Annotated in this window: 36 protein-coding genes and 16 pseudogenes (2 of these 52 running past the window's edge); 28 read left to right on the forward strand and 24 right to left on the reverse strand. The window is 69.5% G+C overall.

Going from position 1 to position 57,671, the window contains the following annotated elements:
- Together BN1555_RS00715 and BN1555_RS00720 are read left to right on the forward strand one after the other, a co-directional pair.
- Positions 1–927 carry the 3' portion of a serine hydrolase gene (locus tag BN1555_RS00715; RefSeq protein ID WP_093796958.1) on the forward strand. 66 nt of this gene lie to the left of the window's left edge, so only the last 927 of its 993 coding nucleotides appear in the window; the start codon falls outside the window, past its left edge; its stop codon occupies positions 925–927.
- Positions 928–1,010: 83 nt separating this feature from the next.
- Positions 1,011–2,033, forward strand: a complete 1,023-nt coding sequence (locus tag BN1555_RS00720; protein WP_093796960.1) for an MBL fold metallo-hydrolase — start codon at positions 1,011–1,013, stop codon at positions 2,031–2,033.
- Positions 2,034–2,106: 73 nt separating this feature from the next.
- Here BN1555_RS00720 and BN1555_RS38745 read toward each other — a convergent pair whose 3' ends face one another.
- The 3 genes and pseudogenes from BN1555_RS38745 to BN1555_RS00735 form a co-directional block, all read right to left on the reverse strand.
- Positions 2,107–2,370 carry a hypothetical protein gene (locus tag BN1555_RS38745; protein WP_093796962.1) on the reverse strand — a complete coding sequence of 88 codons (264 nt, stop codon included), beginning with the start codon at positions 2,368–2,370 and terminating at the stop codon, positions 2,107–2,109.
- A pseudogene (locus tag BN1555_RS39865) lies at positions 2,367–2,601 on the reverse strand (MarR family transcriptional regulator); the annotation flags it as partial. The pseudogene BN1555_RS39865 and the gene BN1555_RS38745, both read right to left, overlap by 4 nt.
- 89 nt (positions 2,602–2,690) lie before the next feature.
- On the reverse strand, positions 2,691–3,296 hold the full coding sequence (locus tag BN1555_RS00735) for a TetR family transcriptional regulator (RefSeq protein WP_255305807.1): 606 nt from the start codon (positions 3,294–3,296) through the stop codon (positions 2,691–2,693).
- 79 nt (positions 3,297–3,375) lie between these two features.
- Here BN1555_RS00735 and BN1555_RS00740 point away from each other — a divergent pair.
- The 4 genes and pseudogenes from BN1555_RS00740 to BN1555_RS00760 all read left to right on the forward strand — a co-directional run bounded on the left by BN1555_RS00740 (position 3,376) and on the right by BN1555_RS00760 (position 7,126).
- Positions 3,376–4,350: pseudogene (locus tag BN1555_RS00740) on the forward strand (oxidoreductase).
- A 761-nt stretch (positions 4,351–5,111) separates the two neighbouring features.
- Positions 5,112–6,512, forward strand: coding sequence for a radical SAM protein (locus BN1555_RS00750; protein WP_176709907.1), 1,401 nt, complete (start codon positions 5,112–5,114; stop codon positions 6,510–6,512).
- Between the two features lie 72 nt (positions 6,513–6,584).
- Positions 6,585–6,748: pseudogene (locus BN1555_RS39870) on the forward strand (4-oxalocrotonate tautomerase); the annotation flags it as partial.
- Positions 6,741–7,126: pseudogene (locus BN1555_RS00760) on the forward strand (alcohol dehydrogenase catalytic domain-containing protein). The pseudogenes BN1555_RS39870 and BN1555_RS00760, both read left to right, overlap by 8 nt.
- A 604-nt stretch (positions 7,127–7,730) precedes the next feature.
- On the opposite strand, the pseudogene BN1555_RS00765 reads toward BN1555_RS00760, so the two are convergent.
- Together BN1555_RS00765 and BN1555_RS39875 are read right to left on the reverse strand one after the other, a co-directional pair.
- Positions 7,731–8,093: pseudogene (locus BN1555_RS00765) on the reverse strand (hypothetical protein); the annotation flags it as partial.
- 169 nt (positions 8,094–8,262) lie between these two features.
- Positions 8,263–8,339, reverse strand: a pseudogene (locus BN1555_RS39875) (GNAT family N-acetyltransferase); the annotation flags it as partial.
- A gap of 418 nt (positions 8,340–8,757) precedes the next feature.
- On the opposite strand from BN1555_RS39875, the gene BN1555_RS00770 reads away from it, so the two are divergent.
- Positions 8,758–9,696: an aldo/keto reductase gene (locus BN1555_RS00770; RefSeq protein WP_093796968.1), complete on the forward strand. Its 939-nt coding sequence runs from the start codon at positions 8,758–8,760 to the stop codon at positions 9,694–9,696.
- Between the two features lie 22 nt (positions 9,697–9,718).
- A complete protein-coding gene (locus BN1555_RS00775; protein WP_093796970.1) occupies positions 9,719–10,066 on the forward strand; it encodes a MerR family transcriptional regulator in 348 nt (115 codons plus the stop codon).
- Positions 10,067–10,540: 474 nt separating this feature from the next.
- Here the strand turns inward: BN1555_RS00775 and BN1555_RS00785 are convergent, their stop codons facing one another.
- The 3 genes and pseudogenes from BN1555_RS00785 to BN1555_RS00795 form a co-directional block, all read right to left on the reverse strand.
- Positions 10,541–11,173 (reverse strand): GNAT family N-acetyltransferase, encoded by a 633-nt coding sequence (locus BN1555_RS00785; protein ID WP_093803072.1) that lies wholly within the window; start codon positions 11,171–11,173, stop codon positions 10,541–10,543.
- A gap of 226 nt (positions 11,174–11,399) precedes the next feature.
- Positions 11,400–12,230, reverse strand: a pseudogene (locus tag BN1555_RS00790) (SAM-dependent methyltransferase); the annotation flags it as partial.
- A 144-nt stretch (positions 12,231–12,374) separates the two neighbouring features.
- Positions 12,375–13,244, reverse strand: a complete 870-nt coding sequence (locus tag BN1555_RS00795) for a helix-turn-helix transcriptional regulator (protein WP_093796974.1) — start codon at positions 13,242–13,244, stop codon at positions 12,375–12,377.
- A gap of 149 nt (positions 13,245–13,393) precedes the next feature.
- Here BN1555_RS00795 and BN1555_RS00800 point away from each other — a divergent pair, with 149 nt between their 5' ends.
- From BN1555_RS00800 to BN1555_RS00810, 3 genes are all read left to right on the forward strand, one after another.
- Positions 13,394–14,317: an SDR family NAD(P)-dependent oxidoreductase gene (locus BN1555_RS00800; protein ID WP_093796976.1), complete on the forward strand. Its 924-nt coding sequence runs from the start codon at positions 13,394–13,396 to the stop codon at positions 14,315–14,317.
- 622 nt (positions 14,318–14,939) lie between these two features.
- Positions 14,940–16,580, forward strand: a complete 1,641-nt coding sequence (locus tag BN1555_RS00805; protein ID WP_176709908.1) for a glycoside hydrolase family 43 protein — start codon at positions 14,940–14,942, stop codon at positions 16,578–16,580.
- Positions 16,581–16,678: 98 nt separating this feature from the next.
- The gene (locus BN1555_RS00810) at positions 16,679–16,927 is read left to right on the forward strand and encodes a hypothetical protein (protein WP_093796980.1); all 249 of its coding nucleotides are present in this window, start codon (positions 16,679–16,681) and stop codon (positions 16,925–16,927) included.
- Positions 16,928–17,935: 1,008 nt separating this feature from the next.
- Here BN1555_RS00810 and BN1555_RS00820 read toward each other — a convergent pair.
- Positions 17,936–19,954 (reverse strand): glycosyl hydrolase, encoded by a 2,019-nt coding sequence (locus BN1555_RS00820; RefSeq protein ID WP_093796982.1) that lies wholly within the window; start codon positions 19,952–19,954, stop codon positions 17,936–17,938.
- Positions 19,955–20,575: 621 nt separating this feature from the next.
- Between BN1555_RS00820 and BN1555_RS00825 the strand changes: the two are divergent.
- The 7 genes and pseudogenes from BN1555_RS00825 to BN1555_RS00855 all read left to right on the forward strand — a co-directional run.
- Positions 20,576–20,791: pseudogene (locus tag BN1555_RS00825) on the forward strand (NAD-dependent epimerase/dehydratase family protein); the annotation flags it as partial.
- A 1,127-nt stretch (positions 20,792–21,918) separates the two neighbouring features.
- Positions 21,919–22,686: a transposase gene (locus BN1555_RS00830; RefSeq protein ID WP_093796984.1), complete on the forward strand. Its 768-nt coding sequence runs from the start codon at positions 21,919–21,921 to the stop codon at positions 22,684–22,686.
- Between the two features lie 123 nt (positions 22,687–22,809).
- On the forward strand, positions 22,810–23,331 hold the full coding sequence (locus BN1555_RS00835) for a hypothetical protein (RefSeq protein WP_141662790.1): 522 nt from the start codon (positions 22,810–22,812) through the stop codon (positions 23,329–23,331).
- 910 nt (positions 23,332–24,241) lie between these two features.
- Complete coding sequence (locus tag BN1555_RS00840) at positions 24,242–26,245, forward strand: ABC transporter ATP-binding protein (RefSeq protein ID WP_093796988.1); 2,004 nt, start codon at positions 24,242–24,244, stop codon at positions 26,243–26,245.
- Positions 26,246–26,499: 254 nt separating this feature from the next.
- Positions 26,500–27,822, forward strand: a complete 1,323-nt coding sequence (locus tag BN1555_RS00845; protein WP_255305808.1) for an NUDIX domain-containing protein — start codon at positions 26,500–26,502, stop codon at positions 27,820–27,822.
- Between the two features lie 82 nt (positions 27,823–27,904).
- Entirely contained in the window at positions 27,905–28,939 is a 1,035-nt protein-coding gene (locus tag BN1555_RS00850; protein WP_093796990.1) for a phosphotransferase enzyme family protein, read from the forward strand.
- On the forward strand, positions 28,923–30,311 hold the full coding sequence (locus tag BN1555_RS00855; RefSeq protein ID WP_255305809.1) for an MFS transporter: 1,389 nt from the start codon (positions 28,923–28,925) through the stop codon (positions 30,309–30,311). Before BN1555_RS00850 ends, BN1555_RS00855 begins: the two co-directional genes overlap by 17 nt.
- Positions 30,312–31,251: 940 nt before the next feature.
- Here the strand turns inward: BN1555_RS00855 and BN1555_RS00865 are convergent.
- The 3 genes from BN1555_RS00865 to BN1555_RS00880 all read right to left on the reverse strand — a co-directional run bounded on the left by BN1555_RS00865 (position 31,252) and on the right by BN1555_RS00880 (position 36,216).
- Entirely contained in the window at positions 31,252–31,611 is a 360-nt protein-coding gene (locus BN1555_RS00865; RefSeq protein WP_255305810.1) for an STAS domain-containing protein, read from the reverse strand.
- A gap of 1,830 nt (positions 31,612–33,441) precedes the next feature.
- The gene (locus tag BN1555_RS00875) at positions 33,442–34,761 is read right to left on the reverse strand and encodes a pectate lyase family protein (protein WP_093796996.1); all 1,320 of its coding nucleotides are present in this window, start codon (positions 34,759–34,761) and stop codon (positions 33,442–33,444) included.
- A 426-nt stretch (positions 34,762–35,187) separates the two neighbouring features.
- On the reverse strand, positions 35,188–36,216 hold the full coding sequence (locus tag BN1555_RS00880; RefSeq protein ID WP_093796998.1) for a GlxA family transcriptional regulator: 1,029 nt from the start codon (positions 36,214–36,216) through the stop codon (positions 35,188–35,190).
- Positions 36,217–36,363: 147 nt separating this feature from the next.
- Here BN1555_RS00880 and BN1555_RS00885 point away from each other — a divergent pair, with 147 nt between their 5' ends.
- The 3 genes from BN1555_RS00885 (at position 36,364) to BN1555_RS00895 (ending at position 38,942) form a co-directional block, all read left to right on the forward strand.
- Positions 36,364–36,954, forward strand: coding sequence for a cysteine hydrolase family protein (locus BN1555_RS00885; protein WP_093803076.1), 591 nt, complete (start codon positions 36,364–36,366; stop codon positions 36,952–36,954).
- Positions 36,954–37,682 (forward strand): cysteine hydrolase family protein, encoded by a 729-nt coding sequence (locus tag BN1555_RS00890; protein WP_093797000.1) that lies wholly within the window; start codon positions 36,954–36,956, stop codon positions 37,680–37,682. The genes BN1555_RS00885 and BN1555_RS00890 overlap by 1 nt, the downstream gene beginning before the upstream one ends.
- A gap of 123 nt (positions 37,683–37,805) precedes the next feature.
- A complete protein-coding gene (locus tag BN1555_RS00895) occupies positions 37,806–38,942 on the forward strand; it encodes a hypothetical protein (protein ID WP_093797002.1) in 1,137 nt (378 codons plus the stop codon).
- A 408-nt stretch (positions 38,943–39,350) separates the two neighbouring features.
- On the opposite strand, the gene BN1555_RS00905 is transcribed toward BN1555_RS00895, so the two are convergent.
- Both BN1555_RS00905 and BN1555_RS00910 read right to left on the reverse strand, forming a co-directional pair.
- Entirely contained in the window at positions 39,351–40,829 is a 1,479-nt protein-coding gene (locus BN1555_RS00905) for a SulP family inorganic anion transporter (protein ID WP_093803077.1), read from the reverse strand.
- Between the two features lie 14 nt (positions 40,830–40,843).
- Complete coding sequence (locus tag BN1555_RS00910; RefSeq protein ID WP_093797004.1) at positions 40,844–41,425, reverse strand: carbonic anhydrase; 582 nt, start codon at positions 41,423–41,425, stop codon at positions 40,844–40,846.
- Positions 41,426–42,519: 1,094 nt separating this feature from the next.
- On the opposite strand from BN1555_RS00910, the gene BN1555_RS00915 reads away from it, so the two are divergent.
- Entirely contained in the window at positions 42,520–43,083 is a 564-nt protein-coding gene (locus BN1555_RS00915; protein WP_093797006.1) for a hypothetical protein, read from the forward strand.
- Here the strand turns inward: BN1555_RS00915 and BN1555_RS00920 are convergent.
- From BN1555_RS00920 to BN1555_RS00935, 4 genes are all read right to left on the reverse strand, one after another.
- On the reverse strand, positions 43,043–44,086 hold the full coding sequence (locus BN1555_RS00920) for a hemolysin family protein (RefSeq protein ID WP_093803078.1): 1,044 nt from the start codon (positions 44,084–44,086) through the stop codon (positions 43,043–43,045). The genes BN1555_RS00915 and BN1555_RS00920 overlap by 41 nt on opposite strands.
- The gene (locus BN1555_RS00925; RefSeq protein WP_093797008.1) at positions 44,064–45,416 is read right to left on the reverse strand and encodes a hemolysin family protein; all 1,353 of its coding nucleotides are present in this window, start codon (positions 45,414–45,416) and stop codon (positions 44,064–44,066) included. Before BN1555_RS00925 ends, BN1555_RS00920 begins: the two co-directional genes overlap by 23 nt.
- A gap of 157 nt (positions 45,417–45,573) precedes the next feature.
- Positions 45,574–46,587: a hemolysin family protein gene (locus BN1555_RS00930; protein ID WP_093797010.1), complete on the reverse strand. Its 1,014-nt coding sequence runs from the start codon at positions 46,585–46,587 to the stop codon at positions 45,574–45,576.
- A complete protein-coding gene (locus BN1555_RS00935) occupies positions 46,584–47,927 on the reverse strand; it encodes a hemolysin family protein (protein ID WP_093797012.1) in 1,344 nt (447 codons plus the stop codon). The genes BN1555_RS00930 and BN1555_RS00935 overlap by 4 nt, the downstream gene beginning before the upstream one ends.
- A gap of 631 nt (positions 47,928–48,558) precedes the next feature.
- On the opposite strand from BN1555_RS00935, the pseudogene BN1555_RS39885 reads away from it, so the two are divergent.
- Together BN1555_RS39885 and BN1555_RS39890 are read left to right on the forward strand one after the other, a co-directional pair.
- Positions 48,559–48,768, forward strand: a pseudogene (locus BN1555_RS39885) (GlsB/YeaQ/YmgE family stress response membrane protein); the annotation flags it as partial.
- 226 nt (positions 48,769–48,994) lie between these two features.
- Positions 48,995–49,210 (forward strand): annotated as a pseudogene (locus BN1555_RS39890) (TerD family protein); the annotation flags it as partial.
- On the opposite strand, the gene BN1555_RS39895 reads toward BN1555_RS39890, so the two are convergent.
- Entirely contained in the window at positions 49,203–49,625 is a 423-nt protein-coding gene (locus tag BN1555_RS39895) for a transposase (RefSeq protein ID WP_369689023.1), read from the reverse strand. The pseudogene BN1555_RS39890 and the gene BN1555_RS39895 overlap by 8 nt on opposite strands.
- Positions 49,626–50,186: 561 nt before the next feature.
- Here BN1555_RS39895 and BN1555_RS00955 point away from each other — a divergent pair.
- Both BN1555_RS00955 and BN1555_RS00960 read left to right on the forward strand, forming a co-directional pair.
- Positions 50,187–51,042 (forward strand): annotated as a pseudogene (locus BN1555_RS00955) (alpha/beta fold hydrolase).
- 332 nt (positions 51,043–51,374) lie between these two features.
- A pseudogene (locus BN1555_RS00960) lies at positions 51,375–51,995 on the forward strand (HEAT repeat domain-containing protein); the annotation flags it as partial.
- A 307-nt stretch (positions 51,996–52,302) separates the two neighbouring features.
- On the opposite strand, the pseudogene BN1555_RS39900 reads toward BN1555_RS00960, so the two are convergent.
- Positions 52,303–52,458 (reverse strand): annotated as a pseudogene (locus tag BN1555_RS39900) (IS5/IS1182 family transposase); the annotation flags it as partial.
- Positions 52,459–52,750: 292 nt separating this feature from the next.
- A complete protein-coding gene (locus BN1555_RS00970) occupies positions 52,751–53,902 on the reverse strand; it encodes a hypothetical protein (RefSeq protein ID WP_093797020.1) in 1,152 nt (383 codons plus the stop codon).
- A 118-nt stretch (positions 53,903–54,020) separates the two neighbouring features.
- Here BN1555_RS00970 and BN1555_RS00975 point away from each other — a divergent pair.
- Positions 54,021–54,838 (forward strand): annotated as a pseudogene (locus BN1555_RS00975) (hypothetical protein).
- 215 nt (positions 54,839–55,053) lie between these two features.
- Positions 55,054–55,572 carry an FG-GAP repeat protein gene (locus tag BN1555_RS00980; protein WP_093797022.1) on the forward strand — a complete coding sequence of 173 codons (519 nt, stop codon included), beginning with the start codon at positions 55,054–55,056 and terminating at the stop codon, positions 55,570–55,572.
- A 96-nt stretch (positions 55,573–55,668) separates the two neighbouring features.
- On the opposite strand, the pseudogene BN1555_RS39905 reads toward BN1555_RS00980, so the two are convergent.
- The 3 genes and pseudogenes from BN1555_RS39905 to BN1555_RS00990 all read right to left on the reverse strand — a co-directional run.
- Positions 55,669–55,854, reverse strand: a pseudogene (locus BN1555_RS39905) (hypothetical protein); the annotation flags it as partial.
- 729 nt (positions 55,855–56,583) lie between these two features.
- The gene (locus tag BN1555_RS00985; protein ID WP_093797024.1) at positions 56,584–57,279 is read right to left on the reverse strand and encodes a L,D-transpeptidase; all 696 of its coding nucleotides are present in this window, start codon (positions 57,277–57,279) and stop codon (positions 56,584–56,586) included.
- 329 nt (positions 57,280–57,608) lie between these two features.
- A pseudogene (locus BN1555_RS00990) lies at positions 57,609–57,671 on the reverse strand (inositol monophosphatase); it runs 757 nt beyond the window's last position.

Consider the following 57,671-nt stretch of genomic DNA (forward strand, 5'->3'; position numbering starts at 1 on the left):
CCCATCGGCGGGGAGTCGGGCCGTGAGGGGGTGACCGTCGGCATGCGTTCGGGAACCGACGAGGAGGCCGTCGGCATGCGTTCGGGAACCGACGAGGAGGCCGTCGGCACGCGTTCGGCAGCCGACGAGGTGGCCGTCGACGCTGATGAGCCCGTCGTGATCGCCTCGATCTTCAAGGTGCTGCTGGTCCTGGAGTTCGCGCGCCAGGTCGCCGCCGGCCAGCTCGACCCCCGTGAGCGGGTTCGGGTCACGGCGGCCGACCGGCTCGGGGGCTGGGGCACGGCCGGCTGTGCGGACGACGTCGAGCTGTCCCTGCGCGACCTGGCCTTCTTCGCGATCTCGGTGAGCGACAACTCGGCAGCGGACCTGCTGCTGGCACAGGTCGGCCTGGATACGGTGCGGCTCCTGGCCGAGGAACTCCGCCTCGACGGAACCAGGATCGTGGGCGGTCCTCGCGACGTACTGCAGTCGATGCTCACCGAGGTCGGCGCACGCGACGAAAGGGAGTTCGCCCTCCACTACCCGGCTCTCCCGGACGAGCGCAAGAGACGCATGAGCGTGCTGGACCCCTCGCGCACCAACGCCAGCACGCCCCGCGAGATCACCCGGCTGCTGCGCCTCGTCTGGCGTGACGAGGCGGGCCCACCGGACGCCTGCGCACAGGTGCGGGAACTGATGGCCCGCCAGGTGTTCCGGCACCGGCTGGTGTCGGGGTTCCCGGACGAGGTGACGATCGCGGCGAAGACCGGGACCCTGCCCGGCCTGCACATGGAGGCGGGGGTCGTCCGGTATCCCGACGGCAGCCGCTACGCGGTCTCCGTCTTCGCCCGCACGCGGGAGCTTGCCGCCTCGCGTCCGGCCGTGGACGCGGCGATCGGCGCAGCGGCTCGGATCGCCGTCGACTTTCTACGCCGCCACGGCACCTGACCTGGTCTCATATGCTTCTGCATATTGGACCGCAGAAATTTTGATCTTGGACGGCGGCGGGTACCTCCTGATCTCCTGACCTCATGAACGACGACACAGACGCACAGCGCCCCAAGCGGCGCATCCAGGGTTTCGGCCGACGTACGGTGCTGCGCGGCGCCGCGTTCGGCGCGGCCGCTCCGTTCCTCCCCTCCCCCGCCCCCGCCGCCGCGACGACGGCGACGACGACGCACAGGAGCTCGCCGGCCGGTTCTGCGTCCTTCCGCTGGCTGGGCACGTCCGGCTGGCGCATCGACGTCGAGGGGCGGACCGTACTCTTCGACCCGTACATCACCCGGTTCAAGACCGGCCTGTTCGACGGGAGTTTCAAGCCGGGTACGAAGCTGAGGTCCGATCCCGAACAGGTACGGAAGCACATCGGCCGCCCCGAGATCGTCCTGGTCAGTCACTCCCACTGGGACCACATCGCCGACGTACCCCACATCGCCATGACCACCGGCGCCCGGGTCGTCGGCACCGAGACCACGTTCCACCTGCTGGTCGCGTTCGGTGTCGACCCTGAGCAGATCTCGGTCGTGAAAGGCGGCGAGGTGTTGGATTTCGACGGACTCACGGTCGAGGTCGTGTCGAGCCTGCACAGCCGCAACAAGCGGCATACCTATTTCGCCCCGGGCACGCTCAACGCGCCACCGTCGGCAGCCCCCCGTACCATCTCCGACCTGCCGGAGGGCGACACGCTCGCTTTCCAGGTGACGGCCGGGAGCGGCGGACCCTCGGCCTTCCTGATGGGCGCCAGCGATTTCTCCGAGCGGGCGGTCCAAGGGCTGAGCCCCGATCTCGCGATGATCGCGGTGCCGTCCAGCGCCTCGACGTCCCGCTACGTGCCCCGGCTGCTACGAGCGCTCGGGCAGCCCGGCGTCGTCGTACCCGTCCACTGGGACAACTTCGAAGAGTCCTTGAGCGAACCACCGCGCCGCGACCCGGCGATGGACCTGGACGCGTTCGTCGCGCTGGTCCACCAGGAGTCCCCGGCGAGCCGGATCGTCGTCCCGGACTACCGCACCACCTACGGCGGAGACATGCGGCCGAAGAGCCCTGCCTTGTAGCGAAGAGCGGGGATCCTCCGCTGCCGTAGGGCGCCTTCCGGCCGGCTGTGCGGTCCGAGGCGGCCAGTCAGGGTCAGGGGTCCTCGTCGGGGAGCCGGTCCAGGCACAACCTGGATGAACATCGGCCGGCTCTCCAGCACGGCCGACACGTGGTCCGGACGCGTCCCCGGGAGACGGGCAGGGCGCCCAGCAGCCACTCCCGCAGCCCGCCCGGCCCATCACCGGTGATCGTCCGAATGACGCGGTCGCCCGCCTGCACCCGGTTCGCGGCCAGGACGGTGTTGCGGTTCTCCGTGAAGTACTCGATGGGTTCGGCGGTGGGCGCAGTGGTGGTCATGGTGTTGTCCCCCGAGTGCTCTCGCCGTTCGGTACGGATCGAGTGAGAGGTACGTCAAGCAGGGCCGTCAGCTCATCGGTGAACGCGCGTCCGCGGGGCGTCGAGGCCGCCGAGCGACTCCAGCAACTGCTGGAGCCGTTCCTGGACCACCGCGATGGCCTGCCGCGCGATGGCCTGGTCCTGCTCGGTGAGGGCGAGCTGTACGGCGCGCGGGTCGCGGGGATCGGCCGAGGGGTTCGCGGATTCCTTGAGGCGTCTGCGCGTGAACCCTGGAACAACACCTCCCCAGCAGGGGCGAAGCCCCTCAGGTTCGTGTGAGGTCAGCGGGCGTCCAAGGCCGGGGAGATCAGGGCGAAGGTCCGGTCGATCAGTCCGGTGGGGTCCTCGGCGCTGTCGCTGTCGCTCCACCGTTGCAGCACGGTGTTGAAGGCGGTCAGCGCCATCCCGGCGGCCATCTGCGGGTACAGATCGGTGTCGGGGGCGGATCCCGGGCGGCGTGCCAGCTCCGCCGTCAGGTCGTCGTGCCACTGCGCCTGGCGTTCAAGGAAACGCGCGTGCAGTGCGGGCGTACGCAGAATCAATTGAACAACGCGCAGCGCTCTGTCGGCGTGGTCGACGCAGGCGGCGATGGGGACAGACACGGCGGCCTTCAGCGCCACGGAGGGCCGTTCCTCGCCGGGGCGTGCCGCCAGCTCCGCGTGGATGCCGGTGCCCATCTCGGTCAGGAACTGGACGACCACGTCCTCCTTGGACGCGAAGTACCGGAAGAAGGTCCGCTTGGACACGCCCGCGGTGCTCACGATCTCGTCGACGGTCACCGCGTCGAACCCCTTCAGGGCCAGCAACCGCAGTGCCGCTTCGGTCAGTTCGTTCGAGACGAGCTGACGCTTGCGCTGGGCCAGGCTGCTTTCAGGGCGGCTGCTCACCGGCCATGGTAACTCCATGCCGACCATGGCACTAAGTAGCACTTCGACGCTTGATGCCATGAGAGGCAACGTGTGTCACATGGCGCAGCAGCAGCGCTGGACCGCCGCGCAGATTCCGGACCAGACCAAGCGGGTGTTCGTTGTCACCGGAGCCGACAGCGGTCTCGGTCCGGCGACCACCAGTGCGCTCGCCCGCCGGGGCGGGCACGTCATCCTCGTGGTACGCGACGAGGGCAAGGGTCACCGGGCGGTCGCCGAGATCACCGCCGGGCAGCCGGACGCCCGCCTTGAGGTGCGCCCTCTCGACCTGGCCGATCTCAACTCGGTCCGCGCCTTCGCCCACCGGCTGCACGCCGGCCGTCACGGCTGGACGTGCTCGTCAACAACGCCGGTGTGATGGCACCGCCTCGAACGCTGAGCGCGCAGGGTCACGAGTTGCGGTTCGCCTGCAACCACCTCGGCCATTTCGCGCTCACCGCATTGCTGCTCGGTCTGCTGGAGGACGGCAATGAACCCCATGTGGTAACGGTGAGTTCGCCCAACCACCGGCAGGGGCGCCTCTTCTTCGACGACCTCACCGGCGAGCGCACGTACTCCCCCATGGCCTTCTACAACCAGTCGAAGCTCGCCAACGCCGTCTTCGGACAGGAACTGCACCGGCGGCTGGCCCAAGCCGGCAGCCCGGTACGCAGCGTGCTCGCCCATCCCGGCTATACCGCCACCAACCTGCGGACCAGCGCGCCAGTCGGCATGGTCAAGCTGCTGTTCGGCCGCATTCTCACCCCGCTCGCCCAGTCCCCGGATCAAGGTGCGCTGTCACAGCTGTACGCCGCCACGGACCCGGGTGTGGAGGGCGGTCAGTTCATCGGCCAGACGGCCTGGCCGAACTGCGCGGCGGACCGACACGGGTACAGCTGCTCCCGCAGCGACCGACGCCGAGACCGGCCGCCGCCTGTGGGAGTTGTCGGAACGATTGACCGATGCGCGGTTCACGTTCCGATCCGGAACGCCTGGGCAGATCAGGCCGCCTTCAACGCCAGGCAGTACGGGCTGACGTCGCGCAGCGCGGCGGCACGGTCCCCGCAGCGCCGCGTCACCGGCCGAATTCGGGAAACCGTGGACTGTCGGACCTGGAGCGGGTCGGTCTTCTTGCCGGAGTGGGAGGCGGCGACGTATCTCGTCGCGGTCGCGCTCCAGACGCCGAAGGCACGCACGAGGCGGACGGGGTCAGCGGTTTCCCGGGCCTCGCCGAAGGGCCGGTCCTGCCGGAGCTCGTCCGACCTGGTGCCCGCCCGCTGGAACGGGATCCTGATGACGTCCCGGCCGACCTGCGAGTGCGGGTCCTCGACCGCGGTCTGTCTGCTGACGACCAGGTAGGGGTCGGTGCGGTCCGGCCAGCGCTCGACGCGCTCGACGATCCAGGCGGTTGTCAGGTCCGTGGTGAGTTCGTCGAGGCAGACGACGTGATCCAGGCAGCCGGGGCGCCGGCCGCCCCACCACGGCCGGAAAACACGCCCGGAACACGGGCCGGCCCACTACCCCCGACACACCAACAGACAATCACTCACCCCACAACACTCTCCTGGCCCCTGGCACCTCCCAGTGGTCCGCGCAAAGAAGCGCCAGGTGGACTGGTGACCCCGGCTCGACCTGCCTAGCGTCAGCCGTGGTCAACGCCCCGCCGTCCGTCGTACCGCGGGACGTCCGGCCTTCGCCACGTAACCGGGGGGGTACGTCAGGATGTCTGCCATCGGAAATTCCGGGCTCTTGGGGAGCCGGTTCGATGCACTTGCGAGCAACACGATCGATTACTGGATGCTGCCGGACGATCCGTCCCTGACCAACCACGGCGTCCTCGACGCCGTATCGGCGGCGCCCGTTCTGCCCGACGCTTCCCTGCAGCTCTACATCCATGTACCGATATGCGCGCAGAACTGCACCTTCTGTGCGTTCACCGGCGCGAACAGCATCAGCTACAAGATGGCGGAACGCTATTCGAAGCTGGTGATGTGGCAGCTGACGGACCTCATGGACCGCGTCCAGGTGAACGGCCACCCCATCGGCTCCGTGCACATCGGCGGAGGCAGTCCGGACCTCCTCGGGTCCCATGTCGGCAGAATCCTGGAAGGCGTCAGGGCACTGCCGGGCTGCACCGACACCACCGAGTTCTCCGTCGAGATGACGCTGAGCACCACCCAGCCCGACTTCATCGAGGAACTGGTCCTCCACGACGTGACGAAGGCGTCGTTCGGAATCCAGACGCTCGACCCGGACCTCCGTGCGCACATGCGCCAGCCGCGCTCGCTCACGCACCTGTCGAAGGTGCTCGACATGATCGACGGGCGCATTCCCGTCGTCAACGCCGACCTCATCACGTGCCTGCCGGGCCAGTCCCTCGCCATGGCCCTCGACGATCTGCAAGCCCTCATCGAGCACCCCTCGATCAACGCGATCAGTTCCTACCTGCTGACGTCCGGCGCCTCGCCGTCCCTGATCGGCGGGCTGCTCTCCGGCGCCCTGCCGCAGCAGGCGTCCCCGCACGACCGCGCGCTCATGCGCCTCAACACCTACGGCACCCTGCTGCGCCAGGGCTGGGTGCGTCGCGGCACCAACACGTACATCGACCCGTCCGCCGTGCCCGCGGCCACACTCGACAAGATCAGCGGCAACGAGTGCCTGGGACAGAGCCACCATGCAGCGTTCCTGCTGGGCGTCGGCGCCAGTGCGATCTCCAGCATGCCCGGCGTCCGACTGGAGCAGGTGAGCTCCCTGGGCCAGTGGATGGCCGCCGCGGAGCGGAAGGAGCACCCGCTGCACCTGCCCAAGTGCGCCACCGTCCCGCAGGCCGACACCGCCCTGTGGGTCTTCCCCCTCCGCCACGAGGGGCTGCCGCAGCACCGATACGACTGGATGCTCGCGAACGGCGCGCTCGACGACGAGCAGGTACGAACCCTCCGGGCCCTCTGCGACGAGGGTCTCGTACGGCACACGGCCGCGGGCTACGAACTCACCGTCCTCGGCGAGGTCTTCATGGGCCACCTGGTACGCCTGCTGAAGAAGGAGGCCAACCGCAAGGCCGTCGACGACTACATCAGCGAGGGCCTCGCCCTGGGCAACGCGATCGCCGCCGGCGAGCTCAAGGACCGCCGTAACGTGAACAACCGCCAGGTCGCCGACCTCCACCTGAGCGGGACCGGCGCCGCGTCGACGCCCTGACCTCAGCAGCACCGGGGTGAACCACCCTCACCGCCTCACGACGGCCCGCCGACTTCCCCGGCGGGCCGTCTCGGCCTGGTCGAGGACGCCACCACCACCGTGCTCGCGGCCGCCGGGCTGCCCCGGCCGAGGCACTGCGTGTAGGGGCCCTGGTGCACGAGCAGCCGGACGACACCCGGGGCGCGGGCGGCTCCGTCGTCCGGTACTCCGGCCTGGTGGCGCTGGCCGATGTGTGAGGTGGCCTACATCGCGCGGTGGACGGTCGGGGGGCGCAAGGTCTCCGACCCGAAGGTGCAGTCCGCCGGGGAAGTGATCTTCGCGCTGGTGGCCGCCACGGTCTGCGACGTGAACTCCTCCATCCTCGCCGGGCACGGCTTCATCGGTCCTCCGTTCGCCCTCGGCCACGAATGCGTGGCCCGGGTCACCGACGTCGGTGACCACGTGACCGGCATGCCCCTGGCGACCTGGTCATAGTGCCCTGGTCCATCAACTGCGGCACCTGCACGCACTGCCGGGCGGGCCTGACCGCCCATTGCGCCTCGGCCCCGGCCCGGCCCCAGCTGACCCACTCCACTTCGGCTGCGTATGCGGCCACCCGTCGAGAAGCCCGATGAACTCGCCTCTGCCAAACCGCTCCGCTCATAGAAGAGGCAGGACGATCCCCCGCATGCGCGGGGAGCAGGCTCGGCGGTTCGCTGACCGGTTGTGACTGAAGCTGCTCCCCGCGCGTGTAGGGGATGGCCGCCCGGCCGGGACCGTGTCGTCCACGTCCGCTCCATGGCACCGGGATGAGCACGGCTTGAGCCGTGCGAAATCGGCAGTGGGGGTATGCCTGAGTCCCCTGCGGGCAAACCTGGCGCCCTCATCGGGCAGGGGCGGCGCCTGCCGACAAGAGCCACCCCTACCGCGATCTACAGCTGCCTTTTGTCCTGGCTCGTGCGCTCACGACTGCCCCGCCCCAGAAGAGGGCGGTCATGGCGAGAACAGTCAGTCCACCAGCGATCATGCCCATGATCAGCAGCGCGGCTGAGAGTGTGACGGCGAGCACGCCAGAGACGTGAGTGGTGATCAACAATCGCTTGGCGAGCGCTTGACGCCGGAGTGATACTCCGACCTGACGCATCCTGTGTCTCCTCTCACCGCCATCGGTGCTGTGCCGATGGACAACTGGTCCAGTCAAGGGACATTTGCGCCTTCTGGCTGTCCGCCCAGCCAGAAGGCCCCGGCGGCGGCCGGGATCACCGCTGCCTTCGTAGGGACCCTGCGGCCGCGCAGGAACGGGACCCCGCCCGGGAACACCTCGCCCCAGCGGGCGATCAGGCCGATCGCGGCGAACGCTAAAATCTCTGACATTACCGACAGAAGGAGAATGTACGCCCGCTCGCCGACCCCGATCCCGCCGCCGAACGCGGCCGGAAGCCGCCAAATACTCGAGGGCAGGACGGCCAACGGCATGGCGTAGGCCACGAGTTGCAGCCGCCGAGACACTCCGGCAACGGGTTCGTGGGCCACCCGCCATACGGCGCGCAGTCGCCCGAAGCGGGCGGCAGTGAGTTCTTCGACGCGCAGAAGCGGCTGCATACGCGGTCCTCGACTTCGGTGGTCCGGCGGTCGGCCCGTTCACTCATGAAAATTCCAGCCATGAGTGCCACCGAGGATCGCTCTACGGGCTGAACTCGGCTCCGCCTGAAGGCCGGCACAGCCATACGACCGAAGAACGACGGCAGGTGGCGCCCGGCAACCGGAGGAATGACGGTGTGTTCCACGCGCGACGGTCGACCAGAGCCGTTTCCGCCCGGTCGCGGCAGCGGCATCGAGCACCGCGCCGAGGCCGATCACCAGATACCGGTTACCACCGGCCCGGCCGCCGGGGACCACGGGGAATCAGTCGTACTGTGCCAAAGCGGGAGGGCTGTCACCAATGGCCGTTGCTGACCTCCGCCTTCGGCGCGGCGAGGCACGGCAGTTGTCACCGGCTCGGCGTGCCGGTTGTCACCAGCAGCACGAGAAGCAGTGTTGTCGTCCCCGGCTCCGGCGCTCCATCGGCCACATGAGCTGTACGGCGTCCTTGTCCCGCGGCCCTGTGCGACCTGCTCCGCAGGCCGCTTACCAGGATCACCGCCGAGGGGGGCATCGTCACGCGCGTCCGTCGCGCTCGGCGCCGAGCCCCCGGAGACCGAGTCCCGGACCGTCCGCCACAGCGGCTCTTGACCTGGAGCGCGCTCCAGATCCGAGGATGGGCGGCATGAACACCACTGACCCCCAGGTCGTCCTCGGCACGATGGACTTCGGCACCCGCGTCGGCCCCGATCGGGCATTCGCGATCCTCGATTCCTTCGTCGCCGGCGGCGGTGTCTGGCTGGACACCGCGAACTGCTACTCCTTCTGGGCCGACCCCAGTGGCGTCGGCGGCGCCAGCGAGCGCCTCATCGGCGCGTGGCTCCGGGCCCGTCCGGGCGCGCGCGACGTGGTGCGGATCGCGACGAAGGTCCGGCAGAACCCGCTCGTTCCGCACTCCTGGCCGGAGAGCGCCGAAGGACTCTCCGCGCGTGCCGTCCACGCCGGTGTGGAGGAGAGTCTGGGACGTCTGGGAGTCGATCACGTCGATCTGCTCTGGGCCCACGCCGAGGACCGTGCCGTGCCACTGGAGGAGACGGTCGGCGCCTTCGGCGAGCTGGTCGCGAAGGGAGTGGCCCTGCGGGTCGGGGCTGCGAACCATGCCGCCTGGCGCGTAGAGCGTGCCCGGTCGCTCGCGCGGGAGCAGCGCGTGGAACCGTGGACGGCCCTGCAACTGCGCCACTCACTCGTCCAGCCGCGCCCGCTCACTCCCCTCGCGGAGGCCGGCCACCGCATGCTCAACGCCGAGGACCTGGACCTCGCACGGTCGGAAGGACTTGCCGTGTGGTCGTACAGCTCACTGATGTGGGGTTCCTACGAGCGCGCGGACAAGCCGCTTCCGCGAACCTATGATCACCCTGGAACGCCCCGGGTGCTCGCGGTCCTGGACGACGTCGCCGACGAACTCTCGGCCACGAGGAACCAGGTCGTTCTCGCATGGCTGATGCGGCAGGGGATCGATCCCATCGTCGGCGCGAGCCGGGTGGAGCAGATCGAGCAGGCACTCGCCGCACTCCGTGTGCGGCTCAGTGACGAGCACCTGGCGCGCTTCACCGAAGCACGATAGCGCGGTCGCACAAGGAGCCCCCATGACCACCCTCACCCCGGCCGCGGCCGCCGACCGCACCGGCGTCTCCATCGACACGCTGCGCTACTACGAGCGCGAAGGGCTCATCGGCCCGATCCAGCGTTCCACCGGCGGGCGCAGGGAGTACACCGAGGGCGATGTCTTCTGGATCGGCCTGGTCACGTGCTTCCGCGAGGCCGGTCTCGGCATCGCGGACCTGCGGGAGTTCGTCGCCCTCCTGCGCGCCGAGCGCCCTCCGCAGGACCGGGTCGCCTTCCTCCGCGAGCGTCGTGCCGCTCTGGAGCAGCGGGCGGCGGCACTGTGCCGGGCCATGGAGGTCCTGGACGAGAAGATCGCCCACTACAGCTGAGCGATCCGAGCCCGGACCCGCTCAGCTCGCGCCCGACCACCGCGCGTCGCACAGGATCCCGAACTCCTCGCCGTCCGGCTCCGGCACAGCGCAACGTCTGCCACCGGCTGATGAACCCGCTGGGCAACGCCCAGGAGCGGCGGGGCCGCAACCGCGGTCGCTGAGAACACCGCGCGGCGCCCTGCACCTCCTGGAGTGCCGCGACTGCCCCGATCAGCGGGCCCTGCCGCGCCGGTTCCGCCTGGACGTGGTCCGCGCACACCCGGAGCAGACCGAGCGGCACGGGTGATGCCGCAGGCAGCCGTACGCCCGCGAGCTGGAGCCCATGCCCGGTGTTCACCGGTTCGATCTGGAGTGCGGCGGTTCTCCGGACACTTGAAGTTGTCTCTCCCCGGGTGATACTTCGGCATCCCTCAGCACGCCTCCGGCTCACAGCGGAAGACTGGACCTTGCCGGATGAGTGACGCAGGCCCGTCACAGCCTGTCGAGCTCCCGCGTCGTGCGCCCGAGATAGGTGACGGGTCCCGCGTCCGGCACCTCGATCTCATGGAAACCCAGGCGGTCGTAGAAGGCCCTGGCCGGAGTGTTGGCCGTCACCATGGACAGATGGACAGCCGGCACACCGCGGTCCTGGAGAGCTTGCAACAACGCCCGCATCAGCTCACGGCCGTGGCCGCGTCCCTGCCACTCGGGAAGCAGATCGATGTGCAGGTGAGCCGGATACGCGGCGACCTCGCCGACTACCATCCGCTCGGGGTGATGCAGCAGTTGGACGATCGCCTCGTCCGGCGTGCTCGGCGCCCCGGGGGGCTCCGGACGGCGATCCGCGACCAGGGGCAGCCACTGCGTCCGGAAGTCCTCGGCGAAGCGGGGAGTGTCCGCGGTGCCGAGGACGTATCCGACCGCCTGCCCCCGCCCGTCATCCAGCACGAAGGCCAGCTCCGGCTCCAGATGGACGTACGGAGCCGCGAAGATCACCGGAAAGATTCCGGGGTCCGTGTAGACCGGTCGGCTGTCCTGCCCGTTGTGCGCAGTGCGGATGCAGATGTCATCGAGGGCTTCTCGGTCCTCGGAGCGGTACGGACGTATGGCGGGAGAGGAGGTCACCACAGCATCCTGCACCGTGGGGTCCTCCGCGTGCACCCGATATCAGGACTCGTCCCGCCCTCGCTCGACCGGTCCGGCCGAGGAACGTCACGGCATCCGGGTGGCCGCGCTCGTGCGGGCCTTCGTCGACGCGGCGCTCACCACGCATTCGGCCTCGCCGCAGCCATCCGCTGCTGCAAACCGCTCCTCGGACTCACCACATGGGACAGGGTCTTTGGCTGCAGCGTTACCGTCGGGGCTTGTCTGCGAAGACCCACCGGTTGCCCGCCAGAGCGTCGTTCTGCTCGGGCAGCGGGCCGCGTCCGTGATGGCGGGTGAAGTCGAAGGGGGTGCGGACCGATGTGGACCAGCCCAGGCTCGCGAGATCACCCGCGGAGTCGGGCCGCGGCTCCCTGTCGAACAGGTTGAGCAGGTCGATGCCGAGCTGGTGTTTCGTCGAGGTGTAGAGCGGGCTGTCGCGGTACTCCAGCAAGTCCTTTTCGAGCTTGACCTCGAAGGCCAGAGCGCTCCCTTCCGCGCTCAGCCGGTCCACCGTGTCGATGAGGTACGTCTCGACGGCAGGCGGCAGGTAGAACAGCAATCCCTCGGCCAGCCAGACGCTCGGTGCGGCCGTGTCGAAGCCGGCGTCGGCGAGCACTCCGGCCCAGTCGGCGCGCAGATCGACCGGAAGGGGTACGCGCGCTGCCTTGGGGGTCGCCGACAGCCTGTTGAGTACCGTGTGCTTGAACGCCAGCACTCCTTCCCTGTCGATCTCGAAGATCACGCAGCCGGGAGGCCAGTCGAGCCGGAACGCTCGCGAATCCAGCCCTGCCCCGAGCAGCACCACTTGGCGGGCGCTTCCCGTGTGCACCGACCGGAGGAGAAAGTCGTCGAGGACCCTCGTCCGCAGACCGAAGTAGCGCGCGAATCGTCCCCACAGCGGGTTCGCGTCCCCGTCCGGGACCTGTTGCATGCGGACCGGCCAGCCGGCGGACGCCGGTGCGGCGTGCACGAAGTGCTCCGCGTGGACGTCCCGTGCCAGGGCATCGTGGCGATGGGTCTCGATCGCCCGCGCCGCGGGTCCGGGTGGACGTCTGGGAAGCCGAGATCAAGAACTTCTACGCCCCCGACAAGGGCGGTATCCCTGCGGACCTGCTGGCGACTTCTCCGGCAGCCTGATCCAGCCCGGCCCGCTCCGGTGCGCATCTCGTGGCCGGCATCCTCAATACGCATCAGGGTGCGCTGAGCGGCCGCCTGTGACGCGCAGGAGGTCGAGCTTTCCCGCATCGCTGCTTCCGGCCGCTGCCGTGTAGGTGACCATGCGCAGGTCCGCGCCCGGAACGATCAGGACGTCGCAGTCGAGCAGTATGTCACCGATCTCGGGATGCCCAATCGTCTTGCGGTCGGTGGTGTGCTGGGCGGCGGCTGTCCGCGTGGCCCAGTGACGGGCGAAGGCATCGGATTGTTCCCGGAGACCGTGCACGAGACGACCGAGCTGGGCGTCGGCGGGGTAGCGGGAGGCGGCGTCCTTGAGGTCGGCGACGATTGACGCCTCGAAGGCGTCCTGTCCGCGCTCGGACCGAACGGGAAGCATTGAGACATGAGCGGGACCGTTGCCGAAAAGGGCGCGCGCGAGGTTCCGTTCGGCTTTCGCGAGGACGGCGGGGTCGCCGTGCAGGGCGCTCCACATGGTGTTCCACCACACCAGGGTCCAGTCGGCGGTGAACACCCCGATCGGGACGTCGCCCAGGCGCGCGGTGAGCCGCTGGATGCCCGGGGGCACATGGGTGCTGATTGTGCCGTCCTGCGGTGGAAGGAGCCCGGCGCTGCGGTACAGCTGGTCGCGCTCGGTCCGGGAGAGCTGAAGGGCCCGGGCAAGGGCGCCGACGACCTGGGCCGAGGGGTTCTTCGCGCGTGACTGCTCCAGGCGCAGGACGTAGTCGACCGAGAGCCCGGCCAGCTGCGCGAGCTCCTCGCGGCGCAGGCCCGGGGCGCGGCGGCCGGCCGTCGCGGTGAGGCCGGCGTCGGCCGGGGAGAGGCGGTCGCGCCAGGCGCGCAGGAGTGCACCGAAGGTGGAACGGGAGGCGGTCATGGCTCCATTCTCACCGCCCGGCGCCCGGCGAGCCTGGGTACTGCCGGTCCTGGTGACGGGGACGGCACTGGTTGACGGTGGCGCAAGCGGCGAACGTTGGTAATGCGTCCGATCGGGCGCACACCGGCTGACCAGTCAAGGAGCCCTCCATGCGGCACACCGTTGTGATGACCGGCGCGAGTCGCGGGATCGGCCGCGTCGCCGCGGAGCACATCCTGCGCCAGTCGCCCGACGTGCACCTCCTCGTCGTCGCCCGCGGATCCTCCGGGGCACGTCTGGCCGTGGACCTGAGTGCGGACGGGCACACGGTCTCGCACGTCTCGGCGGACCTCGGCTCGCTGGACAGCGTCCGCTCGGCCGCCGCCGAGATCCGCGACCGGCTGGAGTGCGGTGACCTGCCGACGCTGCGCGGCTTCGTGGGCAACGCGGGCATCCAGTACACGAACGCGCTGACCAAGGGGCCTGACGGGTTCGAGTCCACCTTCGCGATCAACGTGCTCGCCAACCACCTGTTCGTCCGCCTGCTCCAGGACCGATTCGCGGCTCCCGCCCGGATCGTGATCACCGCCAGCGACACCCATTTCGGCGACTTCAAGCACAACATGGGCATGGTGCCCGGTCCAGCATGGAAGTCCCCGGACGTCCTCGCCCGTCCGGGCGCCTTTGCCGAGCCGGACACTGCGGTCGGCGGGCGTACCGCGTACTCCACGAGCAAACTGGCCGCGATCTATCTGGTTCACGAGTACGCACGCCGGCTGCCGGCCGGGATCGACGCCGTCGCCTACAACCCGGGGTTCGTCCCCGGCACCGGCCTCGCCCGCAACGCAGGACCCCTCTCCCGGTTCATGATGCGCCGCATTCTGCCGGTCATGACCCTCACCCCGTTCGCGACCAGCCGCAATGCCGCCGGGCGCTACCTCGCCGATGTCGTCCTCGGTACGACCGAGGCGCCGACCGGGTCCTACGTGGACCGCGCCCGTGCGGCCCGGTCGTCCGAGGAGTCCTACGACCCTCGGCGCGAAGGCGAGCTCTGGGACACCGTCGAACGGTTCACCGCGGCGTACGCTGCCTGAACTGTGGAGCTCCGGGCCCGGCCCGGAGCAGGAAACCTGCGCCTGCCGTCGGCGTGAGCACCGCCATGACGACGGCCGTCACCACACCGAACGCGGCCAGTCAGAACAGTCTCATCGCGACTTCCCTGGAGCAATGCCCGGTAGTTTCACCAGGCGCTTCGGGCTGGTGTTTCGCATACGACTCCAGCAGCACCGCGGACATCGGACTTGTCGGATGCGCTTCACAGCAGGCTGAAATAATCGCCGGATTGATCGAATGTTTCGCTGTGATATCACAGCAGCCAGCTCCACCAGTAAAGGCCGAAGCGGAAATTCTGCGACAGGCTCAGTGCGCCACTCGCTACGGACTGAGGCTGTCGCGTACGGCCAGCATGCGCTTGACCTGCAAGGAAGATTCAATACCCGAGAGAGGGCGCGGCCGAGTGGGCGGCGTACCGGCATCCCCGACGGGCGAAACAATTTCGATATACCGACCGAATGACGCAAGGGGGTTGACGCACCCCAGGTGCTGCCCACGATCCTTAGTGGCCGAGCAACCGAAGCGTGTTCGAAATAACGAACACATGGGTCGTCAAGACTCATCCCTCCCCTCCGGCCCCCGACGCCACAAGGAGCACTGCATATGTCATGGACTCGTCATTCTGTGGATCGCCGTGCCGTCCTCGCGACGGGCACCGGCCTGCTGGCGGGAGGCGTGCTGCCCGCCGCGACGGCCGGGCAGGCGTCCGCCGCGCGGCTTGCGGCGCCTTCCTCGGCCCTGGTCGCCACCTACACCAACCCCGTCCTCTGGCAGGACTTCGCGGACCTTGACATCATCCGCGTGGGCGACACGTACTACTGCTCGGCCTCGAGCATGCACTACTCGCCCGGCGCGCCGATCCTGCGCTCGTACGACCTGGTGAACTGGGAGTTAGCCGGCCACTCGGTACCGGTGCTGGACTTCGGCTCCAAGTACGACCTCAACGGCGCCCGCGGATACGTCCGGGGCGTCTGGGCATCGTCACTGGCGTACCGCCCGTCCAACAGGACGTTCTACTGGGTAGGCCAGATCGATTTCGCCAAGACCTACCTGTACACGGCCCCGTCCGTCGAAGGGCCTTGGAGTCGGCTGACCACGATCGGCACCGCCTACTACGACGCGGGCATGCTCGTCGACACCGACGACACCCTGTACGTGGCGTACGGCAACACCACCATCCACGTGGCGCAGCTCTCCGCGGACGGCCGCACCCAGGTCCGTACCCAGCAGGTGTTCAGCACACCGTCCAGCATCGGGACCCTGGAGGGTTCCCGTTTCTACAAGATCAACGGCAGTTACTACATCTTCCTGACCCGCCCCGCCAACGGCCAGTACATCCTGAAGTCGACGAGCGGACCCTTCGGGCCCTACAAGCTCCGGCAGGTGCTGCTCGACCTGCCCGGCCCGGTCAGCGGCGGAGGGGTACCCCACCAGGGCGGAATCGTCCAGACCTCATACGGGGCGTGGTACTACATGGCGTTCGTCGACGCCTACCCCGGCGGCCGCATCCCCGTCCTGGCCCCGGTCACCTGGACCTCCGACGGCTGGCCCGTCGTCCAGCTCGTCAACAACGCGTGGGGCGGCTCGTATCCGGCCCCCGCCGTCCCCACTCCGCCCCGCGCGGTCGAGCCCATGACGGGGGTCGACTACTTCACCCGGCCGTCCCTGGCCCCGAAATGGGAGTGGAACCACAACCCTGACAACAGCAAGTGGTCGGTGGGCAACGGTCTTACGCTGAGCACCGCGACCGTCACCAATGACCTGTACTGGGCCCGCAACACCCTCACCCACCGCATTCCGGGGCCCACGTCCACTGCGACGGCACTGCTGGAGTGCGCGGGAATGCGGGACGGGGACCGGGCGGGCCTGGCCCTGCTGCGTGACTCCTCCGCCTGCATCGGTCTCATGCGCGACAGCAGCGGCACCCGCGTGGTCATGGTCGACGGTCTGACCATGGACACCCACTGGAAAACCACCGGCACCGGCACCGTGCGGGCGAGCGCCGGTGTCTCGGGCAGCCGGATCTGGCTTCGCGTGAACGCCGACATCACCCCCGGCGCCAACCGTACCGCCAGGTTCTCCTACAGCACCGACGGCACCAACTTCATCATGTTCGGGCCCGCGTTCACCCTGAACAACGCCTGGCAGTTCTTCATGGGCTACCGCTACGCCCTCTTCAACTTCACCACCGGGGCTCTCGGCGGCTCCATCCGGGTCACGCAGTTCAAGGTAACCGCTCCCTGACCACCTTCTCGTCCCCGCACCCGCCTCGTGCCGCGAGGCGGCAGAACCACTAATCCAGGAGAGGACACACGGCTACAGGCAGGAAGAAAAGCGAAGGCGTGCTGTGGCGCCGGCGACGAAGCACGGTCGGGATCACGGTGACGGCGCTGCTCGCCGACCTGCGCCTCGCCCTCACCACGACGTCGGCGTCGACGGCCTCGGCCGACACCAGCGCCTGGTACGTGCTGGTCAACCGCAACAGCGGCAAAGCACTGGACGTCACCAACCGGGACCCGCGCTCCGGCGGCGACTACTCGCGACTTTCCTGCCGCAGGGGACTGCTCACCCGGGCCAACTCCACCTGCTGACCCGAACGGACGGCAGGAACGGCTGCCGCACCGGCCAGGAGCACACCTCCGCCGGTGCGGCACCGGGCCGTCGCCATCCGGTCACCGGCCCTCTGCGACCGTCCCGGCCGCAGGTCACGTCACTCTCCTTGCCACCAGCCCAGAACATCCGGAAGAAGATGAGACCCGGACGCGAACACACACGCCCACCCCGGCGGAACACGTGCACGCCGCCGTTCCCACTTGTTCGCCGGAGCGGCTGCGCTGTTCCCCGGCGAGAACGAGAACCACCGGGGCCCAGAGAGCTTCGCCAACGGCATGCACTCCGCCATCGTCCGCCCCGTCATGCCCGCAACTGCCCTCAGCACTGCCCCCGCGTCATCCGCGGAAGCGACCTGCTGCCACGGTTGCCCCGGCAGCAGCCCCGGCGGTCCGGCTGCCGCCGGGGCTTCACCTGAACCGGCAGAACCACCACACCTGTCGCACCTGCCAGGACCCGTCTTCGAAGGCCATCGGGCGGTGGAACAGGGTGCTGGGACTCAGAACCCGAAAGGCGCGGCGTTCTGACCCGAATTGCTCACCGCGCCCAGCCCTCGTGCGAAATCCTGTCCGGCAGCGCCGCGCTCCACTGCCCCGCGCTCTCCCGTGCCGCCCCTGCGCCACAGTGCAACCCAGCACGCCCCGATCACAGCTGTGGACACAACCAGCACGGAAACAATGACGCTCATGCGCTCCCCGCTCATCTGACGGAACCGTCCTGTGGCCCCTTCTCGATCTGCACATTCTGCGGAACCGCCGGCGCAAGGACAACGGGCGTCCCCAGTGCCATGCTCGGCATCACCGCCCCACGACCTGGCACTCACGGGAGGAATCGCGCCCATACGGGACAGCCTCCGAACGTCGGGAGCACCCGGTTCAGTATCAGGACTGCGCCCTGTGCACGCCTCCGTCTGCTCGGCCGGCGCCCACCGTGCCGGGCACCTCGTCCGCGACGGCCCCCGACGGCGGAGCCGACGCGGACGGCGGCGGTCATTCGGCCCTGATGTTGTCCACGTACACGACACCCTTGGCCGGGGCGCCGCCGCCGTGGCCGAGGTACATGTTGAACGTCGTCACCCTGGCGAGGTGGGCCGCATCCAGCACCTCCCCGGCGTGCGCGGTGTCCCAGGGGGCGGGCCTGAACTCGCTGAACGGCGCCCGGATCTCGCGTCCGTCGGTGTCGGACAGCGGAATCCCGTACTCGAAGTAGGCGCCCCCGGACACGATCTGGAGCGTCGCGCCGTTCGCCGAACCGTCGCCCTGCAGCCACAGCACCAGCGACGAGAAAGCGGTCCAGTCCGCGTCGACCGACTTGCCGATGCCGGTGTACCCGGCGCTGCTGAAGTCGTACGAGTAGGCCAGGCCGTACGAGCCCGAGGCCTTGTGGCCGGCCGACAGGGTCGTGGTGTTGGTGTTGATGTGGCTGTAGGCCTCGCTGAGGGTGGCGTCGTCCCCGGCGTACCCCTCGAAGTCGTCGATCCATCCGGTGGGCAGGGGGGCGACCTCGCCGAGGAGGACCAGGGCCGAGTCGGTGAGGGTCCTGCCGTTCACCCGGGCGTCCACCGAGAGGGTCACCGACCGGTTGTCCAGCCAGGCCGGGTCGATCGACCAGTCAGCGGAGTAGAAGCCGTCGGCGTCGAGTCGGAGCCGTCGGGCGCGGCCGCCGTTCACCGAGTAGGTGACCCGGCTCGCCGTCGCGTGCGTGACCCGCACCCGGACGGTGCTCTCGGGGCTCGTCAGGCGCTTCCGGTCCGTGGGGGTCACGAGGTGCATGAAGGGGGCGTTCCGGATGGCGGTGGTGCGCGCGGCGTACACGCCTCGCAGGTCACCGGCGAACACGGTGTAGGGGTCCTGGGCGTACTGGACGAAGTCCGCGTGCAAGGCGTGGCCCGGGGTCGGCACGTAGGACCGGGTGCTGCCCCCGAAGTTCGCCCAGGTCTGCATGTAGGTCACCCGGCGGGCCAGCGGGTCCGCCTTGATGGCGCCCAGCAGCTTGGTGAACCACTGCGGGTTCCGGCCCTCTTCCCCGCTCTCGCCGAACTCGGTGTAGGCCGGGACCTTGCCCTTCTCCTCGGCCAGGCGGACCACCATCGCCAGGTCCTTCACCAGGCTCTCCAGCCAGGCGTCCGACCCGGCGGAGTTGTCGTAGGCGTCGTAGCCCAGGACGTCGACGTAACCGTCGCCCGGATAGGTCTTGAGGTAGCCCGTCGGGTCACCGCCGAAGCCGGAGTTGGGCGAGTACGAGTAGAGCAGGTTACGGACGCCCTTGGTGTCCCGCAGGTACTCGACCGTGTAGCGGAATATTTCGATGTACTCCGCCGGGGTGGTGTGGCCGGCGCCCCACCAGAACCAGCCGCCGTTGTTCTCGTGGAAGGGCCGGAAGATGACCGGGATCAGGGTGCCGTCCGGCCGCCGTGCGCCCTTGACCGCCTTCGCGATGCGGTCGAGGAAGGCGTTGAACCGCGCGTGCTTCGTGCCTCCGGGGAGGATCTGGCTGACGACACGGCCCGATGTGTCGTAGAAGTCCTTGCCGGTGACGAAGTTCGGCATGTGCGCACTGAGCGTGTTGATCCCCCCGCAGGCGTCCGCCTGCCGGATGCACCGGCTGAGCGCGGCGATGTTCCCGGCCTCGGTCGCGTCCTTGCTGCCGGGACGCTCGTCACCGTCGAGGATCAGGGTGTCCCAGCCGAACAGCGCGGGGTGGTCGCCCACCGCCGCCTTGGTGTCGGACGCCTTGCCGTCCTGCGTGGTGAAGGTGAAGCCGTAGGACAGGGCGTGCTGGTGGCCGAAGAGGGTGCCTTTGCCCTGCTGCCGCATCAGGTACGCGAACAGCGCGCGCGTGGCACTCGTCGCCTTGTCGTCGACGATCCGGACGGGCATCGGCGCACCGGCCGGCGCCACGGTGGGGGTCGCCGCCGAGGCCATGTGCATCCCGGCGCCCGCCGCCGCCATGGCGGTCGTGGCGCCGAGGAGGACGAACGAACGGCGGTTCACGGCAGAGTTGTGCATGGCTGTCTCCTTGGACGTGGCCGGCTCTCACAATGAAGGGGAGGTTCTCGCCGCAGGCTCGGGGCCGGAACGCGAACCACGCACCGACGATCCGTTCGTCGGCCTCCCGGCGTGCCCGTTCCCGTGGCCTGTGCGGCCGTGGTGCCGACTGTGCCGGATGACGACAACGTTGTCTATCCCGATACGACAGTTAAGTGACCGGTTTAGTGGATTGCCGCGAGAGTGCTCCTTGCACTGCCGGGGATGCCTTCGCCGCCGCGGCGAAGGGCACGGTCGGTGTCCCGGGCATCACACTGTCGGGGTTGCCCAGGGCGGGTCTGGAGGGTCTCCCGGTCGTAGTGTCCGTACTGTCCGTAGCGCCACCGGATGGGCCCCGAGGGGCCATGTCGCTCGGGCGGGTGGAGGTGGTGACATCGGCGCCGCCGACCGGAGTTCCGGCAGCATCGAGGGTGTCGCGAACCGCATCGAGAAGATCAAGAGGCAGCTCTGCGGGCGAGCCGGATTCGAGCTGCTCCGCAAGGTGATGCCGTGTCAGCAACCCTCCATGGCCGCTTCCCGAGTCCGTGGCAGAGCGGAGAAAGACGTCGCTCGCGTGTTGACGGCCCTGCCATGATCGGCGACATGAAGGTACTCGTGACCGGAGCGACAGGAAGGATCGGCAGTGCTGTCGCCAGTGCGCTAGAGGCTTCCCATCAGGTGGCCAAAGGATCCCGCAGAGGGCCGGTGAAGGTGGACATGGAGGACCCGTCTTCTTTGGACGCGCTCTTCGACGAGATACTGGATCCCGATGCCGTGGTGTGCTGCGCCGCCAGCGGCCCGTTGGTGGACCTGGAAGCACGGCGGACAAGTCACCGACGCGCACAGTCACGTACAGATCCCCGGGCGCGCCACCGTGCTTACCGGGGGCCGAGTTCGCGCATCCGGGCAGGTGTGCTGTTCGCGGACGATCCGACCCTCCCCCTCACCCGTGGTACAGGCCCGCGCCGTCTTCTCGCCCTCCCCGGTAGCGCAGGCGGGACGGACTGCGTGGGAGGTGAACCGCACGGGGATGATCGCACCGTCTGCGGCTTCTGCCCGGCTGACCGACATGCCGTGCGCGAAGTCCGGGCCCCGGCCCGAAATGATCACTTGGCCAGCGTAAGTGCCGACCGGGGAGGTACCGGACGCGTAGGGGGCGAGTGTGCTGGGCTTGAGACGATGCGATGTAGAAAACAGTGGCCAGGGAGGCTCACGTGCCTGAGGACTCACACACGTCAACGCCCCAGCATGACCGTGATGCGGCGCAACGGCCGCCCTCCGAGACAGACTCCCTGGCACAGCGGGCGCGGCCGGAATTATCACCTTTACGGGACCGCGCGCATTGGGCCACGCTCGTAATCCTGCCGCTGCTCGGGGCCGTTGCCTTCTGGGCGGTCCAAGGATTGTGGGGATGAATACGGGACAGAACCGCCGGTCCACCAGGACTGAACGCGTACACACCAGGACCCGTCAACTGTGCGCCCGCCAGTCTCGACCTCGCGCTGCAGACGAAGACCGACCAAGCCATTGCGGTCACCGGAGCCGGACCAAAGCCCTCTCCAGCAAGTCCTTTCCCGAAGAAGGGGAAATGTCTCATCCGGCACCCTGCGGGGGCCTCGCACCCATTCCTGCGTTCGATGTAGACCCGGCGCAGTCTCCTGCTCCTGTGAAGCCAACAGCCAAGAACCCCAAGCCTGACCGGACAGGCTTCCCCTTCGTTCTTTCCGCCGACAGTCCGGAACGACCGCGCCCCGGACTCCACCCCGGCGAACGGGACGTCCGGTTCTCGCTCACGGTCGGGTGGCCGACGGAGAATGCGGCAGTGTGACACTCGACAACGGTGACGGCCGACGCAAGGGGTCCGGCTACCACGTAACCGGGTGAAGCAAGTGCACTGCGCTAAGGCCTGTCCCGTAACTGCTGGTCACGGGTGAGATGATCTTGGTGTGGCTGGTGTGATCACGGCGTCGGAGCCGTCTTGGATAGCCCCGTTCACCGGGCTGAGCCCGCGCTGTTTCGGGAAGCTGGTGACCGTGCTGCGACGCGAGGGTGCGGATGCGGTCCGCAAGGGCCGGCCGTGGAGCCTTCCGCTGGAGGACCGGGCCCTGCTGGTCGCGGCGTACTGGCGCACCAACCTGACCATGCGCCAGCTCGCCCCGCTGTTCGGGGTCTCCAAGTCGGCGGCCGACCGCATCATCGACCACCTCGGGCCGATGCTCGCGCTCCAGCCCCGCAAGCGGTTCGCCAAGGACACCGTGCTGATCGTGGACGGCACTCTGGTCCCGACCCGGGACCACGCCATCGCCGCGCAGTCGAAGAACTACCGGTACTCCACCAACCATCAGGTCGTCATCGACGCCGACACCCGCCTGGTCGTCGCGGTGGGAAGACCGCTTGCCGGAAACCGCAACGACTGCAAAGCCTGGGAGGAATCCGGCGCCAAGGCGGCCGTCGGCAAGACCCTCACGATCGCCGACGGTGGCTACCCCGGCACCGGACTCGTCATGCCACACCGCCGGCGCAAAGGCGAAGAACTACCGGAGTGGAAGCAGGCGCACAACAAGTCCCACAAGCAGGTCCGCGCCCGCGTCGAGCACGTCTTCGCCCGCATGAAGACCTGGAAGATCCTCCGCGACTGCCGCCTCAAAGGCGACGGAGTCCACCACGCCATGCTCGGCATCGCCCGCCTGCACAACCTCGCTCTCGCCGGGTAGGCCAACGGACCGCACAGCGACCAGCCCTACCCAAGACGACTCGAAGATCATTTACGGGACAACCCTTAGGCGGTGCTGTCAAAAGGTTTGCGACCGCCGGGTTGGTGAGGGAATTGCGGCCTGGTGAGCGAAACTCACGTGCCGGCGCTGTTGCGCCTGGGCGATGATTCACCGATGTTGAACGTTACCGACGTGGACGATGCCAAAAGCGCGGCTCTCCTGCTGACCACGATGCACCGGCTGCACAAGCAGCTGGACGATTTCACAGCTCAGCTCTACATCACCTACGCCTTCGGAGCTGAGTCCGGGCTGGTACCGGCCGTCTGGATCGAAAAGCACGCTGCGGGACCTGAGCTGCGGCTCCACCACCGCTTCGGCTTCTTCGCGGAAGGTGATACGGAGGTCAGCGAGCTACGGTTCTCCGCAGGTGTGACCATCACCTCGACCGGGTGCACCGCTGAAGCCATGGTGGATGTCGACCTTGAACAGCCCCGGGGAGAGTTCGGCGCCGGCGTCCACACCCTCCACCTTGAGCGGGTCGGCCGACTTTCCCTCATGGACGCCCTGAGCCGTTTGGAGGAACAGGTCGCGGTGCTCTGCACAATGGGCGATGTCCCGAACCGTCTGGGTTTCCCTACGCGTTGATCCCGGTCTCCTCCTCGGCGGCGCCGAGGAGAAACACAGGAGGATCACGCCCGCAGGAAGAATACAGCGGGGTGACAGCTGCTTCGTAGGACTCAGTGGTTTGGTCGTGGCGGGTGGCGACGCCTCACCACTGTTTGAGATGAACCGGTATACCTCGCTCACCGATCGCCGTCCCCCGCGAAGAAGGCTGCCGCTTTTTCAGGATCCCGATCGCCTTCTCCTGCTGGGCGCTCCCCCGGGCAGCGGCTTCAGCCCCTCGTGCTCCGCGCTGGTCAGCTCGCCCGACGTTGCCCCATCGCGGTCGGTACGGTCACGCTTGCCCCGGCCCCGCAGGCTCTCGGGACTCCCCCTGGATCCCGCGCGACCTCCGTGATCGTCTTCTCTGAGTACCGGGCCAATGCGATCGCGTCCCGCTTGAACTCCTCCGAACACCACTGGGAGCACTGACTACTCACCTGGCACTGCTTCCTCTGGAACCTCATGTCCCCGTCTCCAGTCGTCCAGTCACGAGGGAACGCTTCACTGCCCGGTTCCGCCACAGCGCCGGCTCGGCATACGAAGACCGCAATACCTCCAAGGAGTGATACCGGCTGTCGAACGTCCGGCAGAGCCCGCATCGCAGTGGCCCCTTGGCCTTCACCGGTCACTGGAACATGCGTTCATGATCTGCCTCTGATTTACCCGTTACGGGTCCCCATCAGGGCCGTTCTTAGAGCACCAGTACGCCCGGCCCCCCCTCACGCCCTCACCTGGAGGACGCCATGAATCCTGTGCCCGCTCGTGTGAACGGCCCTGCCGTGTTCGAGCAGCAGTGCCTCGCCGCCTCGCCCCGGATGCTGTACGGGCGCCGTGTTGACGCCCCCGTGGCCCGTGCCGGCCGTTCCTCACACCCGGATACGAGGTGGGGGGCATGAGTGGGGAAAACGCTGCGAAGGCGGAGTCCGGGCAGGAGGTTTCGCAGTCCGAGCGGCTGCTGTTCGGCGGCGAGCTGGCGTACGACATCGGGTGGAGCCGGCACCAGGGGGCATGGCTGGCCCTGGACCTGTGGGCGATGGCCCGCACGCTGCCGAAGCTGGTGGGTGTCGCGGTCCGGCTGGCACACCAGGCCGACGCGCGGGCCCTGCGCGTCGTGTGGCTCGCGGAGCTGGGCCGGGGTATCGCGCAGGCGGTCGGGCTGGTCGCGGTCAACTCGGTCCTGGGGCATCTGCTGGTAGGCGGTTCGACGGTCGAGCGGCTGGAGCGGGCGACGCCCGCGCTCATGGCCGTCACCGTCACCGCGCTGCTGGGCTCCCTCCTGCGGTCGGCGTCGACGTCGGCCACCGGGGCACTGGAGCCGAAGGTGCAGCGGGTGGCGACGGAGCGGTACCTGTCGCTCGTCGCCCGGGTGGAGCTGTCGGCGATCGAGGACGACGAGTTCCACCGGCTGCTGGACTCCGCCGGCTACGGGGCGGATTCCGCCCGACGGATGGTCAAGTACTGCACCTCGGTTCTCAATTCACTGATCTCGTTGGTCGCCGCGGCCGGCGTACTGACCGTCCTGCACCCCGCGCTTTTGCCGTTGCTGATCGCGATGACGCTGCCGAGCGCGTGGAGTTCGCTGACGATCGCCAAGATGCGCTACATCTCCTTTCACCAGTTCGTTCAGCATGCCCGTGCCGGGCAGCTGCTGGGCCGGCTGCTGATCGACCAGCAGGCCGCCGCCGAGGTCCGCGTCCACGACGTCGGCCCGTTCCTGCTCACCCACTTTCGCGGCATGGCGCAGACCAGTGAGCGGGAACAGACCCGTATGGCGAGCGAGGCTGCGCGCAAGGGGCTGATCGCCGACGGCGCCACCGGGCTGGCCACGGTCATCACCTACGGGGTGCTGGGCGTGCTGCTGTGGACCGGGAGGATGGACCTGGCGGTGGCCGGCACCGCGGTGCTGGCCATCCGCACCGGCTCGGGCAGTCTCGACCAGCTCGTTCTGCAGGTCACCGAGCTGCACCAGGAAGCCCTGTTCGTCGCCGACTTCGAGAAGCTGTGCCGGGAGGCCGCCGAGCGGGCCATCCCCGCCACTGGAGTAGACCTGCCCGAGCAGGTGGACGAGATCCGCTTCGAGAAGGTCACCTTCACCTACCCCGGCAGCACCACGCCGGAGCCCTCCCTGCGCGAGGTCGACGTCACCATTCCCACCGGAAGGATCGTCGCCCTGGTGGGCAACAACGGCAGCGGCAAGTCGACCCTGGTGAAGCTGTTGTGCGGCCTGTACCGACCGGACGCGGGGTGTGGCCGCATCCTGTGGGGCGGCGTCGACACGGCCACGGTGAACCGGGACCAGATCTTCGGGCGGGTGGCCATGGTGGCCCAGGACTTCTACCGGTGGCCGTTCACCGCCCGGGTCAACATCGGCATCGGCCGCTCCAGCGGCCCGATGGACGACACCGCGGTCGAGGCGGCGGCCGCCTACGCCGGTGCGGACGAGGTCCTGGCGAAGCTGCCGCGGGGCCTGTCCACGCTGCTGGCCCGCGGCTACAAGGGCGGGCACCAGATCTCCGGCGGCCAGTGGCAGAGGATCGGAATCGCGCGGGCGCGGTTTCGCGGTGCCCAGGTGCTGATCGTGGACGAACCGACCAGCGCCCTGGACGCGGCCGCCGAGCAGCGGGTGTTCGACCAGATCCGCACCCTCGCCGCCGAGGGCCAGACGATCATCCTGATCACCCACCGGCTGCACTCGGTGCGTCACGCGGACCTGATCTACGTCCTCGACCAGGGCCGGATCGCCGAAGCCGGCACATTCGAGGAGCTCATGGACCCGGTTACGGGCACGGGCGCGTTCCGGGATGCCTACCTGCTGCAATCGCGTGCCTACGACCACACGATCCCCGCTCAGCGCGACAAGACGGGGGATGACGAGCCGGCTGGGGAGCACGCATGAGAGCGGAGCCACAGACCGGAAACACCCTCGCCGCAGCCTCGCCGGCCGAGGAGGTGCCGCGTGACGTGTTGTGCTGACCATGTGCTCGGGCTCGGCCACGGCGCTCCGGGCAGATGCGACGGGGCATCGGTGCGCGCAACAGGCTCGGTGCGCGCAACAGGCTCTGTGGCCGACCGCCGGGCGGGCTGTCGGGTACCGGGCCGGGGTTTACCCGCAGGCTCCGCGTACGCCCGGCCCGGCGGGGCGGCGGACCCGTGGTGAACCTGCCCGGCCCCCGCACCGCCCCTGCTGCCGATGGCGGGAAGGCGCCCCTGCGAGGCCGCCGTACGTTCACCGTCCGCCTGCCGGGAGAGGCGGCCTGCCTGTTCGGCACCTCGGTGCGCGCAGTCGCGCTGCCCGCCCTGGCCGTACTCGAGCCGAAGGCCGGCCCGGAACAGGTCGCGGCCCTCCTGGCCCGAGCACGCGGGTGTCGGGAAGAGGCCCTGACCTGGTGGAAGGCTCTGCGCCTGAATGACCGGGCCCCGGCCCCGAACGGACCGCTGACCGGTCGGGCAACGCCGAAGGGCCCGCGGGTCTCGGTGCTGCTGGAAGAGGCCGGACTGTGGTCGGCCTGCCGCCGCCCCGGCTGGTGGACCGCCACCCGTCCCAGCCTGTTGTCCGCCTTCGCATCCCACCTCAAGGAGCCTGAGATGCCTCTGCCCAACGACCCGCGGGGGACTGCTGCACTGCTGGTCGACTCCCGTGGCCGCTACCTGCTGCACCTGCGCGACGCCAACAAGAAGATCTGCGACCCGGGAACGTGGAGCGTCCCGGGCGGCGACCGCGAAGGAACGGAGTCCTCACGTGATGCGGTGGAGCGGGAACTGCTGGAGGAGACCGGCCTGGTGGTTCCGCTGACAGAGTTCACGGTCGTCGACTCCCTCGGCCCCGAGGGGGTCAGAGGCCAGATTCGCGTCTACCTCGGGACCTGGGACGGCAACGCCGATGAACTGCCGTGCCCCGAGGGCATCATGTTCCGCCATTTCGACGCCGCCACCGTCCCGTACCTGACGATGTGCCCGTGGACGAAGGATGTCATCGACCTCCACCAGGCCCGGGCCCCCGCCCGGCCCTCCGTTCCGGCGCAGGCCCGCCCCGGCGGCCGGGCACGCCCGAACGCCGTCGGCGTGCACCTCTACCTCGAACAGGACGGCAAGGTACTGCTCGGCCTCCGGCACCCCGACGCCGCCTTCGCGGCCTCCACCCACCGCTTCCTGGCCGGCCACTGCGAACAGGAATCCGCCCTCGCCTGCCTGGTCCGCGAGGCACAGGAGGAAGCCGGCATCACGATCGATCCCACAGACGTGGAGTTGGTCCACGTCGTGCACCTCGTGGACCACCCCGGCGGGCAGCCCCGCACGGGACTGGTCTTCCGCGCCCGGAAGTGGACGGGTACGCCGGAGGTGCGCGAGCCCGACCGCTGCGTGTCCTGGGACTGGTGGCCCTCCGACGCCCTGCCCGACAAGACCGTCCCTTACACCCGCGCCGCGATCGACGGCATCCGGGCAGGCCGCCTCTACACGGAGATGGGCTGGTGACCGTGGTCTCTGCCCCAAATCCCTCAGTGGACGCGGGCCCGCAGCGGCTCGGCAGCCACCCGGTGCCGCCGGGAGCGTCGCGATGAGCGCAGAGTCCGACGTGATGGTCGTGACAGACATCTTGCCGCTCCTCTACCGGATCGTCCCCACCTCGGTCGTCGACGGCCAGAGGGGAGCAGCGACCCGCAACTACCTGGCCGAGGACAGCGATGGCCGCCGACGGTTCATCAAGTCCTGTCCAGCGGGAGCGGATCTGCCGGCCGAGCCGGAGGCGCTGGAGTCGGGCGAGTTCGCTCGCATCGGCGGGGTCCCGGTGCCAGCGGTACAGCGGTCGTCGGCGAACGATCTCATCGTGACTGCGGGCGGGACGGCGGTGTCCGTCATGGAGTGCGTCGATGGCGCGCAGACCGCTGAAGGCAGCCTGCACGGCGACCGGTGGGCGGCGGCCGGAGAGGCAGTGGGATGTCTGCACCGGGTCCTGGCCCGCCATCCGGCCGGGCCGCCGGGGCAGATTCCCGTACGAGAGGTCTGCGACGTCGCGCGGGCGGGACAGCATCTGGAGAAGCTGCTCACGCGCTACGCGAACGGGACCACCCGCGGGGAGTTCGCCGGGCGGGCGGGCCAGGCCGTCGAGCAGCGTTCCGGCGCGTTGCCCCAGGTGGCGGCCATATTCAAGGCCCTGCCCCCGACGTTGACGGCTCAGACGGTGCACGGGGACCTGGCCTCGCCCGACGTGCTGCTGCGCGAGCAGGGGGTGGCGGGCCCGACCGACTTCCGGCCGCCCCGTCACCGCAGCGCTGCGTGGGAGCCGGGCCGGATCGTCCTCGATCCGCGCACGGTGCCGGCCGGCCCGGACTGGCCTGCGGATCTGGCCGAGGCGATCGCGGCCTACCGCGAGGCGAACCCCGGGCTGCCGGTGGAGGACCTGCTGTCCGTACCCCGGGGAGCGGCCGGCTACATGGCCTGTTCGGTCTACCCGTTGTCCGACCCCGTCGACAATCCGGCCGCGGTCACCCCGGAGCCGGAGAGGTACGGGCGGACCCGGCACGCTGCCATCGGCGTGCTCACCGACCGCCTGGAGGAGGCCGAGGGGGTGCTCCGTGACTGCCTGTCCTGACTCCCCCACCGCGCCCGCGTCGTTGTGGCGGCACCATGACTTCCGGCGCTACATGACTGGTCAGGCAGCCAGCGTGACCGGCAGCTCGATCAGCTCCATGGTCATCCCCGTGCTGGCGGTACTCGAACTGGACGCCACCGCCGCCGAGGTCGCCTGGTTGTCATTCCTGGGCCAACTGCCGCCCGCTCTCCTGGCCTTGCACGCCGGGGCGCTCGCCGATCGCCACTCCAAGCGGAAGCAGATGATCATCGGTGATCTGATCAGCGCCGGCACGCTGGCCAGCGTGCCGGTGGCGGCCGTACTGGACAAGCTGTCCCTGGCCCAGCTGATGGTGGTCGCGGCGGTGCAGGGCGCGGCGGGCGTGCTGCACGATGCCGCCGCGCTCAGTCTCCTGCCCAGCCTGGTCGACCGGTCGCTGATCCACCGGAGCAACAGCCGCATCGGCGGGCTCTTCGCCGTCGCCGCCACCGCGGGCAGCAACCTCGGCGCCGCCCTGACCGCGCTCCTCGGACCGGCCCGGGCACTCCTCGGCGATGTCGTCTCCTACCTCATCAGCGCCTGGTGCACCGCCCGCATCCAGGCACCCGAGGGCCCCCGGGCGCTGGCGAATTCCAGGGGCCGTCGGCTGCACACCGAGATCGGTGAGGGCCTGCGGTACGTGCACCGCGACCACCGGCTGCGCACGCTGACCCTGGTCAACGCCACGACGTCGGCCGCCCTGGCACTGCTCAACACCCTGTGGACGCTGTACCTGCTCCGGTCCCTCGCGATGAGCGCGACCGCCTTAGGCGTGGTCCTGGGACTCGGAGCCCTGGGCGCGGCGGCCGGGGCTCTGGCCGCCCCGGTACTCGCGGAGCGGTACGGGCCCGGGCCGCTGATGCTCGTCGCTCTCGCGATCACCCCGCTCACCCAGATCCCTCTGCTGCTCGCCTCCCCGGGCCTCGCCTGGCAGTTCGCCATCGGGGCTGCCCTGTTCCTTCAGCTGGCCTGCGCCGCTGCCGTGGGAACGACCCAGCGCTCCATTCGGCAGGTCATCACCGCCGACGGCATGCAAGCCCGCATGCAGGCCGTGAGCACCTGGCTCACCTCCGGTGCGCGGCCGGTGGCCGCGCTGCTCGCCGGCGGACTCGGCACCTGGATCGGGGTGCGCCCCACCCTGATCGTCGGCACCTGCCTGCTCGTCGTCCCCCTCGTGGTCCTCTACCGCTCCCCGTTGCGCGGCCTGCTGCAGATGCCTGGCGTGCTTCCTGTGCCTCCCTCTTCGGCAGACGCCCTCGTGCAACCGGCGCCGGCACCGTTGGGGCCGGCTGTGCCCAATCCCGCGGCCGCCGGGGATGTACGGCACGACCGCTCCGCGGAAGGGAGCCCGTGAGCACGGAACCGAACATGGCCGACGCCCCGAAGCGGGCCTCACAAGGTGGTCTGTCCAGTGCGCCGAACACGCCGGTACCGGTAACGCCCAAGTGCGCCCCGCCTGGAACCGCGATCGCGTGACCATCGCCGTCGCCGACGACGGGAAGGGCTCTCGTACGGCGTCGACCGCGTCCCCGGGGCCGAGTGCGTCCACAGTGCCGGACCGCCCCCAGCCCACGTTGCAGCAGCGGCAGCGCGGGCTCCACCACTGACTGCAGGGTGCCGAGGGCGAGTGCCAGGATGCCGAGGGCACTGATCGGCAGCCACCCGAGACGGACCGGGGAGACCACGGCTTCGGATATGGGCGTCCTTTCCACTGCCGTGGCCGACTGGGGTTTGGCGGCGAAGCCGGTGTTCTCCGGCACCGCCGCCGCACGGCATCGCGCCCCGCCCCCGATCCAGAAGCGCGGCGGGTAAAACTCCCGGTCGATCAGCCCGTGTGCGCAGCCCTCTTCGCACCGGCCCCTGCCAGCGTGATCACGACCTGCGGCTGGAGTACTGGTCAGCTCGACCGCCTTCGAACAGCGATCAGTTACGCGGTTACGCGGTTACGCCCTGAGGAGCACGTCCGGCGGACGACGAGAAGTGTGTCGCAGCGGAAAGGGCGGTTTCGAGGCCAGCGTCTCGAAACCGCCCCCAGGAGAAGTGTCCATCTCTGGGCAGCCTCTCAGCAGACCCGAACTCCGTCGATCATGGTGTCCCAGGGGGTGTTCTGGAGGTCGGCCTCCTCGTAGGAAACGGCCCAGAGCTGATTCGGCGATCCGGATGACGTTCTGCCGCAGCCACTCCGCAAGCCATGCCGACGACACCGGGAGTATGCCGACGAGCGGCAGCCGACCCAGTTGGCCGATCTGCCATGCGGCTGGCCAGAAGCCCACAAAACCGCTCATGAGTCCGGCTTACGAAAGCTGTGCGACAGGTTCGGTGGCGCTGGTCGTGTCGGCGGCGACGGTGAAGAGCGCGTAGGTGCCGCTGACTTCCAGGAGTCTGGTCACCTGCGGGGCGAGAGGGCCTGCGAGGACCAGGTGCTGGCGGTGGTGGGCTTGGATCAGGGTGTTGAGCATGGAGGAGTCGGCGAAGGAGACACCGGCAAGGTCGACAACGGTCCGCGTGACGCCGTCGCTATGCGCCGTTTCCAGCGCCTGGCGCAGAACTGCCTGGGAGTCCATGTCGAACTCCCCCTCACAGACGATGACGCGCGTGCCGTCCCTGCCGGGCAGCACCAGGACGCGAGTCGTGGGTCCCGTCGTCTTGCTCACGTTTCCACCTTCATCACCTGGGAACCCGCTTCTGCGCACGCGCCAGCGGGCTCGTCTCCACGCCAGACACACCACCTGACCGGCATTCCGCAGGAAAGAATATCTTCCTGAGCCACATAAGCAAAAGTGCAGTGATTGAGACAGATATAGAGGGTTGTCGGCTGGGAATCGTGTGCATGCCCCCGCCACCGGGAGACGCGGCCGTTCCGACAGCAGCGCGCGGAGTGGACCTCGCGGGTCGAAGGCCGCTCATGCCGACACCGACCCGATGGCCCCTCAGCAACGAGCTTCTGAGGTCACAACACTGGTGGAAGGAGAGCCTGCACAGGCACCCTCTGCCTGGCGAGCGGCTCGCCGGGACATCACTGAGTGCCGGACGGTGGCTGTTCTCCTCGCGGCTTTTGCCTGGACAGACTCCTCACCAGCCGATGACAGGTAGGTAGGCCCGAGTGCAGGCGGTCGCACGGCAGCCGGGGAGAGAACTGCTGGTTCTCTCCCCGCTTTGCCACCGGTCTGAGCCATTTCCCTGTGCGCGCGTCCGGCTGTCTGCTCCGTGACGCGCGCGAGGTTTTCGGTGCGGGCAGTGACCGTGACGGCCTGCGGTCTTCGTTCCGCTGACGCGAGTACATATCCGTCCCCGCGGACCCGCGTTGTGAGGGACCTGCACACCAGGGCCCTCACTCCTCCCCCAGGCCGCTACGGCATGTCACGCCGTAGCCCGCTCGTACGGGGCGACCGCCCGTGTTCCACCCGCTGGGAATCATTCATCCCCGTGCCCGGGCCGGGCGCGCCGACCGGCTGCCCGACGCGGACGACCGGTGCCCAACGATCGGAGCACCGCCCATGACACCACCCTGCACCGGGCCCAGGGCCGGTCCCGGTATCCGCGCCGACCGGAGCGAAGCAGGTGTCGTTCCTCTTCCGCTGCCGGGCGCTGTGGCGCTCCCGCAGAGCAGCACGTGCTTGTTCGGTGTCGAGCAGGAGGGAGAACCCCTCGCACGGGAGGCGCTGCACATCGATGGTCGTGGCCGGGCGGCGTTCCTCGCTGCGGGTCCGGGCCGACTCCGCCGCGTACGGCGCGAGAAACTCCTTCTGCCGGGCGTAACCGAGTTCCGATCCGTTCTTTCAGCGCGGACAGCACCCGGCGCCACAGCCCTTTGACCAGACGCCCGGCCGCATCACCCAGAGAACCACTATGCATCCCCCCATCCTGCTCCCCCACCACAGATAATCATCCTGCCCCCTCACCACGGATGATCCCGGGCCCTTCGTGTAAGCCGTACGGTATGCCCCCGCACCCGGAACTCGAACCTTTGCGCCATTTCGACGTGTTCAAGAAACCAGCCCCGGCGTTCGACACCCCGCAGGACCTGCGCGAGGCGTAACCAGTGCCGCATCAGGCTCGCGCCGCCTGCGAGGAGTTCATCCCGACGCTGCCGAGGTCGACGGAGCCGAGGCCCAACGCGCCGAGGCCGAGCAGCCGCAGGCCTTGTTGCTGGAACTGAGTGCCACGGTCACCACGCACCCCTACTGGGCCACGGCGGACAAGGACAAGGCGGTGGAGGTGCGGACGGCGCTCAAGCACGCCCCCGAAACCTCCGACGACAGCCCGGCCGCGCAGCCACCGGCTCCGGGCGCCCGCCGGGCAGGCCGTTCCTGGAGACGGCCTGCCCGGGGTGGTGCGTGCGTGGGGCCGGGCGGAGGCGGTCTCCAGCTCGGGAGAGTGAGGACAGACGTTCTTTGCCTGGTCTTCGAGGCGTAGTTCGGCGCCGGGGCCCGAGGCCGCCTCGCCGCCGTGCCCGATGCCGGCCCCATGGTTGGGGGTGGTGCTTATCGGACGCGGCCCGCTCCCGCCCCCCGCGCCACGTCGCGGTCCGCTCGCACCGCGCTGTCGACTGGGCCGTGCAGGGAGGGCTTCCAGCCGACGTCGCCGGTCAGGTCGCGTTCGCTGCCGGAGTTGTAGGCGTTGTGGATCGCCAGCAGGTCGACCGGGAAGCCGTTGAAGGAAGTCCCGCTCTGGTGCAGGGCGGTACCGTTCCAGCTCTTCACCAGATCCGCCGCCTCGACGTGGCCCGGCGTGGTGAAGGAGTTGTTCTCTGCGTGGATCGCCGACTCGGTGGAGACTCCGATCGAGTACCGGTAGTCGTGGGCGTCGGCCGGAACGACGTACCGGTTGTTGTACAGATGCACTTGGCCGTAGCGGACGCGCGGGGCGCGCTGTACGACGCCTTGGAACTCGTTGTGGTGCAGGGTGACGCGCAGTCTGCCGCGGTCACCGGCCGCGGAGTCGCTGTTGCCGATCAGCATGGCCTTGTCGTGGTCGGCGAACCGGCTCCAGGAGACGGTCACCAGGTCCGATCCCTGGGTAATGTCCAACAGGCCGTCGTGGCGCAGGTAGTTGCGTCCGAAGTACGTCGGCTCGTCCTCATCGGGGTGGCCCTTGTCGCTGGCGGTGATGTGGTCGATCCACACATGGGAGGCGCCGCGCAGCCAGATGGTGTCGTACGCGGCCTTCCAGTCGCCGAGGCCCCCGGTGTTGGGCTGCCAGACGGGGAAGCAGTCGAAGGCGTCACGCAGTTCGAGGTTGCGCACGATGACGTTGGCCGCGTTTTCGATCTGCAGGCTGGCTCCCTTGAGTACGGCGCCGGAACCGAGTCCGACGATCGTGGTGTTGGAGCCGACCGGGAGCTCCACCCGCTCGGCCTGCCGCGCGGCCGACGCCTTCCGGGCCTCCTCCTGCGGACCGGCCGGCTTGGCGGAGCCCCAGGTGCGCGGGTCGTAAGCGGCCAGGTACTCCTTCAGGTCGTAGCCGCCGGTGGCGTAGTCGGTGCAGTCCAGGCGGCGGCCCTCGGCGTCGGTGTTGGCGTCGACGGCCCCGACGACTTTGATGATCTTCGGGGTGCTGCTGCCGCCGTCCAGGGCACGGACCAGCTCCGCCCGGTTGCGCACGGTGAACACATGGTCCTCGTCGGCCGCAGCGCCCCCGCTGGTGCCACCCTGCGCAGCCGCCCAGCCGTCGTTGGGCGCGAGCGTCTCGCGGCTGATGTCACGGGTCTCGGCGGAGGCGGTGGCGCCGGTGCCGCCGCCGACCAACAGGGCTCCCACCGCGGCGAGGCGGAGCGCTGTACAGAGCGTGGGCACGGACGTCATCTACGCCTCCCGGATCGCGTATCGCGTCTCATATACGACGCGTGAAGTACGACGCCATGAAGTTAGGGAGACGCCAAGTATTTCGTCAACTCCTCTGACAAATTAATTTCATTCAAGCCGGTCGTCCGGATCGGACGGGAACGGTCCGGCCCAGCACCCCACCATGCACCGCTGATCACAACCGTGTACGCGTGGGCAGACCTGGGCAGATCCTCATAGTTCCGCCTGCCTCATGCGGACAGCTGTCTCCCGAGTTCGGCTGCTTCGCGCCCTGCGGCAGGGTGCACCCTCCGCAAAGGAGGCAGAACCACACCCACCTGTTCCTGCGCACAGCCGTCCCCACTCGCCCGCCGCATCGGGGCGCTCCGCGACCGGGAGGGCCGGCAGGCGCCTGCCGGCCTCAAGGCCGGAGCCGGAGCAGGGGCTTCATCGAGCCTCGATGCCGCTTGCGGCCGTTGCCGTCCGTGTCCGGAAGCGGCGCCGGTACTCGGTCGGTGTCGTGTCGAGTCTGCGGCGGAAGGCCCTGACCAGGGTGTCGACGGTGCCGAACCCGCAGGCGGAGGCGACCCGTTCCAGGGTGACGTCGGTGGATTCGAGCTGGTGACGCGCCACTTCGACGCGGGCCGACTCGATGTAGGCGTGCGGGGTCATGCCGAGCTCGGTCTTGAAGATCCGGGTGAGCTGCCGGTCGCTGACGTGGGCGCATGCGGCGAGGTCCGCGACCGTGAGGGGTTCAGTGATGTTACGCATGATGTGGTGGCGGAGATCCTCGATGCGGCGCGTCGTGGCGACCTGCTCCAAGGGAACGCTGAACTGACTCTGCCCGCTCGGCCGCTTCAGGTACATCACGAGTTGCCGGGCGACGCGCAGCGCGACGGCCTCACCCAGGTCGTCGGCGATGAGGGCGAGTGAGAGGTCGAGGCAGGCGCTGATCCCGGCGCCGGTCCAGACATCGCCTTCGCGGATGAAGATGGGGTCGGCGTCGACCTCGACGGCCGGGTGGTCCGCGGCGAGTTGCCGCGCCGTCGACCAGTGGGTGGTGGCGCGCTTGCCGTCGAGGAGTCCGGCGGCCGCGAGGATGTGCGCTCCGACGCAGACAGATGTGACCCTCCGGGTCCGGCCGGCGAGTTGTTTCACCCGCTCCACCACGGCGGGGTCGGTGAGCGGGTGCACGCGGCGCTGATCGTCCACCTCGACCGCGCCCGGAACGATCAGCGTGTCGATGCCCTTCGCGGACGGTTCGGACAGCTTGTCGAAGGTGACGTCGGGCAGGACCCGGACCCCGGCGCCGGTGGTGACCGGGTCCATGGTCTCGGCGGCGAGGACCACGTCGTAGGCCGCCGCTTCGTCCGTCTCGCGCCGTGCGAGGGAGAACACCTCCGGTGGCCCGGTCACGTCGAGCAGGTCGACGCCTTCGAAGAGGACGATGACGATCAGTCGTCCGACGGTGCTCAATTGACCCCCCGCGTTCAGCAACAGCCATGTCGGTATCTGCATGTTAGTTGACATTGCCGACGCCCGGTGGTGAGCCATAGCGTCATGGGCACAGGACACCGCACCGGTGAACTGCTCCCCTCGACACGCGAATCCAGGCGGTTCCCCATGCCCAGAACGACACTGCGTCAGCTCAACGGCTTCGACGACACCCCGGCGAAGCTCGCCAACTCCACCCTGATCCTCATCGACTACCAGAACACCTACACGACCGGTGTCATGGAACTGGACGGCTGGCAGGCCGCGCTCGACGCCACCGCCCAACTGCTGGCACGGGCCCGCCAGGAGGGCACGAAGGTCATTCACGTCATCAACGACGGCGGCGAGGGCACCCCGTACGACATCCGGGCCGAGATCGGCCAGATCCACCCGAGTGTCGCGCCGGTCGACGGTGAGCCCGTCGTCGTCAAGAAGGTGCCGAACGCCTTCGTCGACACGGACCTGGACGAGCACGTCGACGCCGCGGGCAACAGCGACCTCGTCATCGCCGGCTTCATGACGCACATGTGCGTGGCGTTCACCGCCCAGGGCGCCTTCCTGCGCGGCAACCGCCCCACCGTCGTGGCCGATGCCAGCGCCACCCGCGCGCTGCCGGTCGCGGGCACCGAACTGGACGCCCGCCAGGTGCACTACAGCGCCCTCGCCACCATCGCCGACCTGTACGGGGTCGTCGTTCCGTCCCAGAAGGAGATCTCCTGATGAAGCTGTTCCGCCCGGCCGTCGCCCTCGCCACCGCCGCCGTCCTCTCGGCCACCGTCACCGCGTGCGGCGGGAGTTCCGAGGCCGCCGCCTCCAAGGACGAACCGTCGGCCTCCGCCCCTGCCACCGCCGGGAAGAACGTCGCGAAGGACACGACGACGCTGCGGAAGCTCAACGGCTTCGACGAGACCCCGGCCACGCTCTCCGACGCGACGCTCATCCTCGTCGACTACCAGAACACCTACACCGAGGGTGTGATGGAACTCGACGGGTGGAAGCCGGCGGTGGACAACGCCGAAGCCCTGCTGAAGCGGGCCCGTAAGGCGGGTACGCCGGTCATCCACATCGTCGACAAGGGCTACGACCTGAAGTCGAAGGCGGGCCGGATCATCCCGGCACTCAAGCCGGCCAAGGACGAGCCCGTCGTCGAGAAGAGCGTCCCGAACGGCTTCCACGACACCGATCTCGCCGAGAAGGTCAAGAAGGCCGGGAACGAGAACGTCATCATCGCCGGGTTCATGACGAACATGTGCACCCTGTTCACGACCCAGGGCGCGTTCCTCAACGGCAACAAGCCGACCGTGGTGGCCGATGCCTCCGCGACCCGGCCGCTGCCGCTGAAGGGCGACCCGGACGGCGTCCCCGCCCAGCAGGTCCATCAAGCCGCGCTCGCCACGGTCCAGGACCTCTACGGAGTCGTGGTCCCGTCACAGAAGTCCCTGACCTGAGACCACCTGACCCCCACCCCTGACCCCCACTCCGAAGTCCCCCCACCTTGATCTCCCCCCACGCCGTTCCCCCCACATCACCCAAGAGCACTTTCATTCACCACAGAAAGCAGAAGACGGGGCATGGCAACACGTAGAGGATTTCTGGGTACCGCGTCGGCCGTCGGGGCGGCAACGCTCTTCACTGGCCAGTCGGCCTCCACCGCCTCGGCGGCGACCGCGGGGACCACCGCGACCGACGAGAAAGCGGCACGCGACGCGATACGCGCCGTCAACGCGAAAATGCGCGCGAACTACGCCACCCTCAAGAGCGAACTGAAGACGCAGCTCAGTCCAGTCGTCGTCGTCTCGAACAACGCGGTCGGCGGACGCTTCACTCTCATCAACGGCGGTATACAGGTCGAGACCGTCGACCCGGTCCCGGCGTACTTCGAACTGGCCAAGTCGATCGCCCACGTTCCCCTGGGGATCTACTCGGTGATCGCCGCCTATCTCAGCGAGCAGGTCCCCAACATCCCCAACGCGGACCGCATCGACCCGCACGACCTGGCCATGGTCGTCACCAAGGCACCGGGCGACATCGGCTGGATCACCCCGCTGAACGACTTCAGGACCACGCTGCAGGCGGCACGAACCAAGCTCCCCACCGCGAACCTCCCTCTCGACCTCGAGAGTTCCTGCGACAAGATCCTCGGCGAGGGCGTCAAGTTCATCGACGCCTCCGTCGCGGCCAAGTCGTTCGACATGGTGTCGTTCAACCAGTTCGCCGCCACCGTCTACCCGTCCATCCGCGTCAACATGACCTTCGCCGCCACCGCGCAGATCACCGGCATCGAAGGACTCATGAAGCGGTGGCGCACGCTGATCGGCGAGAAGGCGTGGAGCGACCTCTACGTCACGGTGCTGTCGATCTGGACCACGGCCGAGCTGAACCAGGCGTCCATCATCATCCGCCGCACCATGAACCAGGCGAAGGTGGACACCCATCTGATCGACCTGCCGACCGTGGAGACCCCTTCGGACTCGATTGCCGTGGCCCTGGACAACCTGGCACGCATCGTCCAGGACAACGTCGCCGCCGAGATGGTCTTCAACACCGACCTCAAGGTCGCCGACGCCCTCAAGGGCAAGGAAGACCTGCTCTCCGACGAGATCCTCCAGCAGATCGGCGGGACGGCGCCCACCGCCAGGACCGCCGCCTTCGGTGCGGCGGCAGCGACCGGCGCCTGCCCGATCACCGGACACACCGCAGCGGTGTGATCACCGGGCATCCCCCGCTCCCGGCGCGGGGGATGCCCCTTCGGGGCGCTCTGCACCGCCCTTGCACTCGAACCACACCGTCCTGCCGCCCCCAGGGCCGGGCTGCACGCCCCACTTGTCCACCGCGCGCAGCAGCACCAGCCCCCGCCCGCCTTCGGTGTCGTCACACACCTTGCCGGCCACAACCGGAGGTCGTGGGCTGCCGTCCGCCTGCCGCAGCAGCATGCAACGGGCGGTTCGGGGCGTACCGTACGACGTTGGCCGACAGCTCGGTCACGCCCGGTTCCACGGCGTCGGCCGGCTCGGTGAGGTCTCCACTCGCTCAAGCACGAGCCGTTCGGCCGGTGGGCCGGGGCGAGCATGCGTCGGGGCGGCAATCCCTACGACGAGGTCCCTACGGCGAGACCCTCACGGCGTCGTGGCCCTCACCGGTTCCGCGGTCGTGACCCTCACCGGTTCGGTGTCGGGTGCGCTGTGCCGCTCGGCCCAGTTCTCCAGGGCTGTGCGGCAGGCGTGGTCGAGGTGGTGCAGTCCGGACAGGTCCACCTCGATCGGCCGGTCCTGCGGAAGGGCCTCCAGGCTGTCGAGTATTTTCGGCAGCCGCAGGAACGTCGCGTTGCCCGACAGGTACACCTGGATCGGCCCGGCGCCCTTGTCTATGACCTCTGTCTTCAGGTGCGACGCCTCCCAGGCGGTCTTGATCACCGCCAGGGCCAGACCGATGAGCATGCCCTCGAACATGTTCACGGCGACGATCGACACGGCCGTGACCACCAAAATCAACACCTCCCCCTTGTGATCCCGCCACAGCCCGGCGATCTGACGGAACGGGATCAGCTTCCAGCCCGCGTGCACCAGGATGCCCGCGAGTGCGGGCAGCGGGATCAGTGCCAGCACGGAGGGCAGCGCGGCGGCGAACAGCAGCAGCCACACGCCGTGCAGCACACGCGACGCCTTGGTCTTCGCGCCCGCGCTGACGTTGGCGGAGCTGCGCACGATCACCGCGGTCATCGGCAGCGCGCCGAGCAGACCGCACACCGCGTTGCCCCCGCCCTGGGCGATCATCTCCTTGTCGTACTGGGTGCGCGGACCGTCGTGCAGCCGGTCCACCGCGGCCGCACTGAACAGCGACTCGGCGGAGGCGATCAGCGCGAACGCGATGATCGTGCCCCAGATGGCAGGGCCGGCGAGCTCACCGAAGGCGTCGAGGCCGGGCGGCTGGATGACGCCGAGCAGCCCCTCCACCTCGACGGTGGCGACCGGCAGGCCGAAGGCCAGCGAGGTGACCGTGGCCAGTAATACCGCAGTGAGGGCGCCGGGCACGGCCTGCGCCTTCTTCGGCGTCTTCTTCCACAGCACGATGACGGCGATGGTGCCCGCGCCGATCGCGAGCGAGGCGAGCGCCTCGGTGCTGCCGAGCGCGTCGGCGAACACCCCGGGCAGGCCGACGATCTTGCCGATGCCGGTCTCCGGGGCTTTCATGCCTGCCGCCGCGTAGATCTGCCCTGCGATGATCACCAGGCCGATGCCGCAGAGCATGCCTTCGACGACGGAGACGGATATCGCCCGGAACCAGCGGCCGATCCGGAGGAAGCCCATGGCGAGCTGGAGCAGTCCGGCCATCAGTACGATCACGCCGAGCGTGGCTACTCCGAACTCGCTGACCGCTTCGAAGACCAGGACGGTCAGGCCCGCGGCCGGCCCCGAAACCTGAAGACTGCTGCCGGGCAGGAAGCCGGTGACCAGGCCGCCCACGATGCCGGTGACCAGGCCCAGCTCCGCGGGGACTCCGGAGGCGACCGCCACGCCGACGCACAGCGGCACGGCGACCAGGAAGACGACGATGGAGGCGGCGAAGTCCTGCCGCAGGTGAGGGAACTTCGACATCGCGGTCAGTCCCTTCACAGCGCCTCGAACGTGTCGGACTCCGCACGGTGTGCGTGTACGGCCCCGGTATGCACCTCGTAGTACCAGCCGTGCAGCTGGAGTCGGTCCGCCTGCAGGCGCTGCTCGACGCACGGGTAGGAGCGCAGCCGCAGCAGCTGTGTCAGGACGTGGTTCTGCACGGCCTCGGCGACCGTCGGGTCGGCGGGGTCGGAGCACTTGGGTTCGTCGGCGGCGTGCGTGAGCCAGTCACGCACGGCGGGTACGGCGCTCAGGTCGTCGCCGCGCACCAGCGCGCCGACGGCGCCGCAGTGGGAGTGACCGCAGACCACGATGTGCTGGACGCCGAGCACCTCGACGGCGTACTCGATGGTGGCCGCCTCGCTGGTGGGGTGCTCGGAGGCGTACGGCGGGACGATGTTGCCCGCGGTGCGCAGCTCGAAGAGCTGGCCGGGGCGGGCGCCGGTGATCAGGGCCGGGACCACCCGGGAGTCGGCGCAGGTGATGAACAGGACTTCTGGCGTCTGGCCTTGGGCGAGGCCGGCGAACTTCTCAGGGCGCTGCCCGAACGTGCGGGCGTTGTCGATGAGGGGTTGCATGTGTGGTGACTCCTCCTGGCGCGCCGTGGGGGCGCGTCGGACTACAGGACAGGTGGGGGCTCTGCTCTGCTGCTCAGCTGCGGAGCATCTGAAGTACCGCCGGAAAGTGGGCTGTCGGGGGTATCGACGTGCGGTGGTGTGCGGCGCGGGGTGTCGCCCCGGCTCGCCCGGCTTCGGGACCTTCCGCCTCAGGTGCGGGTGGTCGGGTGCGGAGGCTGCGGTGGTGCGATGCCGGTGCGCCGGGGACTGCTCGGGTCCCCGGGGTGGCCGGTGTCCCGACAGGTGACGCTCCCGTCGCGCAGCGCCTTCTCGGAGGGCTTGACTCCAGCCCGAACCTTGGCCAAAGCATGACGGGTTGTGTATGCAGGCGCAAAGGATGTGACGGGCACGAAAATTTGGCGACCGGCCAGGACGGCTGCGGGAATCGGCAACACGGTCCAAGACGTCGCACCTCGGGGCCCCCTTCCAGGCAGTTGGCAGCTTCTAGAACACGCCAAAGCTTGGTCAACGTTCGACCAAGAAACACAATAACCCTGCAAAATCATTTGCAGGGTCGGCTTTGCGTTCCGACACCGAAGAGAGTCTGAAAGTGTGTCGTGGGTGACGTGAATCGACCCTCGATGTACTGGAGCTCGTCTGCCTGGGGCCTGAGCACGTGCTCGACGGATCACTGGGCGTCTCCGGCAGGCGCCGCGAGCAGGAGATGGCCCGGATGCCCTCCTGGTTGTCGCAGGCCGGCACCTTCTGACAGGAAGTCCGGGCCCGGGGCTGAGGAACGCCCAGCGGCCGGACGCCGGCACCCGGTCGGCCCGAAGACTGCGTGCACGGCAACAGGCGCCGGCTCCCCGGCCACATGCACGTCGTCTTCCGGGGCGACGCCGACGACACTCGTCCGCGCGGGCCGGGGAGGCCGCTCCACAGCGCTCGCCGCACGGCGTCCGGGCAGACGCTGGACACCGTGCGCCCCGTGGCGGAGAGTCTGCGGGGCCGACCCTGCCGCACTGGGCCACGGCGAGCGCGGCGAGGAATACGTTCGTCGTACGCCCCGGCCACGGGTGAGAATGAGCGCCGCTTCCCCCTCGACCAGAAGGTTCATGCACAAGCGCCTGCCCGTGCTCGCCCTGTGCCTGACGCTGGCCTTCCTCGGCACCTCGGCGTGCGACGACTCCGGCGACAACCGCTCCCGCGTCCCGGCCCCCTCGGCATCTGCTGCCGACGCGCCCTCGGAAGCCTCCCGGGAAGGCACTCCGGCGGGCTCCTCCGAGGGCCCCGCCGGGCCGCGCCGGTTGACGGGCGTTCTGGCCGAGCTCTATCTCAAGACCATCCGGGACAACTATCCCGACATGACGAGCATCAGTGACGAAGCGCTGCTCATCCACGGCAACGCCTTCTGCGCCGCCCAGGGCGTGGCGCTCGCCGACCGGGCGAAGAAGACGATGAAGGAACTCGGCACTACCTCGAAGCAGACCGCCCAGATCATGATCAGCGCACACGGGTACTGCCGCTGGCTGTACTGCCCCGTAGCGTTGTCGGGTCCGAGGGCGGGGCGAATCCTCACCACACGCTCGACGGGGAAGCCCGGGGCACGAACCCCGGGCTTCCCCGCCACCGGACCGGTTACGGCACGCGCGTCGGTGCTCCCATCAGTCGGACGATGAGGTCGTCGAGGCTGATCAATCCGGTCAGCCGGCCCTCCGTGTCACGCACGACGGCGAGTGAAGCCCTGCGGTGCTGTAGCTGCTCGACCGCGTGGGCGACGGTGTGGCTCGGGGCCAGTTCCGGAACGGGGCGGGCCAGTTCACGGGCCGTCGGGGTCCTGCCCTGGGCACGGGCGACCAGGGCATCGCGGGCGTGCACCGAGCCGAGGACTGTTTCGCCGTCTCTTACGAGCAGCCGGGTGTGGTTGGCCGCGGTCGCGGTGGCCAGGATCGTTTCGGTGCCGGCGTCGGCTTCGACGTAACTGATCTGTGCGGCGGGTACCTGGAGTCGCGCCACCGGGGCCTGCGGTTCGCTCAGGGAGCGGGTGATCAGGCCGGAGTCGGTCTCACTGATCAGGCCGAGGCGCTCGGACTCCTCGACGAGGTGGGTGAGCTGCTCGCGGTTGTGTACGGAGGCGAGTTCGTCGCGCGGGGTGACGCGGCACAGCCGTACGAGCGCGTTGCTGACCTTGTTGAGCATCCAGATCAGCGGGCGTACGAGACGGATCAGGGCCCGGAACGGCGGGGTGAGCAGCATGGCGGAGCGCTCGGGGTGGGCGATGGCCCAGGACTTGGGCGCCATCTCACCCAGCACCATGTGCAGAAAGACGACCACGGTCATGGCTACGGCGAAGGCGATCCCGTAGCTCAGCCCGCTGGGCAGGCCGAGCTTCTCCAGGAGCGGGTCGAGCTCGTGGGAGATGGCGGGCTTGGAGATCGAGCCCAGGCCCAGGGTGCAGATGGTGATGCCGAGCTGGGCGCCGGCGAGCATCAGGGACAGCTCGCGCATCCCCGCGAGAGCCGACTTGGCGCCGCGCCGGCCCTGGGCGGCGGCGCGTTCCATGCGGTGGCGCTTGGCGGCGACCAGGGCGAATTCGGCCGCGACGAAGAAACCGCTGCCGATCAGCAGGAGGAGGGTGATGAAGAGGGCCAGGGGAAGCTCATCGGGTCGTCGGCTCCTCATCGGCCGGAGCGGCATGCGCATCCGCGTCCGGGGTGGTGTCCGGCAGGCGCTCCAGACGGATGCGGTCGGGGACGTGGCGGTCGAGGGTGCGGACCTCGATGAGGACGGTGCCGACGGTGAGGCGGTCTCCGATGGCCGGGAAGCGGCCGAGCCGGTCCACGATCAGGCCGGCGGCGGTGTCGTAGTCCTCTTCTTCGGGGAGTTCGATGCCGGTGGCTTCGGCGATCTCGTCCAGGCGGCGGCCGGCGTCGACCAGCCACCCGTTTCCGTCGGCGGCCGCGATCTCGACCACCTGGTCGGACTCGTCGGTGATCTCGCCGACCAGCTCCTCGGCGATGTCCTCGAAGGTGACGATCCCGGCGAAGCCGCCGTGCTCGTCCAGGACGACCGCGAATTCCTGCTTGTGCTCCTGCATCTGCTCGACGGCGCCGGGCAGCGGCAGCGTGTCGGGCAGCAGCAGCGGGCGCCGGGCCAGCTCACCGGCGGTGATGCGCTCGAAGCGGGCGGCCGGCAGCCGCATCAGTTCGCGTACGCCGATGACGCCCTTGATGTCGTCGTGGCGCTCGCCCGTGACCGGGTAGTTGGAGTGGCCGTGCTTGGCGATCAGCCGCACGACTTCGGTCGCGGGCGCGCCGGCGCGTACGTACGCGACATCGACGCTCGGCACCATGACCTCGTCCAGGGTGCGCTCGGAGAATTCCAGGGCGTGGTCCAGGAGCTCGGCGTTGGCGCGGGGCAGCTGGCCCTGTTCGTGGGACTCGCCGATCAGATGGCTGAGCTCCTCCAGGGTCGCGCCGTGGTGCAGCTCCTCGACCGGCTCGATGCCGACCCTGCGCAGCAGCTTGTTGGCCGCGGCGTCGAAGAGGTGGACTACCGGGCCGACGACCTTGAGGTACGCCAGGGTGGAGGCCGACAGCGATTTGGCGAGCCGCTCGGGAACGGCCAGCGCGAGGTTCTTGGGGGCCAGCTCACCCAGCACCATCTGCACGACGGTGGCCATCACGAAGGCGAGCGTCACCGAGACGGCGGAGACCGCGCCCTCGGGGAGGCCGGTGCCGGTCAGCGCGGGCCGCAGCAGCGCGGAGACGGACGGTTCGGCGAGGAAGCCGACGACCAGGCCGGTCACGGTGATGCCCAGCTGGGCGCCCGAGAGCATGAAGGAGAGCCGTTCGAGTACCTTCACGGCGCGCGCCGCGCGTTTGTCACCCGCTTCGGCCTCACGGGCGAGCGCAAGCCGGTCGGCGGCGACGTACGCGAATTCCTGCGCGACGAAGTATCCGGTGCCTGCCGTCAGGACGAGGACGGCCAGCAGGCCGAGTACGGCGTTCATCGGACACCCCGGGGACTGGGCCCCGGACCGTCGGGGTCCGTCGGACTGGCGGACAAGACGTGCTCCTTCAAAGGGTGTGGACGAGGACTAAGGGTCGGTGGGGACCGGAGTCCCCCGGCCCGAGTATCAGTGGATCTGTGACGGGTCGCGCGGCCCGTCAGGCGGCCGGGCCGACCAGTTCTTCCAGTACGTCTTCCATGGTGACGAAGCCGAGGACCGTGCCCTTGTCTCCGGTGACCGCCGCGAGGTGGCTGCCGGCGGCCCGCAGCGCGGTGAGGGTGTCGTCCAGCGGCGTGTCGATCCTGACGCGGGTCACCGCGTGCAGGGCCGTGCGGGGGAAGGGCTTGTCCCGGTCGACGATGCCCAGGGTGTCCTTGATGTGGAGGTAGCCCAGGACGGCGCCGGTGGGACCGGTGACGGGGAAGCGGGAGAACCCGGCCGCAGCGGCGGTGCGCTCCAGCTGGGCCGGGGTGATCGTGTGGTCGACGGTGATCATCCTCGGCGCGGGGACGAAGATCTCGCCGACCGGCCGTGTGCCCAGCTCCAGTGCGTCGCGCAGCCGCTCGCTGTCCGCCTCGGAGAGCAGGCCGGCGTCGCTGGAGTCGCGGACCATACGGGCGAGCTCGTCGTCGGTGAAGACGGACGCGACCTCGTCCCTCGGTTCGACCCTCAGCAGCTTCAGCAGGGTGTTGGCGAAGGCGTTGATGGAGAAGATGACCGGCCGCAGGGCGCGGGTGAGGGCGACCAGCGGCGGTCCGAGCAGCAGCGCGGTCTTCACCGGGGCGGCGAGCGCGATGTTCTTGGGCACCATCTCGCCGATCAGCATGTGCAGATACGTCGCCAGGGTCAGCGCGATCACGAAGGCGATCGGGTGGACCAGACCGTGCGGGACGTGGGCCGCTTCGAAGCCGGGCTCCAGCAGGTGGGCGATCGCGGGCTCGGCGACCGCGCCCAGGACCAGCGAGGAGACGGTGATGCCGAGCTGGGCCGTGGCCATCATCGCGGAGATGTGCTGCAACCCCCACAGGGTGAGGCGGGCGCGCTTGTGGCCCGCGCGGGCCTGCGGCTCGATCTGGCTGCGGCGTACGGAGACCAGGGAGAACTCGGCGCCGACGAAGAAGGCGTTGGTCAACAGCGTCAGGGCGCCGATGGCCAGCTGGAGGACGGTCATCGGGCCATCTCCTTGGCACCCTGCTGCGGGACGGCCACGGATTCGGGTTCGGTGATGTGCACGCGGTCCGCCCGGTGGTGCTCGACGTCGAGGACGTCCAGCCGCCAGCCGTCGATGACGACCGTGTCGCCCTCGACGGGGATGCGCGCGAGACGGGTGGCGATCAGTCCGGCCACGGTCTCGTACGGCCCCTCGGGGGCGGTCAGGCCGATGCGGGCGAGTTCGTCGATCCGTACGCCGCCGTCGGCCTCCCAGCCGGCGCGGCCGTCCGCGGTGGGCGGGGCGGGCAGCAGGTCGGGGACCTCGGCCGGGTCGTGCTCGTCGCGGACCTCGCCGACGACTTCCTCGACGATGTCCTCCACGGTCGCGACGCCGGCCGTGCCGCCGTACTCGTCGACGACCACCGCCATCGTGCGGTGCGCACGCATCCGCTCCAGCAGGCGGTCGGCGGGCAGGGAGTCGGGGACCAGCAGCGGCGGCGTCGCCAGCTCGGTGACCGGCGTGACCGGTCGCTTGTCGGGGTCGAGGGCGAGTACGTCGCGGATGTGGACGGTGCCGATGACCTCGTCCAGGCCGTCGCGGTAGACCGGAAAGCGGGAGAGCCCGGTGGCGTACGTCAGATTCGCCGCGTCGGCCGCGGTGGCGTGGGCCTCCAGCGCGCGCACGTCGACGCGCGGGGTCATGACGTTCTGGGCGGTCAGCTCACTCAGGTGCAGCGTGCGTACGAACAGCTCGGCGGAGTCGGCCTCGATCGCGCCCTCGGCGGCCGAGTGCCGGGCCAGCGAGGCCAGCTCGGCCGGGGTGCGGACGGAGGCCAGCTCCTCGGCAGGCTCCAGGCCGAAGCGTCGTACGAACCGGTTCGCGGTGCTGTTCAGGTGGTGGATGAAGGGTCCGAAGGCGGCGGTGAAACCGCGCTGCGGGCCGGCCACCACCTTGGCGACGGCCAGCGGACGGGAGATCGCCCAGTTCTTGGGCACCAGCTCGCCGACGACCATCAGCACGACGGTGGAGACCACGACGCCCAGGACCGTGGCCACCGACGACGCGGCCGCGCCGAGCCCCATGGCTTCGAGCGGACCGCGCAGCAGGGCCGCGAGCGACGGCTCGGCGAGCATGCCGATCACCAGTGAGGTGACGGTGATGCCGAGCTGGGCGCCGGACAGCTGGAACGTCAGCTTGCGGACCGCCTTGAGCGCGCTCTCGGCGCCCCGCTCTTCCGCCTCGGCGGCCCGCTCCAGCTCGCCGCGTTCGACGGTGGTCAGCGAGAACTCGGCCGCGACGAACAGCGCACAGGCGAGGGTGAGGGCAAGGGCGAGAAGCAGCAGGAGCACTTCGGTCACCGTGCCACCCCCGCTTCCTGGCTCAGATGGTGCGCGCAGGCGGTGGCACGGTTCGTACTGGGAGGCTCACCCATGACGGGTCGCTCACTCCTTCTCTGCATCGGTCCGACGAAACTGCTGGGGCCAGTGTCCCCAACCCCATGGTAAAGAGATAGTAAATCCCAATGCCGGACGGGTCCACATCTGAGCCGTTCCCGCGCCTCCTGAGTCTCACACCCTCCGCCCGCGCCGCCGGGACGAGCCGCCGGGCCGGTCTCCATGCTGTCCAGGGGCCTGTGGGCTGCGGCGAGCCGCCGCAGGGCCTCTGCCGGGCCGTCCGCCCAGGGCTGCCGCCCGGGCACGGGCACTCCCGTTCCTTCTCCGGCTCCGCGCTTCCTCCGGTGAATCGATCGCAACCCCGGCAGGGAGCGCGGAAGAAGCCCTTGGGGCGGTCGGCGAGGGCGGCTGCCCGCAGCAGCACCTCGGCGGTGGAGGCGACGGCGAGGAGGAGATGCTCCGCCGCCTCGAGGGCGGCGTGCCATCGCGGTACGGCGCCGCTGTACGTCTCGGTGCCCGGCACGCGCTCTGAGCCGAGGCGGCCCCCGATCACCACGTACAGGCGAAGAAGAAGCCGGCCGAGGCCCGCGCCGTCATCCGGACCGGCATCGTCATCGGCGTGCCGGGACGGCTCTTCCTCCCGGGCCGGCAGCACATCGGCGTCCTGTGGACGATCCTCGTCGGTACCGCCGCGGCCTTCGTGGGCGCCGCGATCGCGGCTGCCCCGGGTGTCGCGGACTCCACGGGCATCGACTGGATCGAATCGCTGAGCCAGGTCGCTCCCGCCGCCGGAGGAGCTGCCGCCCCCCGAACGCGTCAAGTCCCGGCGCTGACACCCCCCACGGGGTGTGAAGGACACGGTGGGCCTGTGGCACTCAGCCGCAGGCCCACCGGCGTTCCCCGTGCCAGTCGGTCAGCGTCAGCGGATGCCGTTGAAGTCCGCACCCACGACGAGGGTGACGGCGCCGGCCACCGCGCTCGCGTCCTGCTTCGCCGTGACACCGGGCAGCCGGGATCCGCATCCCGGCCACAGTTTCGGACAGGCCCGCACCGCCTTCGTCCGCGTCGTCAACCAGCACGGTGGCACCGAACCCGCCCACTGCGGCCTGAGCGAGGACGCCGTCTCCGAGACCGCCATGATCTTCGGCGACCTCTATCGCAACGGCACGGAGGGGAAGTTCCGCGTGGTGGGCCAGGGCTACGCCGGCGGACTGACCGGCATTGCCAACGACTTCGGCGTCAACGTCCTGCACCTGTGCGAACGGGGTGCGGGCGAGACCCGCACCCCGAGCCCGGCTCGTCCACCACAGCCGACGTCGAGGACGCCGGGCCCGGGGATGCCGCAGGCGGTGCGGCGGACAGTCTTGCCCAAGTCCGCCTTCGGCGAGGTGGGGTCCCAGGTCCCGGGCAGGAACAGCCGCCAGTTGACCGCCGTCGGGACATGACCGGACGCCAGGTGCAGTGAAACCCCACCCGGCAGTCGGTGACCTCGCCCGGGGCGCGGGTGTACTGCCGGGACACGCACCCCGAGCTGTTGCCGTCCTTGAGGAACCCGGTGTCATCGAAGACCAGCGCACTCGGCCGGATCGCCACTTCCGCCTTCCGGACCGGCCGGGCCCGCACATGCGCCGGATCCCACGGGCTGGTTCCGACCAACGGCACAGCCGCTCGTCCGGACAGGCCACCAGAGACCGAACCTGACCAAGCCCTGCTAGAAGCCGTCCACGGCCAGTTCGGTGATGCCTGCGTAGAGCCGGCTCCACAACATGCCGCCGGGCGTGTTCGGGAGGAACAGGCCCAGTTGCCGTCAGGTCCTTCGTGGGGAAGTGGCCCCGCGAACCCGGGGGGAGTGGGTTCGCGGGGCCGTTTTGGCCTCAGACGGCGGGGGCTCCGTCCGGGCCGGGGGGGGACCGTTGGTCCTGGTGCCCCGCGGGCGCGAACTCATGCACGGATGCGTGCGCTGCGGCGAGGGGTTTCCTCGCCGGCTCGGCGAAGCGGTATGCCCTGTGTCGTCGAACCTTGATTATCGCCATCGAACCGTGGTGATCTTAGGTTTGTGCCACCAAAATCCGAGTGGCACGGGGTGCCCGTGTGCCGGGGGTGGCGTGGGGAAGCTCGCGGGTGCGGCTGTCGGGGCGTTTGGCCATGGCTCCTTCGAAGGCAGCGTCCGGATGCGACGCGCGTGCCGCCGATGCCGCAGGACGTCAGAAAGTGAGTAGACAGATGCAACCGACGTTCGTACTGGTTCACGGAGCCTTTTCGAACTCCTTCTCCTTCGCGCCGCTCCAGGCCGAACTCGGCCTCCTCGGGCACCGTTCGGTCGCCGTCGACCTGCCCGGCCACGGTTTCGAGGCGACCTACACGCGCGCCTACCAGGCGCCACAAGATCTCGAAGGCCTCGCCACTGCACCCGGCTCGATCAAGGGCGTCACGCTCGCCGACAATGCCGCGCACCTGATCGGAATCCTCGAAAGGGCCAAGCAGAACGGGCCGGTGATCCTCGTCTCCCACAGCCGCGGCGGCATGACGGCCACCGCGGCAGCCAACGTACGGCCGGATCTGATCGACCGCATCGTCTACGTCTCGGCTTGGTGCCCTGTCGATCTCGACGTGAACGACTACTACGCCGAGCCGGAGATGGCCACGGTTGACGCCGCTTCCCTGGGGCTGGCGCTGGCCGGGAACCCGGCCGAACTCGGCCTGCTGCGCGTCAACTTCCGCACCGCGAACCCGGACGCCCTCGCGGCCTTCAAGGCGGCCTTCCTCGCCGACGGCACCGACGAGGAGTTCCTGACCTTCCTGAACACCTTCCAGCCCGACGAGAACCTGGACGCCGGTACCTCCGCCGACCGGGCACAGGCCGAGACCTGGGGCCGCATCCCGAAGACCTACGTCCGCTTGGCCGGCGACACGAGCCTGCCGCTCGCCATACAGGACCGCCTGATCCGCGAGGGCAACGTGCTGACGCCGGACAACCCGTACCGACGTCCGCACCCTTGAGGGCAGCCACCTGAAGTGGCTGGTCCACCCGGCACCAGCGGCCCGGGTCCTGGGCGAACTCGCAGCACTGGCGGGATAGCCGGGAGTCCGCCGCCCCAGCCTCCAGGAGCAAGGCCGGCAGCCTCGCGCAGTGGGTGCGTCGGGAGGACGCCAACCGGCCGGCGCCAAAAACACCGTCAGAAAATTACGGTCGGCGGCGAGGGCGAGGCAATGGTCGTGAGGCGGGCACGTGAGTCTCGAGCACCGAATCGAGGCGTGAAGAGCTCACTGACGACCGGCTCGCCTCCCTTGCCGAATCGGGCGTCGACCGGGTGGGAGCAGCACCGGCGCCGGGCCCAGGCCGGCTCCGGCCCGGCGCACGGGCAAAGGGCGTGCAGGGTGCCGGTGGCGGCCGGGTAGCTGCAAACGCAGCCAGGAACGACCGCGCTCGCCGAGTGCCTGCGGGACACCGCGCCGCAGGTCCGGGCCGCCGCGCTCGACGTGCTGCGCGCACTGCGGCTGGGCGACGCCGGGGTGCACACCGCCGCGCTCGCCGACACCGACATCGAGGTCCGCATCACCGCCGTCCGGGCCCTGGTATCGGTGGACGCGGTCACGGAACTCTCGGTGGCCGCCGCCGACCCGGCCCGCGAGGTCCGGGTCGCGGTGGCACGCGGCCTCGCGGCTGTGCACGCTCCGGTCCCGGCACCGCTCGACCCGCTGCTGGACGACGCCGACTCGCTCGTCCGGGGCGCCGCGCTGGCCACCACCGGCCGCCCTCCCCGCTACGCCGCGTCGGCCGAGGACGCCCTCGACGATCCCGCCTGGCAGGTCCGGGCCGGCGCCGCGACCGCCCTCCGGGCGGCGCCGCCCGCCCAGGCCGTCCCCGCTCCCGCCAAGGCCCTGACCGATCCCCGCGCGGATGTCCGCAAGGCCGCCGTCCTCTTCCTCCTCCCCCACCACGCCGACGCCGAAGCCCGCACCGCCCTCGCAACGGCCACCACCGATCCCGACGCCGACATCCGCGCCTACGCGTCCCGCGCGGCCTCCTGACCACCGCGCCGACGGCGACCGCCGACGCCACTTCCACCACGCGGGTCAGGGCATGCGGAGCCCGGCCCAGCGGCCACGGGGGCTATACCGGATCCGACGCCCGGCTCATGCCGGCAGCGGAAGCGAATCCGGCACCGGCACTCCCCACACCCCGGGCGTCCCGACGGATGGGGCCGTGGGACACACGCCGGTCAGCCCCGCTCGGCGCGGGGCTTCACATACCCTGCGCCTTGCGGACCTTGCGTATCTCGAAGCCCGTCGCGCCTCTTGAGCCGGGGGCGACGACCACCAGGCCCTGTTTCTCGGCTCATGTGCGGAGCCGGATCGCGAGGGCTGCGAGGGTGACGGTCCCGAAGTAGATGTGGGCACCTTTCTCGCAGCGGGTGGCGACGGCCCGGAAGCCTTTGAGGCGGTTGACGACTCGTTCGACGGTGTTGCGTTTCTTGTAGCGCTCGCGGTCGAAGCCGGTGGGCCGGCCGCTTCGGGAACCTCGGCTCTGCCGGTGTCTGCGCCGGCCGAGACGTTCGGGGATGGTGTGGCCGGATTCCGCGTCGCCGCAGGTAACGACAGCTCCTCCGGGCCGTGTGGGCCATGCCCGCCAGGACATGGCCCACAGGACCTTCGCGCACAGGTTCCGGGACCCGCGCCGGACAAGGGCCGCCTTCAGGCCGGCCGAAGCCTCCGTCGTCCCCTTGTGCGGCAAACCGCTCCGCGGGAGGCCCTGGAGCGGGCCGGAGGAACGACGTCGGCGCACCCTACTTGTTCGGGTCCCGGAAACGGCCGAATGCCTTCGTGAGGGCGTTCAGCGGTGAGCCGCCCGCCTTGACCGCATCCGGTGAGGGCGGCCGGGGTACACCGTCGCCACCGGTCGCCTCGGCCAGCGCGGCATGCGCCGCCTCGGCCGCCTCCCGGTAGAGGTCACAGGACTTCGTCATGGCGTCGAGCGCCTCGGCGTACTTGACGGCCATGCCCTGGGCATGTTCCAGCTCCTCGTCCGGGGTCAGCAGGTGCCAGCCTCGGCGCAGCCGCGTCAGGGCCCGCTCGGCTTCGTCGGACAGCGGCCGAGGCAGCGCGGCGAACTCCTTGATGACGTCGAGGAGTTCCGTCGGTTCCGAGCCGTCCAGGAAGACGGTTCGCACCGTGAAACGCTCCGCGTCGTAATCCGGGCTCCGCGGCTCCGCGGGCAGGACGACGGCGCCACCGCGCGGCATCCGCACGTTCAACTCCCGTTTCATCGCGAAGTCGGCGATCTGCGCCTGTTCCGGTGTGCCCCGGTGCTCGACCACCCGGTGCCGCAGGCTCGGCGGCAGGAACGTGGAGACCGGCTGCTGCCCCCTCGCGTCCGGCGTCATCGCCTCGTGCACCACGACATGGACGAACCAGCTCTTACGGGAGCAGTCCCGCAACAGGTGGCGCAGCTCGTCGTCGTCCTTCGGCAGGTGGTTCGCCGCCCGCAGGCGTACGCCCGGCACCGTGTCGTGGTCCCAGGCAACCCGCCCGCTGTCGGGCCAGAACATAGTGGCGGGCGAGGGCCACCGCGGGTCCCACGTCAGCTCCGCCTCGGCGGCGAGGACCCAGGTGACGCCCTCGTTCTCCTTGCGGCGGGTCTCGGAGTCGTACGTGGTCAACTGCGCACGCACCGTGACGCCGTCGGCCACGCGCCAGCGGGCCTCGAAGAGGCGACGGGCCGACGGACCGGGGTCGGCGGACTCGTCCCGCGGGTGCAGGACGGTGGAGCGGGCGGCCTCGACGGGGTCGAGGTCCAGGAAGTCGTCGAGCACCCCGGCCGCCTTGAGGGCGATCAGGTTGCGCCGGACGTCCTGCTCGGGCTCGGGCCCGAGGTGGCGCCCGCGTCCCAGCCACGCGGTGTCGGGGGCGATGGTCGAAGAGCTGCTGTTCTTGGCCATGGAATCGTTCTGTGGAGGATCGGGGCCCGACCAGTATGACCCTAGGTCGCGTATCGAGTCGTGATCAGTTCTGGGATCCGTCCTCGCTGCGAGGGCGGATCCCAGCAGCTCGCAGCGCATGACGCGTGCGCGACTGACGGACGGGGGCTGGGAATACGTCGGGCCGTACTCGCCGATCCGCGTGTACGGCCCGTATCCCGAGCGGCTGCGGCAGCAGTTCCAGGGCGTGACCCGGCGGTTTCGGACAAGCGGGCAGTGACGGGAGATGCCGGCGGAGTCCGGTGTCTGGCCGACCGTGCACAACCGCTTCCGGAAGTGGGGGGCGCCGGCGTTTTCGAAGCTCCGCCGAGGGGGTGATGGCGCAGGCCGTGCGGCGAGGGCAAGGGGGTTTGTCCCTGGTCAGCGTGGACTCCACCACCGCCCGGGTCCACCACGACGCCGCTGGGATGCACCTGGCTCCGGACCTGCTCGCCGCCTTGGAGAAGGATGCGGTCGAGGAAGAGAAGGCCCGGTGAAAAGGGGCACGCCGGAAGGACAAGACGGACAGGGCACCGGACCCGCCCCCGCAGGGGAGAGCGACGTCGCGTCCGGCGCCGTCCCCGCGCCCGGCCGGGTGCGGTCGCCGCAGACAAGGCTTGCTCGTCCCGTGGCAACCGTGCCTATCTGCGCAAGCGCCAGATCAGGGCAGTCGTCCCGGAGAAGAAGGACCAGGCTGCCAACCGGAGGAAGAAGGGCGGCAAGGACGGGCGGCCCGTCGGGCACGACGGCGACCTCCACCGAGGAGAGGAACACCGCCGAGCGCCTGTCCAACAGGCCGAAGGCCCGGCGGGGCATCGCCACCCGCTATGACCATCCTCCCGGGAGAGCCACCTCGTCGGACTCCGTCTCCGTGCCTCCATGATCTGGATCAAGAACCTCGCACGAACCAGTCATTGATCACGACTTGATGCGCACCCTAGGCCCTGACGCGCCGAACAGAGATCGAAGTGGTGCGGCATCTCGTGCAACCTTTCGAGTCTGCCGCAGGTCCTGTGTTCACTGTGCGCCATGCGCCCCGGCGCGTGAACCGGCCCGGGGCGAGTGCCTGCTCGCCTCATCGATCACCGGAGGATGCCGGTCCGGTGTCCTTTCCTGCAGCAGGAGAATTCGCCTTGCAACAACACCTGCGTACCGTCCTCGCGACGGCCGTCGCGGCTGCCCTGACGGGCGGGCTGCTCACCATGGCCGCAGGCCCCGTCTCGGCGGCGCCGTCCGAACTCGCCGACGACTTCAACGGTGACGGGTACCGCGACCCGGCCGTCGGCATGTCCGAGAAGACGATCAACGGCCACAAGCGTGCCGGGGCCGTCCTGATCACCTTCGGGTCTTCCGCCTGGCTGACGAGCAAGCGGGTCTACGTCAGCCAGAACACTTCCGGAGTCCCCGGGGCAGCCGAGACGGACGACTTCTTCGGCTCCGAGGTCCGTCTTGCCGACTTCAACCGCAACGGCAAAGCGGACCTCGCGGTCTCCGCACCGTACGAGAACCCCTACAACAACGCCGGCAGCGGAGCCATCCGGCAGCTCCACGGCACGAGTAATGGGCTGGCGGCCAACGGCGCGGACGTCCTCAACCCGGGGGACTACGGCATCGCGGCAGGTTCCGGCCTCGGCGACGTCCTCAACGACTGACGAACCGCAAAGCCGCGGTCGCCCACGGCCCGGATCGGTCGCACAGGTCAGCGCCCCCTGTCCCGCGCCGCCGCCCCGGCCGCACTGCGCGGCGGCCTACACGCTCCCCAGCGGGGACCAGGCGCGAGAATCACACCATAGAGAGACGATTCTGCAGGCGAGTTGGAGCGGGCCGAGGTGGAGGCCAGCGCGTATCTCGTAGCGGATCCGGAGCCGTTTGAACTGCTGGAACCGGGCGAAGGTCCGTCCGGCGACCCAACGGGTCCCGCTCAGGCCGGAACCATCGAGTCGCACTTCGTGCGTTCAGCCGTCCACGGCGTCGCCTGCCCGGAGAAGGGATCGAGGGGCCTGAGGCCGGCCGGCATCGTGAAGGCGACCGCCTCGGCCGGCGCCACCCTACGGCGCGGATGCCCCGGAACCGGTACGGGGACGTGCTCGGGCATCAGAGGCGGGGCGCATCTGCCAGGCGGCGGTCACGCCCGGTCCGGGACACCATCAACGTCGGCCTCACCTGGCCTGCTTGTACATCCCCATCCACCGGCCGCGGCGGAAGGGGTGGCGATCGGCCTGCTGCACGGCCGTCCCCATCGAGGCGCGGGCGTGAGCGAAGAACAGCGGTGAGCGGAGGTGGCCCGCCGTCTCCTGCAGGTTGCGGTTGTTCCAGGCAGGACCGGTCTCGCGGGCAATGGCCGGCGTACGCGCGTCGGAGCCGTACCGGACGATACCGAAGCCGTGTTCGTCGGCGGTCCCGGCACCCGCCCGCGAGTGCGGGCTCCGGCCGATCAGACAGTGGGCGGGCTTGCACGGAATGCCGCCGAGCGGGACAGGGGTTCCGGAGTGGGCGCGCCATCGGCACGTCGGAGCCCCCTTTCCCGCTCGGCGTCCTGCGACAGCGGCATGCCCCTGCGGACACCCCGCCCAATACGGGCAAAAAAGGCGAAACGGTCGATAAAAGCGACCGCCGCGTCACCATGACCGAAAGGAGCGTTCCACCACTGCGCGTGAGGCGGCTCAGGTGCCGGGCTTGCGGCCGTAGACGAAGACGTCGTCGCCCTTGCGGAGCATGCTCCAGTACTTCGAAGCGTCGGTTTTGGTCATGTTGACGCACCCGTGCGAGCCGGGCGGGGCCCAGACGCTGATGCCGGCCGAGTGGAACGCCTGACCACCGTCGAAGAACTGGCTGTACGGCATCGGCACGTGGTACAGGCTGGAGACGTGGTCGATGTTGCGCCAGTAGACCTTCTTCAGGCCGGTGCGGGTCTCGTACCCGTTGCGTCCGGTGCGCACCGGGACCGGTCCGTACGCCAGCTCCTTGCCGTCCTGGACCCAGCTGAGCTGGAGCGTCAGGTCGACGCAGGCGATACGGCCCTTGTTCGTCGGGCACCTGCCCGCCCTGTTCGGGTTCTTCCCCACGGCCTTCTGCCGGTTCATCAGGTCCATGACGCCCCAGGTGATCGGACCAGCCAGTCCGGCATTGGGGCTGATGGAGTGCTTTGTCTGAAATGCCTTGATCGCCTTGCAGTCGGCGGCCGACTGCCTTCCGTCCACCGGGCGTCCGAGGAACTTCTCGACCTGCTTCTGGTAGGCCCCGGTCTGCGTGGTGCACGACGCGGCCTGGGCCGGCGTACTCCCCACGGCTGCAGTGAGCGGGGCCATCAGCGCGGTAATTCCGGCTGCGACGACTCCTCGTCGGGTTATGTTCCTCACCGTTGTCCCTTCCTCATGCGCACGTGATTCACGTTTTGCTTAATAGACGGCGGGCGGGAGACGAGAGTTGTACGGAGGAAAGCGACAGTTACGTAACTACGCCCGTACCCGCCGGGCGGTGAATGCCGTCTTCTTCGCGACCGGGTGTGCCTTCGCCGACTGGGCCGCGCGGGTACCGGTCGTCCGGGAGGGACTGGGTTGTCCCCTCCCCGGCCGGCCCTGCGGCAACCGTTGCCGGATCCGCAGGGAGAAGGGCGTCCGCTGGGGCGGCAGGCCCCTCCACGTCGCAGTCCGACCCAGCCCGGCCCAGCCCGGCGAACTCCGTGCGGTCACAGCACTATGGGGTCACAGCACTGGCTTCGGCTGCGCATCATCGACATCAGCAGCCCGTG

This window comes from Streptomyces sp. Wb2n-11, from assembly GCF_001049855.1.
Lineage (GTDB): Bacteria > Actinomycetota > Actinomycetes > Streptomycetales > Streptomycetaceae > Streptomyces > Streptomyces altiplanensis.

What these genes read in the sequence shown, in the direction of transcription:
- BN1555_RS00930 (WP_093797010.1), bottom strand. Translation starts at nt 46,587, where the DNA reads ATGACCGTCCTCCAGCTGGCCATCGGCGCCCTGACGCTGTTGACCAAC.
- BN1555_RS38745 (WP_093796962.1), bottom strand. Translation starts at nt 2,370, where the DNA reads ATGACCACCACTGCGCCCACCGCCGAACCCATCGAGTACTTCACGGAG.
- BN1555_RS00820 (WP_093796982.1), bottom strand. Translation starts at nt 19,954, where the DNA reads ATGCACAACTCTGCCGTGAACCGCCGTTCGTTCGTCCTCCTCGGCGCC.
- BN1555_RS00920 (WP_093803078.1), bottom strand. Translation starts at nt 44,086, where the DNA reads ATGAGGAGCCGACGACCCGATGAGCTTCCCCTGGCCCTCTTCATCACC.
- BN1555_RS00805 (WP_176709908.1), top strand. Translation starts at nt 14,940, where the DNA reads ATGTCATGGACTCGTCATTCTGTGGATCGCCGTGCCGTCCTCGCGACG.
- BN1555_RS00875 (WP_093796996.1), bottom strand. Translation starts at nt 34,761, where the DNA reads ATGACGTCCGTGCCCACGCTCTGTACAGCGCTCCGCCTCGCCGCGGTG.
- BN1555_RS00800 (WP_093796976.1), top strand. Translation starts at nt 13,394, where the DNA reads ATGCGGCACACCGTTGTGATGACCGGCGCGAGTCGCGGGATCGGCCGC.
- BN1555_RS00750 (WP_176709907.1), top strand. Translation starts at nt 5,112, where the DNA reads ATGCTGCCGGACGATCCGTCCCTGACCAACCACGGCGTCCTCGACGCC.
- BN1555_RS00905 (WP_093803077.1), bottom strand. Translation starts at nt 40,829, where the DNA reads ATGTCGAAGTTCCCTCACCTGCGGCAGGACTTCGCCGCCTCCATCGTC.
- BN1555_RS00915 (WP_093797006.1), top strand. Translation starts at nt 42,520, where the DNA reads ATGCACAAGCGCCTGCCCGTGCTCGCCCTGTGCCTGACGCTGGCCTTC.
- BN1555_RS00970 (WP_093797020.1), bottom strand. Translation starts at nt 53,902, where the DNA reads ATGGCCAAGAACAGCAGCTCTTCGACCATCGCCCCCGACACCGCGTGG.
- BN1555_RS00925 (WP_093797008.1), bottom strand. Translation starts at nt 45,416, where the DNA reads ATGAACGCCGTACTCGGCCTGCTGGCCGTCCTCGTCCTGACGGCAGGC.
- BN1555_RS00885 (WP_093803076.1), top strand. Translation starts at nt 36,364, where the DNA reads ATGCCCAGAACGACACTGCGTCAGCTCAACGGCTTCGACGACACCCCG.
- BN1555_RS00775 (WP_093796970.1), top strand. Translation starts at nt 9,719, where the DNA reads ATGACCACCCTCACCCCGGCCGCGGCCGCCGACCGCACCGGCGTCTCC.
- BN1555_RS00720 (WP_093796960.1), top strand. Translation starts at nt 1,011, where the DNA reads ATGAACGACGACACAGACGCACAGCGCCCCAAGCGGCGCATCCAGGGT.
- BN1555_RS00770 (WP_093796968.1), top strand. Translation starts at nt 8,758, where the DNA reads ATGAACACCACTGACCCCCAGGTCGTCCTCGGCACGATGGACTTCGGC.
- BN1555_RS00895 (WP_093797002.1), top strand. Translation starts at nt 37,806, where the DNA reads ATGGCAACACGTAGAGGATTTCTGGGTACCGCGTCGGCCGTCGGGGCG.
- BN1555_RS00850 (WP_093796990.1), top strand. Translation starts at nt 27,905, where the DNA reads ATGAGCGCAGAGTCCGACGTGATGGTCGTGACAGACATCTTGCCGCTC.
- BN1555_RS00795 (WP_093796974.1), bottom strand. Translation starts at nt 13,244, where the DNA reads ATGACCGCCTCCCGTTCCACCTTCGGTGCACTCCTGCGCGCCTGGCGC.
- BN1555_RS00890 (WP_093797000.1), top strand. Translation starts at nt 36,954, where the DNA reads ATGAAGCTGTTCCGCCCGGCCGTCGCCCTCGCCACCGCCGCCGTCCTC.
- BN1555_RS00910 (WP_093797004.1), bottom strand. Translation starts at nt 41,425, where the DNA reads ATGCAACCCCTCATCGACAACGCCCGCACGTTCGGGCAGCGCCCTGAG.
- BN1555_RS00840 (WP_093796988.1), top strand. Translation starts at nt 24,242, where the DNA reads ATGAGTGGGGAAAACGCTGCGAAGGCGGAGTCCGGGCAGGAGGTTTCG.